The 56,599-nt window shown below is 70.4% G+C and carries 49 protein-coding genes, 1 tRNA gene and 1 pseudogene; 27 read left to right on the plus strand and 24 right to left on the minus strand.

Annotation, left to right across the window (positions count from 1 at the left end):
• The coding region (locus MFF55_RS04945) for a UDP binding domain-containing protein (RefSeq protein ID WP_283206703.1) at nt 1-529 on the plus strand (529 nt) is incomplete at its 5' end.
• A 30-nt stretch (nt 530-559) separates the two neighbouring features.
• Here MFF55_RS04945 and MFF55_RS04950 read toward each other — a convergent pair.
• The 3 genes from MFF55_RS04950 to MFF55_RS04960 all read right to left on the minus strand — a co-directional run bounded on the left by MFF55_RS04950 (nt 560) and on the right by MFF55_RS04960 (nt 1,833).
• Nucleotides 560-1,105, minus strand: a complete 546-nt coding sequence (locus MFF55_RS04950) for a hypothetical protein (RefSeq protein WP_238242973.1) — start codon at nt 1,103-1,105, stop codon at nt 560-562.
• Nucleotides 1,106-1,204: 99 nt separating this feature from the next.
• Nucleotides 1,205-1,280, minus strand: a tRNA-Ala gene (locus tag MFF55_RS04955).
• A gap of 160 nt (nt 1,281-1,440) precedes the next feature.
• Nucleotides 1,441-1,833 (minus strand): TIGR02300 family protein, encoded by a 393-nt coding sequence (locus MFF55_RS04960; protein WP_238242974.1) that lies wholly within the window; start codon nt 1,831-1,833, stop codon nt 1,441-1,443.
• A gap of 240 nt (nt 1,834-2,073) precedes the next feature.
• Here MFF55_RS04960 and aroA point away from each other — a divergent pair, with 240 nt between their 5' ends.
• Complete coding sequence (gene aroA, locus MFF55_RS04965) at nt 2,074-3,423, plus strand: 3-phosphoshikimate 1-carboxyvinyltransferase (protein WP_238242975.1); 1,350 nt, start codon at nt 2,074-2,076, stop codon at nt 3,421-3,423.
• A 6-nt stretch (nt 3,424-3,429) separates the two neighbouring features.
• Nucleotides 3,430-4,062: a (d)CMP kinase gene (gene cmk, locus MFF55_RS04970; protein WP_238242976.1), complete on the plus strand. Its 633-nt coding sequence runs from the start codon at nt 3,430-3,432 to the stop codon at nt 4,060-4,062.
• Between the two features lie 110 nt (nt 4,063-4,172).
• On the opposite strand, the pseudogene MFF55_RS04975 reads toward cmk, so the two are convergent.
• A pseudogene (locus MFF55_RS04975) lies at nt 4,173-4,718 on the minus strand (3'-5' exonuclease); the annotation flags it as partial.
• Complete coding sequence (gene ligA, locus MFF55_RS04980; RefSeq protein WP_238242978.1) at nt 4,715-7,195, minus strand: NAD-dependent DNA ligase LigA; 2,481 nt, start codon at nt 7,193-7,195, stop codon at nt 4,715-4,717. The gene ligA and the pseudogene MFF55_RS04975, both read right to left, overlap by 4 nt.
• Before the next feature lie 192 nt (nt 7,196-7,387).
• Here ligA and msrQ point away from each other — a divergent pair, with 192 nt between their 5' ends.
• The 4 genes from msrQ (at nt 7,388) to MFF55_RS05000 (ending at nt 10,353) form a co-directional block, all read left to right on the plus strand.
• Entirely contained in the window at nt 7,388-8,275 is an 888-nt protein-coding gene (msrQ, locus tag MFF55_RS04985) for a protein-methionine-sulfoxide reductase heme-binding subunit MsrQ (protein ID WP_238242979.1), read from the plus strand.
• Between the two features lie 72 nt (nt 8,276-8,347).
• Nucleotides 8,348-8,665 (plus strand): hypothetical protein, encoded by a 318-nt coding sequence (locus tag MFF55_RS04990; RefSeq protein ID WP_238242980.1) that lies wholly within the window; start codon nt 8,348-8,350, stop codon nt 8,663-8,665.
• A 49-nt stretch (nt 8,666-8,714) separates the two neighbouring features.
• The gene (locus MFF55_RS04995; RefSeq protein WP_238242981.1) at nt 8,715-9,269 is read left to right on the plus strand and encodes a Uma2 family endonuclease; all 555 of its coding nucleotides are present in this window, start codon (nt 8,715-8,717) and stop codon (nt 9,267-9,269) included.
• A gap of 70 nt (nt 9,270-9,339) precedes the next feature.
• Nucleotides 9,340-10,353, plus strand: coding sequence for an adenosine kinase (locus MFF55_RS05000; protein ID WP_238242982.1), 1,014 nt, complete (start codon nt 9,340-9,342; stop codon nt 10,351-10,353).
• Between the two features lie 236 nt (nt 10,354-10,589).
• Here MFF55_RS05000 and MFF55_RS05005 read toward each other — a convergent pair whose 3' ends face one another.
• Nucleotides 10,590-11,309, minus strand: coding sequence for a Tim44/TimA family putative adaptor protein (locus MFF55_RS05005; RefSeq protein WP_238242983.1), 720 nt, complete (start codon nt 11,307-11,309; stop codon nt 10,590-10,592).
• A 338-nt stretch (nt 11,310-11,647) separates the two neighbouring features.
• Between MFF55_RS05005 and secB the strand changes: the two genes are divergently transcribed.
• The 3 genes from secB (at nt 11,648) to MFF55_RS05020 (ending at nt 13,899) form a co-directional block, all read left to right on the plus strand.
• Nucleotides 11,648-12,163 (plus strand): protein-export chaperone SecB, encoded by a 516-nt coding sequence (secB, locus tag MFF55_RS05010; RefSeq protein WP_238242984.1) that lies wholly within the window; start codon nt 11,648-11,650, stop codon nt 12,161-12,163.
• A 108-nt stretch (nt 12,164-12,271) separates the two neighbouring features.
• The gene (locus tag MFF55_RS05015; protein ID WP_238242985.1) at nt 12,272-13,297 is read left to right on the plus strand and encodes a hypothetical protein; all 1,026 of its coding nucleotides are present in this window, start codon (nt 12,272-12,274) and stop codon (nt 13,295-13,297) included.
• 116 nt (nt 13,298-13,413) lie between these two features.
• Nucleotides 13,414-13,899, plus strand: coding sequence for a DUF3429 domain-containing protein (locus MFF55_RS05020; protein WP_238242986.1), 486 nt, complete (start codon nt 13,414-13,416; stop codon nt 13,897-13,899).
• Nucleotide 13,900: 1 nt separating this feature from the next.
• Here MFF55_RS05020 and MFF55_RS05025 read toward each other — a convergent pair whose 3' ends face one another.
• The 7 genes from MFF55_RS05025 to MFF55_RS05050 form a co-directional block, all read right to left on the minus strand.
• Nucleotides 13,901-14,488 (minus strand): Smr/MutS family protein, encoded by a 588-nt coding sequence (locus MFF55_RS05025; protein WP_238242987.1) that lies wholly within the window; start codon nt 14,486-14,488, stop codon nt 13,901-13,903.
• Nucleotides 14,485-15,693, minus strand: coding sequence for a murein transglycosylase A (gene mltA / locus MFF55_RS05030; protein WP_238242988.1), 1,209 nt, complete (start codon nt 15,691-15,693; stop codon nt 14,485-14,487). Before mltA ends, MFF55_RS05025 begins: the two co-directional genes overlap by 4 nt.
• A gap of 96 nt (nt 15,694-15,789) precedes the next feature.
• Nucleotides 15,790-16,851, minus strand: coding sequence for a methyl-accepting chemotaxis protein (locus tag MFF55_RS26950; protein ID WP_306421381.1), 1,062 nt, complete (start codon nt 16,849-16,851; stop codon nt 15,790-15,792).
• A 57-nt stretch (nt 16,852-16,908) separates the two neighbouring features.
• Nucleotides 16,909-17,460: an MCP four helix bundle domain-containing protein gene (locus MFF55_RS26955; RefSeq protein WP_306421382.1), complete on the minus strand. Its 552-nt coding sequence runs from the start codon at nt 17,458-17,460 to the stop codon at nt 16,909-16,911.
• A gap of 341 nt (nt 17,461-17,801) precedes the next feature.
• Nucleotides 17,802-18,221: a GNAT family N-acetyltransferase gene (locus MFF55_RS05040; protein WP_238242989.1), complete on the minus strand. Its 420-nt coding sequence runs from the start codon at nt 18,219-18,221 to the stop codon at nt 17,802-17,804.
• Between the two features lie 8 nt (nt 18,222-18,229).
• Nucleotides 18,230-21,130, minus strand: a complete 2,901-nt coding sequence (gene secA, locus MFF55_RS05045; protein ID WP_238242990.1) for a preprotein translocase subunit SecA — start codon at nt 21,128-21,130, stop codon at nt 18,230-18,232.
• A gap of 223 nt (nt 21,131-21,353) precedes the next feature.
• A complete protein-coding gene (locus MFF55_RS05050; RefSeq protein ID WP_238242991.1) occupies nt 21,354-21,698 on the minus strand; it encodes a hypothetical protein in 345 nt (114 codons plus the stop codon).
• A gap of 255 nt (nt 21,699-21,953) precedes the next feature.
• Here MFF55_RS05050 and MFF55_RS05055 point away from each other — a divergent pair, with 255 nt between their 5' ends.
• The 3 genes from MFF55_RS05055 (at nt 21,954) to MFF55_RS05065 (ending at nt 26,296) form a co-directional block, all read left to right on the plus strand.
• On the plus strand, nt 21,954-22,805 hold the full coding sequence (locus MFF55_RS05055; protein ID WP_238242992.1) for a peptidylprolyl isomerase: 852 nt from the start codon (nt 21,954-21,956) through the stop codon (nt 22,803-22,805).
• 380 nt (nt 22,806-23,185) lie between these two features.
• A complete protein-coding gene (locus MFF55_RS05060) occupies nt 23,186-24,271 on the plus strand; it encodes a calcium-binding protein (protein ID WP_238242993.1) in 1,086 nt (361 codons plus the stop codon).
• A gap of 147 nt (nt 24,272-24,418) precedes the next feature.
• Nucleotides 24,419-26,296 carry an alpha/beta hydrolase domain-containing protein gene (locus MFF55_RS05065; RefSeq protein WP_238242994.1) on the plus strand — a complete coding sequence of 626 codons (1,878 nt, stop codon included), beginning with the start codon at nt 24,419-24,421 and terminating at the stop codon, nt 26,294-26,296.
• Between the two features lie 70 nt (nt 26,297-26,366).
• Here the strand turns inward: MFF55_RS05065 and MFF55_RS05070 are convergent, their stop codons facing one another.
• Both MFF55_RS05070 and MFF55_RS05075 read right to left on the minus strand, forming a co-directional pair.
• Nucleotides 26,367-27,509: an L-dopachrome tautomerase-related protein gene (locus MFF55_RS05070; protein WP_238242995.1), complete on the minus strand. Its 1,143-nt coding sequence runs from the start codon at nt 27,507-27,509 to the stop codon at nt 26,367-26,369.
• A 128-nt stretch (nt 27,510-27,637) separates the two neighbouring features.
• Nucleotides 27,638-29,110, minus strand: a complete 1,473-nt coding sequence (locus MFF55_RS05075) for an OpgD/OpgG family glucan biosynthesis protein (RefSeq protein WP_238243126.1) — start codon at nt 29,108-29,110, stop codon at nt 27,638-27,640.
• Between the two features lie 460 nt (nt 29,111-29,570).
• Between MFF55_RS05075 and mdoH the strand changes: the two genes are divergently transcribed.
• The gene (gene mdoH, locus MFF55_RS05080) at nt 29,571-31,490 is read left to right on the plus strand and encodes a glucans biosynthesis glucosyltransferase MdoH (protein ID WP_238243127.1); all 1,920 of its coding nucleotides are present in this window, start codon (nt 29,571-29,573) and stop codon (nt 31,488-31,490) included.
• 181 nt (nt 31,491-31,671) lie between these two features.
• Here mdoH and MFF55_RS05085 read toward each other — a convergent pair whose 3' ends face one another.
• Complete coding sequence (locus tag MFF55_RS05085) at nt 31,672-32,127, minus strand: MarR family winged helix-turn-helix transcriptional regulator (RefSeq protein WP_238242996.1); 456 nt, start codon at nt 32,125-32,127, stop codon at nt 31,672-31,674.
• A gap of 514 nt (nt 32,128-32,641) precedes the next feature.
• Between MFF55_RS05085 and MFF55_RS05090 the strand changes: the two genes are divergently transcribed.
• A complete protein-coding gene (locus MFF55_RS05090; protein WP_238242997.1) occupies nt 32,642-32,911 on the plus strand; it encodes a hypothetical protein in 270 nt (89 codons plus the stop codon).
• A gap of 224 nt (nt 32,912-33,135) precedes the next feature.
• Complete coding sequence (locus tag MFF55_RS05095) at nt 33,136-34,140, plus strand: alpha/beta hydrolase (RefSeq protein ID WP_238242998.1); 1,005 nt, start codon at nt 33,136-33,138, stop codon at nt 34,138-34,140.
• A gap of 106 nt (nt 34,141-34,246) precedes the next feature.
• Here MFF55_RS05095 and MFF55_RS05100 read toward each other — a convergent pair whose 3' ends face one another.
• Both MFF55_RS05100 and MFF55_RS05105 read right to left on the minus strand, forming a co-directional pair.
• A complete protein-coding gene (locus MFF55_RS05100; protein WP_238242999.1) occupies nt 34,247-34,630 on the minus strand; it encodes a hypothetical protein in 384 nt (127 codons plus the stop codon).
• Between the two features lie 66 nt (nt 34,631-34,696).
• Entirely contained in the window at nt 34,697-35,887 is a 1,191-nt protein-coding gene (locus MFF55_RS05105; RefSeq protein ID WP_238243000.1) for a trans-sulfuration enzyme family protein, read from the minus strand.
• Nucleotides 35,888-35,979: 92 nt separating this feature from the next.
• On the opposite strand from MFF55_RS05105, the gene MFF55_RS05110 reads away from it, so the two are divergent.
• Nucleotides 35,980-36,498: a TspO/MBR family protein gene (locus tag MFF55_RS05110; protein ID WP_238243001.1), complete on the plus strand. Its 519-nt coding sequence runs from the start codon at nt 35,980-35,982 to the stop codon at nt 36,496-36,498.
• 12 nt (nt 36,499-36,510) lie between these two features.
• Here the strand turns inward: MFF55_RS05110 and hemA are convergent, their stop codons facing one another.
• Nucleotides 36,511-37,809: a 5-aminolevulinate synthase gene (gene hemA / locus MFF55_RS05115; RefSeq protein WP_238243002.1), complete on the minus strand. Its 1,299-nt coding sequence runs from the start codon at nt 37,807-37,809 to the stop codon at nt 36,511-36,513.
• A gap of 259 nt (nt 37,810-38,068) precedes the next feature.
• Between hemA and MFF55_RS05120 the strand changes: the two genes are divergently transcribed.
• Both MFF55_RS05120 and murA read left to right on the plus strand, forming a co-directional pair.
• Nucleotides 38,069-38,254: a hypothetical protein gene (locus MFF55_RS05120; RefSeq protein ID WP_238243003.1), complete on the plus strand. Its 186-nt coding sequence runs from the start codon at nt 38,069-38,071 to the stop codon at nt 38,252-38,254.
• Nucleotides 38,255-38,305: 51 nt separating this feature from the next.
• Nucleotides 38,306-39,595: a UDP-N-acetylglucosamine 1-carboxyvinyltransferase gene (gene murA, locus MFF55_RS05125; protein ID WP_238243004.1), complete on the plus strand. Its 1,290-nt coding sequence runs from the start codon at nt 38,306-38,308 to the stop codon at nt 39,593-39,595.
• Between the two features lie 6 nt (nt 39,596-39,601).
• On the opposite strand, the gene MFF55_RS05130 is transcribed toward murA, so the two are convergent.
• On the minus strand, nt 39,602-39,916 hold the full coding sequence (locus MFF55_RS05130) for a hypothetical protein (RefSeq protein WP_238243005.1): 315 nt from the start codon (nt 39,914-39,916) through the stop codon (nt 39,602-39,604).
• Nucleotides 39,917-39,992: 76 nt separating this feature from the next.
• Nucleotides 39,993-40,487 (minus strand): TetR-like C-terminal domain-containing protein, encoded by a 495-nt coding sequence (locus MFF55_RS05135; RefSeq protein WP_238243128.1) that lies wholly within the window; start codon nt 40,485-40,487, stop codon nt 39,993-39,995.
• A 341-nt stretch (nt 40,488-40,828) separates the two neighbouring features.
• Between MFF55_RS05135 and MFF55_RS05140 the strand changes: the two genes are divergently transcribed.
• Nucleotides 40,829-44,248 carry an acyl-[ACP]--phospholipid O-acyltransferase gene (locus MFF55_RS05140; RefSeq protein ID WP_238243006.1) on the plus strand — a complete coding sequence of 1,140 codons (3,420 nt, stop codon included), beginning with the start codon at nt 40,829-40,831 and terminating at the stop codon, nt 44,246-44,248.
• 64 nt (nt 44,249-44,312) lie between these two features.
• Here the strand turns inward: MFF55_RS05140 and MFF55_RS05145 are convergent, their stop codons facing one another.
• From MFF55_RS05145 to MFF55_RS05155, 3 genes are all read right to left on the minus strand, one after another.
• The gene (locus tag MFF55_RS05145) at nt 44,313-44,738 is read right to left on the minus strand and encodes a DUF805 domain-containing protein (RefSeq protein WP_238243007.1); all 426 of its coding nucleotides are present in this window, start codon (nt 44,736-44,738) and stop codon (nt 44,313-44,315) included.
• A gap of 140 nt (nt 44,739-44,878) precedes the next feature.
• Nucleotides 44,879-46,009: an aminotransferase class I/II-fold pyridoxal phosphate-dependent enzyme gene (locus MFF55_RS05150; protein WP_238243008.1), complete on the minus strand. Its 1,131-nt coding sequence runs from the start codon at nt 46,007-46,009 to the stop codon at nt 44,879-44,881.
• A gap of 303 nt (nt 46,010-46,312) precedes the next feature.
• Nucleotides 46,313-47,779, minus strand: coding sequence for a hypothetical protein (locus tag MFF55_RS05155; RefSeq protein WP_238243009.1), 1,467 nt, complete (start codon nt 47,777-47,779; stop codon nt 46,313-46,315).
• A 307-nt stretch (nt 47,780-48,086) separates the two neighbouring features.
• On the opposite strand from MFF55_RS05155, the gene MFF55_RS05160 reads away from it, so the two are divergent.
• The 7 genes from MFF55_RS05160 (at nt 48,087) to MFF55_RS05190 (ending at nt 56,544) form a co-directional block, all read left to right on the plus strand.
• Complete coding sequence (locus MFF55_RS05160; RefSeq protein WP_238243010.1) at nt 48,087-49,340, plus strand: adenosylmethionine--8-amino-7-oxononanoate transaminase; 1,254 nt, start codon at nt 48,087-48,089, stop codon at nt 49,338-49,340.
• A 131-nt stretch (nt 49,341-49,471) separates the two neighbouring features.
• Nucleotides 49,472-49,870, plus strand: coding sequence for a response regulator (locus MFF55_RS05165; protein ID WP_238243011.1), 399 nt, complete (start codon nt 49,472-49,474; stop codon nt 49,868-49,870).
• 212 nt (nt 49,871-50,082) lie between these two features.
• Nucleotides 50,083-50,700: a MarR family winged helix-turn-helix transcriptional regulator gene (locus MFF55_RS05170; RefSeq protein ID WP_238243012.1), complete on the plus strand. Its 618-nt coding sequence runs from the start codon at nt 50,083-50,085 to the stop codon at nt 50,698-50,700.
• Between the two features lie 113 nt (nt 50,701-50,813).
• Nucleotides 50,814-51,701 (plus strand): DMT family transporter, encoded by an 888-nt coding sequence (locus tag MFF55_RS05175; protein ID WP_238243013.1) that lies wholly within the window; start codon nt 50,814-50,816, stop codon nt 51,699-51,701.
• Nucleotides 51,702-51,874: 173 nt separating this feature from the next.
• Nucleotides 51,875-54,847 carry an isoleucine--tRNA ligase gene (gene ileS / locus MFF55_RS05180; protein WP_238243014.1) on the plus strand — a complete coding sequence of 991 codons (2,973 nt, stop codon included), beginning with the start codon at nt 51,875-51,877 and terminating at the stop codon, nt 54,845-54,847.
• A gap of 172 nt (nt 54,848-55,019) precedes the next feature.
• Nucleotides 55,020-55,514, plus strand: coding sequence for a signal peptidase II (gene lspA, locus MFF55_RS05185; protein WP_238243015.1), 495 nt, complete (start codon nt 55,020-55,022; stop codon nt 55,512-55,514).
• An 88-nt stretch (nt 55,515-55,602) separates the two neighbouring features.
• Nucleotides 55,603-56,544: a glutaminase gene (locus tag MFF55_RS05190; protein WP_238243016.1), complete on the plus strand. Its 942-nt coding sequence runs from the start codon at nt 55,603-55,605 to the stop codon at nt 56,542-56,544.
• Nucleotides 56,545-56,599 lie beyond the last annotated feature (55 nt).

Raw genomic sequence — 56,599 nt, forward strand, 5'->3', positions numbered from 1 at the left:
CATCCTGGCGCTGGTCAAGACCGCCCAGGATGCCGGTACGCCGGTGCGGCTCGTCGAGACGGTGGTGGCGGTCAACGAGAGCCGCAAGCGCGCCATGGCCCGCAAGGTGATCCAGGCCTGCGGCGGGTCGGTCCGAGGTAAGACGATCGCGATCCTCGGCCTCACCTTCAAGCCGAACACCGACGACATGCGCGACGCGCCCTCGCTCGCCATCATCGCGGGGCTGCAGGACGGGGGCGCGCGCATCCGCGCCTACGATCCGGAGGGCATGGATCAGGCCAGGCCGCTCCTGCCCGACATCACGTACGCCGAGGATGCCTATGCCTGTGCGGAGGGCGCGGACGCGCTCGTCATCGTGACCGAGTGGAACGCCTTCCGGGCGCTCGATCTCGCCCGGCTCGGCGCGGTGATGGCAAGCCGCATCCTGGTCGACCTGCGCAACGTCTACCGGCCCGAGACCGTCACGCGGCACGGCTTCCACTATGTCGGGATCGGCGTGCAGGGCCTGACCGAGCCCGGTGCCGGCTGAGCGCCGGCCACGGCACCCGGGCTTGGCGGATCAGCCACCGGACGAGCCGGGCCCGAGGACGGCGCCGAGATAGATCTCCGCGACCTCGCAGAATGGAACGCCCTCGGCGCTCGACAGAACGGCATCGATCGCCAGTAGGGCTTCGTCCGGCCCCGGTAGAGTCCCGTCCTCAGGCCGAAGCGCGCGGAAGGAGAGGTTGCGTCGCGTCGGCGCGAGGGCGTGCACCACATGCCCGAAGGGCGCGTCGGTCTGCGCCAGGACCGCGTTCATCGCGGGCGTCAGCCGGGAAGGCACGTACCAGTTCTCGGCCTCGGAGAGGACGAGGCCGCCGAAGGTGAGGCGCACGCGCCGGTAGCCGATGGCCTCCTCCGGGCCGACGTCGAGACGGTCGCGCTGGATGGTCGTGGCGGCCCTTTCCGGGCCGGGGACGGGACGAGCGCGAATCGGAGGGCTGCCAGCAAAACCCCGCTCGAGGCACCAGGCTTCCAGCACGGCGGTGGCGGAATGGCCGCTCAGGAGCCGCTCCGTCAGGACCTCGATCGCGTCCGTCGCAAACCCATCGGCCGGCGGACGCATCGTGCTCGGCCCTCGCGTCATCGGAGCAGGTGGCGATCGCGGCAAGACGCCCCCCAAGGATGGCGCCGGGAGTGCCGGATCAGGATCGAAGGAGGAGAATGGTGGAGCCTAACGGGATCGAACCGATGACCTCTTCCATGCCATGGAAGCGCTCTCCCAGCTGAGCTAAGGCCCCACATTCTCATACCGCGGCGAAAGATGCCTACGGTCTTCGTCTTCGCCGTCCACCGCGAGGATGCCCGGCGGAGGCGGTTCTATATGCGCGGCCACGGCCGGACTCAACCCCCCGGCGCCGACGGCGGCCCGTTTTTTTGCCGCCGAAGCGGTGGCCGGGCTCAGGTCTCCTCGTCGTTCTCGATGTCGCCGTCGATGAGGTCGGCCACGTCGTCGTCGCCGGTGTCCTCCTCTTCGAGGAAGGTGTCGTCGGCATCGCTCGAATCCGCATCGGCATCGTCGGCCACGGGATCGGCATCGTCCTCGGCTGCCTCGACCTCGTCGAGGGAGACGATCTCGGGGCCGCCCTTCTCGAGGTCGGCATCGTCCTCGTCATCGGCGGGAGCCGCGGCGGCGCGCGCGGCGAGCGCAGGGGCGGCGACGCGGCCCGAAGCGGCAACCGCCTGGTAGATCGTGCCGCATTTCGGGCAGGTCGCCGGGTCGCGATCGAGGTCGTAGAACTTCGCGCCGCAGCTCATGCATTGACGCTTCATGCCGAGTTCCGGTCTGGCCACGGGCGAAAACCTTTGCGCTGCGATCTTTGTCAGGGGAGGCGCCCCGTTAGTCGGGCCGCGCCCTCCTGTCAAATACCGGAAATGCCCGGCACGGAACGGGTTTTGCGGGCCGGTCCGCGCTGGCGTCGCCCTCCTCGGATGACGGCGCGCCGCCTGCGTGATAACCGGCGCCCAGCCCATCGGCCGACCCGTCCGCACACGCGGGCCTGAGGACGGCCCTGACACCGAAAAGTCGTCGCCTTGTCTCACGCCTCCGAACCTCAACCCCTCACCGCCCGGTCGGGGCCGCCCCTGCGAGGCTCGCTGCGGCCGCCGGGCGACAAGTCGATCTCGCATCGCGCCATGATCCTGGGCCTCCTCTCCATCGGCGAGACCCGCGTCGAGGGCCTGCTCGAGGGCGACGACGTCCTGCGCACCGCCTCGGCCGCCAAGGCGCTCGGCGCCGGCATCGAGCGTCTGGGCGAAGGGCGCTGGCGGGTGCGCGGCGTCGGGATCGGCGGATTGTCGGACCCGGCCGAAATCCTCGATTTCGGCAATGCGGGCACGGGCTCGCGCCTCATGATGGGGGTCGTCGGCGGCCAGCCCGTCACCGCGACCTTCGACGGCGACGCTTCCCTCCGCAAGCGCCCGATGCGGCGCATCCTCGACCCGCTGCTCAGGATGGGCGCGCAGGTCGTGAGCGAGGAGGCGGGCGGGCGCGTGCCGCTCACCCTGCGGGGCCCCCGCGAGGCGATCCCGATCACCTACGAGACGCCCGTCGCCTCGGCGCAGATCAAGTCGGCGGTGCTGCTCGCGGGGCTCAACGCGCCGGGCACCACGACCGTGATCGAGGCCGCCGCCACCCGCGACCACAGCGAGCGGATGCTGCGCCTGTTCGGCGCCGAGGTCGCGGTGACGCCCCACGGCGCCGACGGGCACGGCCGCGCCGTCGCGCTCACCGGTCAGCCGACCCTGCGCGGCACCGACGTGATCGTGCCGGCCGATCCCTCCTCGGCGGCCTTCCCGCTGGTGGCCGCCCTCATCGTCCCGGGCTCGGACGTGATCATCGAGGGTGTGATGATGAACCCGCTGCGCACCGGGCTCATCACGACGCTCTTGGAGATGGGCGCCGAGATCGAGCGGCGGAACGAGCGCGACGAGGGCGGCGAGACGGTGGCCGACCTGCATGTCCGCGCGAGCCGCCTCAAGGGCGTCGACGTACCGCCCGAGCGGGCGCCCTCCATGATCGACGAGTACCCCGTCCTCGCGGTGGCTGCGGCCTTCGCCGAGGGGACCACCCGCATGACGGGCCTCCACGAGCTGCGGGTCAAGGAATCCGACCGCCTCGCCGCCGTGGCGGACGGGCTGCGGGAGAACGGCGTCCGCTATGCGATCGAGGGCGACGACCTCGTCGTCGAGGGCGACGGCCGGGCGGCGCGGGGCGGCGGCACCGTGGCGACCCACCTCGACCACCGGATCGCCATGGCCTTCCTGGTCATGGGCCTCGCCACCCGCGAGCCCGTGACGGTCGACGACGGCGCCATGATCGCCACGAGCTTCCCGAGCTTCCTGCCGACGATGCAGGCGCTCGGCGGCCGTATCGCGGGCTAGAGGAACATGCCGATGGTCATCGCGATCGACGGGCCGGCGGCCTCCGGCAAGGGCACCCTGGCGCGGCGCCTGGCGGCGCATTACGGCCTGCCCCATCTCGACACCGGCCTGCTCTACCGGGCGGTGGCGCTCACCGTGCTCGATGCCGGCTACGACCTCGACGATTCCGCGGCCGCGACCCGCGCCGCCTCGAGCCTGATCGCCGACCGTCTCGCCGACCCGCGCCTGCGCGACCGGGCGATGGGCGAGGCGGCCTCCCGCATCTCCTCCGTGCCGGCCGTGCGCGCCGCGCTGCTCGCCTGGCAGCAGCGCTTCGCCGGAACCGCGACGGGCGCCGTCCTCGACGGCCGCGACATCGGCACCGTGGTCTGCCCCGATGCGCGGGTGAAGCTGTTCATCACGGCCGCGCCCGAGGAGCGGGCCCGGCGGCGGCACCTCGAACTGATGCGCCGCGGCGAGAACACGACGCTCGCCGCGATTCTCGACGACATCCTCGCCCGCGACGCGAGGGATTCCGGCCGCAGCACGGCGCCGCTGCGCGCCGCCGAGGACGCCGTGGTGCTCGACACGACCGAGCTCGACGCCGACGAGGCCTTCGAGGCCGCCCGCGCCGTGGTGGACCGGCTACGCTCGCACTGAGCGGACCGTCGTGCGCATCCCCTCGCCCCACCGAGAGGGGAGGGGAAGCAAGCGCACTCGACCGAGCGATCCCATCGCAAAAGCTCTCAGGCGGCGTCCCTGACACCGGTCCTGACCTGGGCGAGCCCCAGCATCCGCCGCAGGTGAGGAACGTCCTGCGCCGCCTGCGCCCGCACGGCCGCCAGAGCGATCTCGGCGCAGGCATAGGCGTCCTCGCCCGCATCGTGGTGGGCGAAGCGGATGCCGAGGCGGTCGGCGACCTTGCTCAGGCCGCAGCCGGCCGGGTTCGGGAAGACGCGCCGCGCGACCTGCAGGGTGCAGAGATGCGCGAAGGCGGGCACCGGCAGGCCGTAGGCGGCGAGCGTGACCCGCAGCACCCCGAGGTCGAAGCTCGCATTGTGCGCGAGCACCAGCCCTTCCGCGAGATCGTCGAGATAGGGCGCCATCACCTCGGGGAAGGCGGGCAGGTGGCGCACGTCGGCCGGCCGGATGCCGTGGACGCGGATGTTGCCGGGCGAGAAGCGCAGTTCGGGCGGCCGCATCAGGTGCGATTCGCGGCGGATGACGGCGTCGCCCTCGATCCAGGCGAGCCCGACGGCGCAGGCGCTGTCTCGGCGCTCGTTGGCCGTCTCGAAATCGATGGCGATGATCGTCATGATCCCGCCTCCGCCACGAGGGCGAGCCAATCGTCCTCGCTGACGACCCGGACGCCGTGCTTCTCGGCATCCTTCAGCTTCGAGCCGGCGCCCGGCCCCGCCACCACGAGGTCGGTCTTGGCCGAGACCGAGCCCGAGACCTTGGCGCCCAGGCGCTCGGCGACCGCCTTGGCCTCGCTGCGGGTCATCCGCTCGAGGGAGCCCGTGAAGACCACGGTCTTGCCGGCGAAGGCCGTTCCGGCCGCGGCCGCGACCGTTTCGGTCTGGACCTCGTCGAGGAGCGCGCGCACGGCGGCGTCGTTGTGGGGCTCGGCGAAGAAGGCGATGAGCGAATCGGTCGCCACCGGGCCGATCTCGCCGTCATCGGCGAAGAGGCGGTAGGCGTCGCCGGGCCGCTGCGAGGCCGCGCGCCCCAGGGCGGCCTCGGCTTCGGCCAGCCCGCCGTAATGGTCGACCAGGCTGGCGCGCTGAGCGCTCGTGAGCCGCGCGCGCAGACCGGGTGACTCGGACGGGGGCTCCGCGCCCTCCTCCGGTTCGGCCGCCTCGGCGGACTCGTCCGCGAAGCCCGATTGCAGCAGGCGGTCGCGGGTCGTCGGGCCGATACGCGGGATCGCGGAGAAGGCGAGCCAGTCCGGCCCGGCCTGGGCCTGCGTCGCCTCGGCCAGCGCCGCCATCAGGCTCGGCATGTCCGGGAAGCGCTTGGCCAGGGCCTTGGCCGTCGACTCGCCGATCTGCGGGATGCCCAGGCCGAAGAGGAAGCGGTTGAGGGGGATCTTGCGCCGGTTCTCGACCGCGGCGAGGAGGTTCTTGATCGCCTTGTCCTCGTCCTCGCCCTTCTTCTTGGCCGGCTTCTTCGGCGGCTCGCCCTCCGCGCGCCTGGCGGCCGACAGGGCTTCGCGGCGGGCCACGATCGCGCCCTTCAGCCGGTCGAAGTCGAGGCGGAACAGGTCGGCGGGCTGGCGCACCACGCCCGCCTCGAACAGGACCTCGATGTAGGTCTCGCCGAACCCCTCGACGTCGAGCGCGTTGCGCGAGACGAAGTGCTTGAGGCGCTCCATCCCCTGCGCCGGGCAGATCAGGCCGCCGGTGCAGCGGCGCACGGCGTCGGACTGGCCGGTGCGGGGGTTCACGGCGCGCACCGCCCGGCTGCCGCAGGCGGGGCATCCCGTCGGGAAGGCGTAGGGCTGGGAATCGGCCGGGCGCTTCTCGATGACGACGTCCATCACCTTCGGGATGACGTCGCCGGCCCGCTGCACGATCACGGTATCGCCGACGCGGATGTCGCGTCCCTCGCGGATCGGCTCTCCGTCGCCGCCGATCCCCTGGACGTAGCCCTCGTTGTGCAGCGTCGCGTTCGAGACCACGACGCCGCCCACCGTCACCGGCCGCAGCTTGGCGAGCGGGTTGAGCGAGCCCGTGCGCCCGACATTGATGACGATGTCCTCGACGAGGGTGAAGGCGGTCTGCGCCGCGAACTTGTGCGCCAGCGCCCAGCGCGGGGCCCGGCTGACGAAGCCGAGGCGGCGCTGCAGGCCGAGGTCGTCGACCTTGTAGACGATGCCGTCGATGTCGTAGCCGAGATCGGCGCGCTCGGCCTCGATGGCCCGGTAATGCGCGAGCATCTCCGCGGCGCTCGCGCAGAGCCGGGTCCGCGCGTTCACCGGCAGGCCCCAGCGGGCGAAGGCGGCGATCATGCCGGCTTGGGTGTCCGCCGCCAGGGTCGACATCTCGCCCCAGGCATAGGCGAAGAAGCGCAGGGGCCGCGAGGCGGTCACCGACGGGTCGAGCTGGCGGAGCGAGCCGGCCGCGGCGTTGCGCGGGTTGGCGAAGAGCGCCTTGCCCGCGGCCTCCTGGCGGGCGTTGATCGCGGCGAAATCCGCGTGGGAGAGGTAGATCTCGCCGCGGATCTCGCAGATCGCGGGCACGTCGGCGCCCTTCAGCTGCTGCGGGATGTCGGCGACCGTGCGGGCATTGGCGGTGACGTCCTCGCCGACCTCGCCGTCGCCCCGCGTCGCCGCCGTGACGAGGCGGCCGCCCTCGTAGCGCAGCGACAGCGAGAGCCCGTCGATCTTCGGCTCGGCGGTGAAGGCGAGCGGCGCCGTCTCGGGCAGGGCGAGGAAGCGCCGCACCCGGGCGACGAACTCCTCCACCTCCGTGTCGGCGAAGGCGTTGCCCAGCGAGAGCATCGGCACCGCGTGCCGGACCTTGGCGAACTTCTCCGAGGCCTTGGCGCCGACCGAGGCGCTGGCCGCGCCGGTGCCGGCAAGCTCGGGGAAGCGCGCCTCGATTCCCTCCAGGCGGCGGCGCAGGGCGTCGTATTCCGCGTCCGAGATCGCGGGCGCATCCTCGCCGTGATAGAGCCGGTCGGCCTCCGCGATCTCGGCCGAGAGCGTCGCGTGCATGTCGCGCGCCGCCGCGGGCGTCAGGTCATCTTGCAGGTCGTCTTGCAGGTCGTCTCGGATGTCGGAGCTGGGCATGGACGCGCTTCGTGTCGGAACCGGCCGACCTCATACAGCATCCGGGCCCGCCTGATCAGCGCCCGGGTGCGGCGGTACACCGCTTGCTCGTAACCGAACGCCGCATCCCGCGAAGGTGAAGGATCGGACGGGCTTGCCCCTCGTTCTGCCCCAAACCCGCCGCCCTATATGCGGCCTGAACCGACTGACGACATGCCCCCTGCCCTCGCCTTTCCCTGGCGCGACCGCGCCGGCCGCTTCTCGGCCCTGAAGCTCGCGACCTTCGTGCTCGCGCTGGCGCCGGGCCTTTGGCTCGCGGGCGCCTACGCCCTCGACGCGCTGGGCGCCAAGCCGATCACCGCCCTCACCCACGGCACCGGCGACTGGGCGATCCGCTTCCTGCTGCTCTCGCTCGCCGTCACGCCCCTGCGGCGGATCGGAAACTGGCCCCGGCTCATCCTTGTGCGGCGCATGCTCGGACTGACGGTGCTCGCCTACGCGCTCGCCCACCTCGCCCTCTACGTGGTGGACCAGAACTTCATCCTGTCCAAGGTGGTGAGCGAGATCGCCCTGCGGATCTACCTGACGATCGGTTTCGTCGCGCTGCTCGGCCTCGTCGTGCTCGGGCTCACCTCGACGGACGCGGCCATCCGCCGGATGGGGCCGGCCTGGAACCGGCTGCACATGCTCGTCTACGGCATCGCGGTGCTGGGGATGATTCACTACTTCCTCCAGACCAAGATCGACGTCTCGATGCCGGTGTTCTGGACCGGGCTGCTCCTCCTCCTGCTGGGCTGGCGCGCGATGCAGCGCTTCGGGATTGCGACGAAACCGCTGACGCTCCTCGGGCTCGCCGTCGCTACGGCGGTCCTGACGGCGCTTCTCGAGGCGGCGTGGTACGGAGTGAAGAGCGGCGTTCCGGCCGCCGCCGTGCTCGGAGCCAACCTCGAATTCGCCTACAGCATCCGGCCGGCCTGGTGGGTGCTCGCCTGCGGCCTCGCCCTGCCCGTGGTGAATCTGCTGCGGCCCATGCCGGCGCGGCGGAACCCGGAGCCGCGCCCGGCCGTCCGGCCCGCGCAACCCGCCCTCGCCGCGGAATAGACGCCCGCTTGCGGCCGGCCGCCGCCTCCCGCACAAGCCCGGCGGCAGGTTCCGCACCGGGAGGTTTCAGCGATGGCCCGAATTCTTGTGCTGCCGACGGTCCTCATGGCGCTGGCGGCGCCCGCTCTCGGGGCCGAATGCACCCGCCCCGAGCCGCCCGCCGCCTCGCTTCGCCCCGCCAAGCCGCCCTTGCCGGCAAAGCCCCCCTGCCTCGACGCCAAGGAGGGCTGCCCGGGCTGGGAGGCCTACAGCTACAACGACGCGATCAAGGCCTACAACGCGCAGGCCCAGGCCTTCCGGCCGCTGGCGGAGGCCTACGTCAAGGCGCTGAACGCCTACGTGAAGGCGAGCGCGGATTACGCGCAATGCGAGGTGAAGGCGCTGCAGTAGAGCGGCCTGGGACCTTCGCGCTCGCAGGCGCGCGTGGTACTCTCCGATCATGAGCGTGCAGCCCAAAGCCCGCATGACCGTCGACGAGTTCCTGGCCTGGGCCGAGCACCAGCCCGGCCGTTACGAGCTCGTGAATGGAGAGGTCTACGCTATGTCGCCGCAGCGCGCGCGGCATGCCCGAACCAAGTACGTCATCCAGGCAGCGTTGGAGAGGGCGATCCGCGAGCGCGGACTCCCCTGTCGGATGCTGCCCGATGGAATGACGGTGCGGGTCGACCGATCGACCGCCTACGAGCCGGACGCCCTCGTCTATTGCGGCAATCCCCTCGATGGAGAGGCGATCGAGGTGTCCGAGCCGGTGATCGTGGTCGAGGTCCTGTCCCCCAGCACAGGCAACGTCGATACCGGCGAGAAGCTCGCAGGCTATTTTCGCGTCGCCAGCGTCGTGCACTACCTCGTCGTCGACCCGAAGAACCACATGGTCATCCATCACCGACGCGGCGCGGAGGACCTGATCGAGACCCGCATCGTCTCCATCGGTACACTCGATCTGTCGCCACCCGGCCTGAGCCTGTCGCTGGACGAGATCTTCGCCGATCTCTGAACGGACCTCCCGCTTGACCCTTGCCTGGGCCGATGCGACAGGCCCGGCACCATCCAGCGCCGGAGCCCGCATGTCCGCACCCCTCGATCTGCTCGTCCTGGGCAACGCCATCGTCGACGTCATCGCCCGGACCGACGAGGCCTTCCTCGCCGCGCAGGGGGTGCCCAAGGGCGCGATGCAGCTCATCGACGAGGCCCGCGCGGAGGAGCTGTTTTCCGCGATGGGACCGGCGACCATCATCTCGGGCGGCTCCGGCGCCAACACCGCCGTGGGCGCGGCCTCGCTCGGCACGAAGACCGGCTTCATCGGCAAGGTCCGGGACGACGAGCTCGGCGGCCTCTTCGCCCACGACCTTGCGGCGACTGGCGTCGCCTTCTCGGTTCCCGCCGCCACGGACGGCCCGGCGACCGCCCGCTGCTTCGTGCTGGTGACGCCGGACGGCGAGCGGACCATGAACACCTATCTCGGCGCCTGCCAGGGCCTCTCCCCGGCCGACGTGGACGAGGCGACCGTGGCGAGCGCCCGCGTCGTCTACCTCGAGGGTTATCTCTGGGACCCGCCCGCCGCCAAGGACGCCTTCCGCGAAGCGGTCGGCATCGCGCATGGGGCCGGCCACGCCGTGGCCCTAACGCTCTCCGACGCCTTCTGCGTCGGGCGCTACCGGGACGAGTTCCTGGGGCTCCTGCGCGACGGCAGCATCGACATCCTGTTCGCCAATATCGGCGAGCTGCAGAGTCTCTACGAGACGAACGATCCGGAGGCCGCCCTCAAGGCCCTGCGCGACGAGCGCAACGCCCGCGGCCTGCACCTGCTCGGCATCGTCACCCGCTCCGCGGACGGCGCCATGGTGGTGAAGGGGGGCGAGATCCGCGCCGTCCCGGCCTCACCGGTCCAGGAGGTGGTGGACACCACCGGCGCGGGCGACCTCTTCGCGGCGGGCTTCCTCGCCGGTCACGCGCGGGGCCTCGACTACGTGGCGAGCGCGCGACTCGGCGCCCTGGCGGCGGCGGAGGTGATCGGCCATATCGGCGCCCGCCCACAGGCGGATCTCGTTGCGCTCGCCAAGGCGCAGAAGATCCTGTGACGTCGATTCGGGCCTGAGGCTTCGAACTTCCATTCCGCCCTTCCCCGGACGGGTGGAGCGAAGCGGACCCCGATCCGGGGCCCAGCACGAGAAGCCGCGAAGCGTCCGAACCCTGCGCCTTCAGCCATGAGCCGCTGACGCGGCACTCATTCGCCGGATCCTGGATCACCCTTCGCTGACGCCCCAGGCGTCCGGGAAAGGACAGAACGACCAAACGAAGATCGGACCAGCGTCCCTCAGGCGCCCGCCTCGGTCGCCACGAGCTGCCAGTTCGGGTCACGGGTGCCGAGCGTGCGGGCGAAAGTCCAGACGTCGGGGACCTCGACCACGGCCTCGGCGCTGCCGTCGATGACCGCGCCGTCGCTGTTGCGGGTGGCCGTGATCAGGTTCGAGAGGAAGCGCACGGTGATCTGGGCGACGCGATTCTTCACGTCCACCGCGACGATCTCAGCCTTATCGAGGGAGACGAAGGTGGTCTCGACGGTCTCCCGCCGGCCCTCCCGCTCGGTGATCTCGCGCTCGAAGCCCTCGCAAACCTCCCGCGAGAGGAGCGCGCGAAGGGTCTTGCGGTCGCCCTTGGCGAAGGCGATCACGATGGCCTCGTAGGCGCTCTTGGCGCCCTCGATGAATTCGCGCGGATCGAAGCTCGGCTCGACCTCGATCACGGATTCGAGACCGCGGGCGACGGGCGAGCCGGGCTCGGCGATGCCGCGCCAGTCGCGGGCGGCCGGTCCCGCCGCGGACGCCTGTGGCGCCACGCGATCGGCGCCGGGCAGGCGCACGACGTTGTCGCCCTCCTTGCGGGAGGCCGTCGGCTCGGTGCGGCTGCGATCCACCGGCTTGAAGGGCGACCGTTCCGCGCCGGTCTTCTGGCCCAGGACCGAGCGCAGGCGCCAGATCACGAACACCGCGAGCGCGAGGAAGATCAGGGTCGTAACGTCGAAACTGTCCTGCATCACCGATCCGATCGTGGCCGTCGCACGCTCAACGCTTGTTCGAGAGGAGGTTCGCCCCTCGCACCGGCGCCCTTTAGCCTAGAGCCGCGCAAGGATCGAGCCGGAGAATCGTGAGGGGACCCGCGATCCGTCCGGCATATGGGGCGTGGTGGCGACGGTATCCAGGCAAGCCTCCGCGGGCGCGAAACGCAAGGGGCACGGCGTCGATTGGCGTGCGGCGCGGCGCTTGTTCGCACCGGGCGAGCATGATAGCGCGCTCATCCATCGGCTCCGGCCCGCGGCGAGTTCATGCCGCCCCCGAGCGCAGACGCGCATTTCTCCAGAGAGGACGACCCGTCATGGCCGACACCCCGGCACCGAACGGCAACGGCGGCGGCGCCGCGCAGGGCGAGGACCAGGTCCCGTCGATCAACGCGCTGGCGCAATATGCCAAGGACCTCTCCTTCGAGAACCCGAACGCCCCGCGCTCCCTGCAGCCGCAGGAAGGCGGTCCGCAGATCAACATCCAGGTCAACGTCAACGCCAAGCAGCTGGCGGAGGTCGATTTCGAGGTCGAGCTGACCCTCGAGGGCGATGCCAAGATCGCCGGCGAGGTCCTGTTCGCGTTCGAGCTGCACTATGCGGGCATCTTCCGGATGCGCAACATCCCGGCCGACCAGCTCCACCCGGCCGTGATGATCGAGTGCCCGCGCCTGCTCTTCCCCTTCGCCCGCCAGATCGTGGCCGAGGCGGTGCGCAACGGCGGCTTCCCGCCCCTCTACATCGACCCGATCGATTTCGTCGGCCTCTACCGTCAGAAGGCGATGGAAGCCCAGGCCGCCGGCGAGGGTACGGGCGCTCCGCTGGCGTCCTGAGCCGCCTCGACGCGGCCTGCGGGAGGCGCTCGGCGCGGCGGGGTTCCCTCCGTCCCGAGGGCTGCTCTGGGCCGTGACCAGGATTGATGCCGGGCTTACGCTGCCCTCATGTCCGGCCCTGCGTCGAACGCCGTTCTCCCCGAAGATCTCCGGTCCGTGATCGAGCGGATCGGTGCGGATCTCGACCGGGGCTGGGTGTCGCCGTGGCTCCTGGCCAGGGCAATGGCGGGTCTCGACGCCGTCGCGCCCGGCAACGTGATCAGGGTGGGACGCGAGATCCGCGACGCCGCCGGCCTGTTCTGGACCAGGGTTCCGGCCTACCAGCCAAGAGGTCGATCCCACGGGGACGTCCTCGCGGGGCTGCCAGGTCTCGAATACCTGTTCCTGTTCCACGCTGACGGGCACTTTCGGCAGGCCGCCCTCGACCGGTTCCGCGGCGGAGCGAGGAACGCCTTCGCCTTCGTCGCCATCGCCTACAGGCTCAACGACTGGGCTCCGCCGGTGCGCGAGGCCGCCCAGGCCTGTGCTTGGCGGGTCTTTTCGCAGACCGATCCTCGCATCGCGGCGAGGGCCTGCGTCTTCCTGCTGCGGCGGTCCCGGCACTGGCAGCGCTGGGCGAATCATACGGCTGCGCTTGATGCCATCTTCGCCCGGGCAGACGTCACGTCCCATCTCGTGGAGATCATCGGCCGCGCGACCACCGGCCCGATGGGCCGCCTGCTTCAGGCCGCCGCTCGTCAGCCGGCGCTGGACCCTCACCTGCCCGATCTCGCGAGGCGGGCCGCGCTCCCGGTGGTGAGGGCTGACGCCCTGCGGATGCTAATCGCCGGGCGGGCGACCTGGCCGATGGGCTTCGAGCGCCAATGGATCGACAAGCGCTACGGGCTCAGCCGCCGCGTCGCGGTCCTCGGCGGCCGGGACATCGCCCGCTCCTGCCCGCTGGAGGAACTCGTCGCCCTCGGAGCGGCCGACCGTGCCATCGCCGTGAGACGCGCGGCGGCCGACGGTCTCGTCGCGCACCGGGCGCGCCTCGCCAACGTCGACGCCGTCATCCGCATGCTCGCCGACGACGCCAGTCCCTCGATCAGGGAGCGAATCGCCTTCGTCGTGAAGGAGCGGGCCGGCGCGTCCTGAACGCCCGGGGAGCCCGCCCTCGCATCCGGGGCGTCACGCCGTCGCTGAACCGCGCCAGGAACCCAGCCTATGCCCGCCGGTTTGCCCGGAAACCGGCACAGGGAACCGTGATCAGGATGCAGCAGGACGGACGCAGGATCACCGTCACCGAACGCCCCGGCGTGCCCTGGTTGGCGGTGCTGTTCGGCTACGGGCCGATGCTTCCGCTCCTGGCAGGAGCGGCAGGGGTCTGGTGGTGGCGGGGCGAGACCGGCGGGACGATCCAGCAGGTGACGCTGCTCTGGGCCTCGGCGATCCTGCTGTTCCTCTCGGGGGTGCGCCGGGGCTTGAGCTTCCGCACCGAGGGCGGCGAGACCCTGGCGCAGATCGCCACCGTGCTCGCACTGTTCGGGCTCGGCTTCCTCGCCCTCCTCGCCCAGGCGTTCGGGTACACCGTGCCCGCCCTCGTCCTTCTCATCCTCGGCTTCGCCGCCATCGCCGTGCTCGACCCGATCGCGGCCGCCCGGGGCGAGGCGCCGCTTTTCTTCGCGCGCCTGCGCCCCCTGCAGATGCCGCTGGGGATCTTGGGCCTCGCCGCGCTCCTGACCCTGCACTACGCCTGAATCAGCGCCGGCGCAGGCGCACGTAGAGGGCACCGGCCCCGCCGTGATGGCGGGCGGCCTCCTCGAAGCCGAGCACCACGGACCGGAGCTCGGGCGCGCGCAGCCAGTGCGGGACGGAGCGGCGCAGGACGCCGCGCTCGGAGAAGGGATCGTCGGCGCCCGCCCCGCCCTTGCCGGTCACGACGAGGACGTGGGTGTGCCCGGCCGCGCGGCAGCGCATCAGGAAGTGGGTCAGCGCGCCGTGCGCCTCGGCCTGGTACATGCCGTGCAGATCGAGCCGGGCATCGACCCGGAGGGCGCCGCGGCGCAGGGCGATGCGGACGCGCCGTTCGAGGCCGGGGGACGGCGGAGGCGGCGCGACGACGGGCGTCGGCGGCGGGCTTGGCTTGACCGTGACGCGCCTGCGCGGCGGTTTTGGCGCAGGCAGCGCAGGTGAGGAGGACGGGACGGTCTTCGCGGCCGGCGGCTCCAGCTCGGCCTCAGGTTGCGGCGAGGCCCGTCCGCGCAGGGGCGTGATGAGCTGCGCGACGGCGCTCCAGAGGCGCGCATCCTCGCCCGAGAGGCCGCGCGAACGGCGGGGCGGCCTCATCGGGCTCCGCCGGGGGGCTTGGGCAGCAGCACCACGAAGCCGACCGCGTCCCGCAGATTGCCCGCGACGACACCGGCGGCCGCGCCCGTGCCGAGATAGAGGTCGCCCCGGGCCGGGCCGACGATGGCCGAACCCGTGTCGGCGGCCACGACCAGACGCCCCGGCCCGGTCTCGCCAGGCAGCGCCCCCTCCAGCCAGAAGGGCAGGCCGTAGCGCCAGAGGTTGGCGTCGACCGCGAGGCTGCGGCCGGGCGTCAGCGGAACCCCGGCGGCACCGGGAGGCCCGAGCCCCGGATCCGCGATCTCGGCGAGCCGGAAGAAGATGTAGGAGGCGTTCTTCCGCATCAGCCGGCGCGCGTCGGCCGGGTTCTCCCGCAGCCAGCCCGTCCAGCGGGCCAGCGTCAGACCTTCCAGCGGCAGGTGCCCCTCGGTGACGATGAGCTTGCCGATCGAGGTATAGGGGCGGCCGTTGCGGCCGTCGTAGAGCACGCGCAGGCTGCGGCCATCGGGCAGGCGCACCCGGCCCGAGCCCTGGACCTGGAGCACGAAGAGGTCGACGGCGTCGCGCAGGTAGAGGAGAGGACGCGCCCGCTCGCCCAGGGCGCCGTCCTCGATGGCGGCACGGTCCGGATAGGGCTCGAGCGCCTCCCCGACCTTGCGGGCGGCGCGCAGGCCCGGGTCAAGCCCGGGCCGGGTCTCGCCGGGCTCGAGCGGGACGAGGTCGTCGGGACGGGCGAGAACCGCGGCCGTGAAGCCGGGTCCCGGTTCGAGGGAGCCCGCAAGCTCCGGCTCGAAATAGCCCGTCAGGAAACCGGCTCGGCGCAGCGGCTCGGTGCCGGTCGCCGGGCGGACGATCCGGTAGGCATCGAAGGCCTCGCGGAAGAAGGCGCCGGCCGCCTCGGGCGCGAGGTCCCTCGCCCGGGCGCAGGCGGCGGCGAGGTCCTCCGCGGAGCCGGCGGCCGTGATCGGGATCGCGACCGGCGGCGCGGCGCAGACCCGTCGGAACGCGTCGAGGGCGGCGGCCGGGTCGGGTCCGGGGAAGCCGGGCAGCGCCGTCGCGGCGACGGGCTCCAGCACGGCGTCGCCCACGCGCGGGGGCTCGGCGGCGACGGCCCCCTGCAGGCAGGACAGGATCGGCACCGCACGCAGCGCCAGCCGTCGCGCGGCCCGCGCGAGGACGGGCTTCATGGTCGCAATCCCGATCATCGGCAGGTCCTCAAGCCGAGGCCGACCCGCCTATCCCGCCCGCCGCCGCGCGACAATCCCTGCAGGGTTCGGGGGCCGAACCCGGTTGCCCTTCCCTCACGCGGTGCGGACCGTGGCGAGAAACCCCGTGACTTGCGAGCCCAGACGCTCGGCCTGCCGCGACAGTTCGGAGGCCGCGGACAGAACCTGGCCCGCCGCGGCGCCCGTGCTCGCCGCGGCATTCGCCACCCCCGAGATGTTCATGGTTACCTGGCTGGTTCCCGTCGCGGCCTGGGCCACGTTCCGCGCAATCTCCTGGGTTGCCGCACCCTGCTCCTCGACGGCAGCCGCAATCGTCGTAGCCGCGGTGCTCATCTCCTGCACGCGGGTCGTGATGCCCTCGATCGCCGCCACCGCATGATCGGTGGCGCCCTGGATGTCGCCGATCTGACGCGAAATCTCCTCGGTGGCGCGGGCCGTCTGGTTCGCGACTTCCTTCACCTCCGTGGCCACGACAGCGAAGCCCCGCCCCGCCTCGCCGGCGCGCGCCGCCTCAATGGTCGCGTTGAGCGCCAGCAGGTTGGTCTGCGAGGCGATGCTGGAGATCAGGCCGACCACCTCGCCGACCTTGGCGGCACTCCGGCTCAGGGCCTGCACGAGGGCGGCCGTCTCGGCGGCCTGCGTCACGGCTGCGGCCGCGAGTTGTGCGGAGCCGTCCACCTGCCGGCCGATCTCCTGAACCGAGGAGCCGAGCTCCTCGGCCGCGGCCGCGACGGTGCTGACGTTCGAACCGGCCTCTTCGGCGGCGATGGCGACGTTGGTCGATTGGCTGCTCGCCTCCGCGGCCGTATCCGTCATGAGCTTCGCGGTCGCCTGCAACTCCGTGGCCGATGAGGAGACCACGCCGACGATGCCGCCGACGCTCTGCTCGAAGCGATCTGCCATCTCCCGCATCGCCGTCTTGCGCTGCACCTCGGCGCTCGCCCGGGCCAGGGCCGTCTCTTCTTCCAGCGCGCGGCTCCTGATGAGATTGTCCTTGAACACCTGAACGGTCGCCGCGATCGCACCGACTTCGTTGTTCCGGTCGCCATAGGGGACCTGTGTGGCCGCATCGCCGCCCGCCAGGCGCCTCATGACCGTGACGAGCCTATCGATGGGGCGGGTGACGCCGAGGAGCACGAAGATGATCCCCGCCACTCCGCCGAGAAGCGCTTAGGCACAGAGCAATCCGGTCAGCTACAAGGAACTTCTGTACGTCTTCGCGGCATCGGCGACGGCCTTGTCACTCCCTCGCAGATTCAGGGCCGTGTCCTGCTCAATGAGATCGAGGGCGGCATTGAAGATGGGACGGGAGGCGTCGAACGCCTGAGCCGCGCCAAGCTTGTCGCCGGCTGCCGCCGGGGAAGCCAGCTTCGCGCGGACGGCCATGTAGGCGGCCCACTTCTCCTTGAAGCCGTCCCACAGGGCTTTCTCCTCGGGGCTGGCGATCAGCGGCTCATATTGGGCCATCCCGTTCGCGAGATCCTGGAGACGGCCGGCGCTCGTCTTGTCCAGTTCGGGCGCCGGCTCCAGGCCAGTGACGTAGCGTGCATCGACCAGGCGCAGGCGCGTGACGCGATACTTGATGTCCCCAAGCCACCGCACGCTGGGCAGCCAGTTGCCGGCGACGTCGATCGCGTTTGCATTGATCGCCTGCAGCCTCGTCACGGCGAGCACGCCCTGACCCGCAATGGCCATGCAGAGCGCAAGAAGTACGCCGACGAGAATTGCCTTGATGCTGAGACGCATGACTGGAGAAATCCGGTTGTGGACAATCCTTCTTGAGATCGGTTATTTCCCTTAACAGCGCCTTTCCGTCTCATGATTGCAGAGCAATTTCGCCAGTCGTGATCGATCGTTCCGCAGCACGGCGTGCGCTCGCCCGAGGTGGCTCACGACGACCAATCTCGCTGCCGGCATGGTTCCTGATGATGAGAGGCGAGTCCTGCGAGGGGCGACGGCCGGAAGGAGTTGCAGGGTAAGGCGCAGAAGCAGGCGGTTCGGCGCTTCACCGCTGCAACCAATACGAGTTCGCCCCGGCCACCTCCCGGGTCAGGAGCGTGCCGGCCTCTGCCCAAGTCATCGGGCGCTCACCCCCGCGGCGCGTAGCGGAACGCGTCGGTCACCCGCGGCATCGCGATATGCTCGTAGAAGGAGACGGCATCCGGGGCGGCGGTGAGGAGCAGGCTCGCCGGGCCGATCGCCGTACGGGTCTCCTCGATGAGGCCGCGGCCGATGCCGTGGCCGTGGAGGCGGCGGTCGACGGCGAGGTCGGCGAGGTAGGCGCAATAGGCGAAGTCGGTCAGCGTGCGGGCGACGCCGACGAGCTGGCGCTCCGGCGTGTAGGTCCGCGCCGTGATGACGAGGTCGGCCGCCCGCAGCATGCGGTCGAGCCGCTCCAGGTCGTCGGCCGGCCGCCGCACGGCGAGGCCAGACGCGATCAGGACGCGGCGGAACTCTTCCGCGCTCAGATTCGCCTCGATGCCGAAGACGATCCCTCCGGGAGCCATGCCGTCCCTCACGCCGAGAGGCGGCCGTGGCAATGCTTGTACTTCTTGCCCGAGCCGCAGGGGCAGGGCTCGTTGCGGCCGACCCGGCCCCAGGTACCCTCGTTCTCGGGATCGCGCTCCAGCACCGCGGAATCCGCCGACAGGCCCTGCGCGGCGTAGCCGAGCGCCGGCCCGGCGCCGCCGACGCTGCCCGTGCCGCGATCGGCATATTCCATCTCGTTCTCGCCCGTGACCGGATCGAGGTGCTGGGCGAACATCGGCGGCAGGGCGGGGGCGGAGGTGTAGGGGTTCTCACCCTCGCCTTCCGGCTGCTGGTACATGATCTCGATGCGCGAGAGCTGCTGGGTCACCTGCTCGCGCAGGTTTGCGACGAGGCCGTTGAAGAGCTCGAAGGCCTCCGACTTGTACTCGTTGAGCGGGTCGCGCTGGGCGAAGCCGCGCCAGCCGATCACCTGGCGCAGGTGGTCGAGGGTGACGAGGTGCTCGCGCCAGAGATGATCGAGGCTCTGGAGCAGGACCTGCTTCTCGACATAGGTCATCAGCTCGGGCGTGTTCTTCTCGACGCGCGCCGCATAGGCCTCGTCGGCGGCCTTGCGCAGGCGCTCGCGCATCTCCTCGTCGGCGATGCCCTCTTCCTTGGCCCAATCCTCCACCGGCGCGTCGAGGTTGAGCACGCTCGTCACCCGCTCGCGCAGGCCCTCGACGTCCCAGCTCTCGACATAGGCGTTCTCGGGCATGTGGACGGCGACCATGTCGTCGATGACGCCGTGGCGCATCTCGTCGACGGTCTCGCGCACGCTCTCCTGACCCATGAAGTCGCGGCGCTGCTCGAACACGACCTTGCGCTGGTCGTTCATGACGTTGTCGTATTTGAGTACGTTCTTGCGCATGTCGAAGTTGCGCGCCTCGACCTTCTGCTGGGCCTTGGCGATGGCCTTGTTGATCCAGGGGTGGATGATCGCCTCGCCCTGTTCGAGCCCGAGCCGTTGAAGCATGCCGTCCATGCGGTCGGACCCGAAGATCCGCATCAGATCGTCTTGCAGCGACAGGTAGAACTTCGAGCGGCCGGGATCGCCCTGGCGGCCGGAGCGGCCGCGGAGCTGGTTGTCGATGCGGCGCGACTCGTGGCGCTCGGTGCCGATGATGTAGAGGCCGCCGGGCAGCGGATTCTTGCGGCCGGCGGCCGGATCGGCGGGCTCGCCGGAGGCGAGGACCTTGGCCCGGTTCTCCTCGATCTCGGCCTTGATCGCGGCCGCCCTGGCGTCGCGCTCGGGGCCCTCGGGGATGCCGGCGAGCTCCTTTTCCAGGCGCATCTCGATGTTGCCGCCGAGCTTGATGTCGGTGCCGCGGCCGGCCATGTTCGTGGCGATGGTGATGGCGCCGGGCACGCCGGCCTCGGCCACGATATAGGCTTCCTGCTCGTGGAAGCGGGCGTTCAGGACCGCGAAGGTCTTCGTCACCTTGCCCTCGCGGGCCGCCTTGTAGACGTCGGTCAGCGCGTTCAGGTCGGAGTAGTCCAGCGCCTTGAAGCCGGCCTTGCGCAGGAGGTCGGCCAGGTGCTCCGACTTCTCGATCGAGCCGGTGCCGACGAGGATCGGCTGGTGGCGGGCATGCGCCTTCTCGATTTCGGCGATGATGCCGTCGTACTTCTCGCCGACCGTCCGGTAGACCTCGTCGTCCTCGTCGACGCGCTCGACCTCCTTGTTGGTCGGGATGTCGACCACTTCGAGCTTGTAGATCTCGGCGAACTCGTCGGCCTCGGTCGAGGCGGTGCCGGTCATGCCCGCGAGCTTGGAATAGAGGCGGAAGTAGTTCTGGAAGGTGATCGAGGCCAGCGTCTGGTTCTCGGGCTGGATCGTGACCCGCTCCTTGGCCTCGAGCGCCTGGTGCAGCCCTTCCGAGTAGCGCCGACCCTGCATCATGCGGCCGGTGAACTCGTCGATGATCACGACCTCGTCGTTCTTGACGATGTAGTCCTTGTCGAGCGTGAACAGGGTGTGGGCGCGCAGCGCCTGGTTCACGTGGTGGACGAGGGAGACGTTGTGGGCGTCGTAGAGGTCGCCCTCCTTCAGCAGATCCGCCCCGCGTAGAAGGTCCTCGATGAACTCGTTGCCGCTCTCGGTGAGCGAGACCGTGCGCTGCTTCTCGTCGAGGTCGTAATGCTCCTTCTCGAGATGCGGCATCAGCGCGTCGACGGAGACGTAGAGCTCCGAGCGGTCGTCGACCGGGCCTGAGATGATGAGCGGCGTGCGCGCCTCGTCAATCAGGATCGAGTCGACCTCGTCCACGATCGCGTAATTGTGCCCGCGCTGCGCGAGCTGGTTCAGCTCGTACTTCATGTTGTCGCGCAGGTAATCGAAGCCGAACTCGTTGTTGGTGCCGTAGGTGATGTCGCAGGCATAGGAGTCCTTGCGCTGCTCGTCGTCGAGCCCGTGCACGATGGTGCCGACGGTGAGCCCCAGGAAGCGGTAGACCCGCCCCATCCACTCGGCGTCGCGCGAGGCGAGGTAGTCGTTGACGGTGACGACGTGGACGCCCTTGCCGGCGAGCGCGTTGAGGTAGACGGCGAGCGTGGCCACCAGCGTCTTGCCCTCGCCGGTCTTCATCTCGGCGATGCCGCCCTCGTGCAGCACCATGCCGCCGATCATCTGCACGTCGAAGTGGCGCTGGCCGAGCACGCGCTTGGCCGCCTCGCGCACGGTGGCGAAGGCGGGCACCAGGATGTCGTCGAGGCTCTTGCCGGCGGCGAGCTCGGCCTTCAGCATGTCGGTGCGGGCGCGGAGCTGGTCGTCGGAGAGCGCCGCGATTTCGGGCTCAAGCGCGTTGATCGCGGCCACGCGCGGCCGGTAGCCCTTGACGCGCCGGTCGTTGGACGAGCCGAAAATCTTCTTGGCGAGGGCACCGAGCATCGTGAACCTGCGGTCGATAGAATAAGTCTGAGCGGCGTGTTGGGCCGGGCTTATAGAGGTAAATATCCGGCGACGCATCCGAAAGGGATGCGGGACGCTCGGCTCGGCCGCACGCCTGCGACCGGGTGCGTGCCGACAGCCGAACACCGCCCGCGAGCCAGGCTCGGGACGGTGTTGCAGGACCGGATGCTTGAGAGAGGCGCGAGGCGTCAGCGGGACGCGATCAGTTGATCGCGCAGAACCCCGCGCCGGAGCCGACGATGCGGCCGCTCTCGCACCAGGGCCTCGCGGCCCCGGCATCGCGGACGACGGGAGCCGCGGGGATTGAAGGGGCGGTCACCGGCAGGACCCGCCGGAGGCTGTTCTCGAGCTCGGGGCGCCGCAAGCGCAAGTCGCCGGACGAGAGCGGCTTGGCCATCGCGTCGCTGCGCGGGGTCGAGGTCCAGCTCGTTCCGACACCGACACCGACACCGACGCTGGAGCGGCCGCGCCGGCCGCGCGCCTCGGCGTCCGTGACGATGCCGACGATGATGAGCGCCGCTGCGCCGATGGTAAGATGCGTCCGCATGACTGCCTCCCCGGAATGGATGCAGCCTGCGCGCGAGTCCTTAACGATCGATCGAAGCGATCGCTCGCAATCTCCGATCCGGAAGGAATTCGCAGGCCGGTCCTGGGGGCAGCCCCGCGCCACTGGCCCAGGCTTGCCTTTGCGGCGGACCCGCGCCACCTCTGCCCCGATCCCGCGGCCACTGCCGCTTCCCCCGCTCCGCGCGACGACGAGCCGAGACAGGCCCGAGTGCGGTGACGCTCCCGAGGACGCCCGATGACGAAGCCTTCCACCCTCCGGCGCGCGAGCGTTCTGGCCCTCGCCCTCGCGCTCCCCGGCGTCGCCTTGGCCCAGACCGCCCCAGCAACGCCTGCGCCCGACACGGTGGTGGCAAAGGTGAACGGCGCCCCGATCACCGCGGGCGACCTCGCGGTGGCCGGCGACGATCCGGCTTTGTCCCTGCCCGGCGTCGACGAGGTGCAGAAGAAGGGGCTGCTCGTCGATTACATGATCGATCTCAGGGTCGGCGCCCAGGCGGCCGAGGCCGCCAAGATCGGCGAGAACCCGGACTTCCGGCGCAAGCTCGCCTATTTCAAGGACAAGCTCCTGCTCGACGAGTACCTGGAGCGCGAGGCCAAGAAGGCGGCCACGCCCGAGGCGGCCAAGGCCCTCTACGACCAGACCGTCACGGCGATGAAGCCCGAGGAGGAGGTCCACGCCCGCCACATCCTCGTGGAGGACGAGGCCGAGGCGAAGAAGATCGCTGCGCGCATCAAGGGCGGGGAGGATTTCGCCAAGGTGGCGGCCGAAGTCTCGAAGGACCCGGGCTCGAAGACCGAGGGCGGCGATCTCGGCTGGTTCACCAAGGAACGCATGGTCGCGCCCTTCGCCGAGGCCGCGTTCAAGCTGAATGCCGGCCAGGTCTCCGACCCGATCAAGACGCAGTTCGGCTGGCACGTGATCCGCGTCGAGGAGAAGCGCACGAAGCCGGTGCCGACCTTCGCCGAGATGAAGGATCAAGTCGACCAATACCTGACCCGCAAGGCGCAGCAGGACCTGATCCTGAAGCTGCGCGAAGGCGCCAAGGTGGAGCGGACCGACGCCGCCCCGGCCGAGAAGAAGCCCTGAGGCGACGGCTCGGGCCGGGACGCCTGCCGCCCCGGTCGAGCGAGACGCATCGTGGAGCTATCGAGGCGCCGCATTCGGCAGGCCGGCACGGATTCGCGCCCAGGCTCGGGGATCGTGGCCGGCCCTGGTTTCGGCGCCGAGGATCCATCCTTCTTAACTTTTAGTAGTTTTGCGCGGACGATCACGATTTCGTCAGTCTTCGCAGACAATTGCCTCGTTGTTACAAAGATTTTCTCCTGCTGCATCGAGCAAGATGGCCAGTAAGCTTAGCCATTTTGCATTGCAAGAAGCGAAATATGCTTAACGTACGTGAAGGAACGATGAAGATCGAGAACTAACCTGACGGTAGCTGATCATCAGCGCGCGACAGGAGGTTGCTCATGGCGACGATCATCGGAACCAACGCCGACAACACACTGAACGGGTCCGGAGGCAACGACATCATACTGGGCCTGCTCGGCAACGATACGATCAATGCCACCAACGGCTTCAACCGGATCGACGGTCAGGACGGGAACGACCGGATCACCGGTGGCAACAATCTCGACTACATCGCAGGCGGCCCGGGCAACGACACGATCTTCGGCAGGGCCGGGTTCGACCAGATCATCGGCGAAGCCGGCAACGACGTCATCTATGGTGAAGAGGGCAACGATTACGCAGCGGGAAATCCGGGCGATGACGAACTCTACGGCGGCCTCGCCGACGACTTCCTCGTCGGCGAGGCCGGTCTGGACAAGATCTACGGTGAGGACGGCAACGACTTCGTCGCCGGCGGTGACGACGACGATCTCGTCGATGGCGGCGCGGGTAACGATCTCGTCGACGGCGACCTCGGCAACGACAACCTGTTCGGGCAGGCCGGCACGGACGTCCTCTTCGGCGATGCCGGCAACGATCGGCTGACCGGGGGAGCCGGAGATGACACCCTCGACGGGGGGCTTGGCACCGATACGGCCGTCTTCGACTTCGCCTTCGGAGGCGCGGGCATTACTTCCTTAGGCAATGCTGTCTTCATCTCTGGGGCGGCCGGCACGGACGCCATCGAGAACGTGGAGGTGTTCGAGTTCGCCGGGCGGACCATCACCCAGGGCGACGGCAATCTCGTCGTCGACGACCTGTTCTATCTCTCGCGCAACCCGGACGTGGCCGCCGCGGGCGTCGACGCCGACGACCATTACGCCCAGTTCGGCTTCCGCGAGGGCCGCGATCCCAACGCCTTCTTCTCGACCAGCGGGTACCTCAACGCGAACCCCGACGTGCGGGCGGCGGGCGTCAACCCGCTGGAGCACTACCTGAACTTCGGCTGGCGCGAGGGCCGCGATCCCTCGACCAACTTCGACAACGACGCCTACCTGGCTCAGAACCCCGACGTGGCGGCGGCCAACATCAACCCGCTCCGTCACTTCCTCGAGTTCGGCAGCGTCGAGGGTCGCACGGCGGTAAACGACGGCGTCTTCTCCTAAGGGTCGCGGAAGAACGGCTCGCGCGAGGCTCGACACCGGGTCCCGCGCGGGCCAGTCTGCGCGGAGGCAAGTTCGCGCAGGCCGCCGGCGGGGGCGAGGGTGATCCGGATCTGTCTCGGTCTCCTCATTCTCGCGACCGCACCAGCGATGGCCGAGGTGACACGGTTCGAGACGCTCTCGGTCCAGCGGCCGGCCCTCGAGGGGCGACACTTCGGTGAGCGGGGCACGGCCGAGATCGTCACGGGCCGGGCCACCATCGCGGTCGATCCGGCCGACCCGCGCAATGCCATCATTGCCGATCTTGCGCTCGCGCCACGCAACGTCGAGGGCCGGGTCGAGGCGGTGGCCGACGTGGTCCTGCTACGGCCGGAGCAGCCGAACGGCATCCTCCTCGTCGACATTCCCAATCGCGGTCGCAAGGTCGTCACCGCCCTCGTCGAGGACGCGCCCGAATCCTCGGGGCGGCTCGAACGCGCCGAGGATGCCGGCCGCGGCCTCCTGCTCGCCCGGGGCTACACCCTGGCCTGGATCGGCTGGCAGGGCGACGTGGCGCCGGGAAGCCTGGGCATCAAGCTTCCCGTCCTGGCAGGCATCACCGGACCCTCCCGGGAGGAATGGGTGTTCGGCGATGCCGCGGATCCTGTCGAGGCCGGGCTGTCATGGCCGGCGGCCGACCTCGATCCCGCGAAGGCACGGCTAACGGTCCGGGCCAGGGCGGAAGACGAGCGTCTCAACCCGCCCGACATGCGGTTCTGCTTCCTCGATTCCCGGCGCATCGCGATCACGCGGCCGGCCGCGGGCTTCGACGGCAGCGCGCTCTACGAGTTCACCTACACGGCCCGCGATCCCACCGTCGCCGGCCTCGGCTTCGCGGCGATCCGCGACGTCGCGCTCTTCCTGCGTTCCGAGACCGGCCCCAGCAACCCGCTGGCGACGGGCGGGCGCACGGGCATCGAACACGTCATCGGCTTCGGCATCTCGCAATCGGGCCGGGTGCTGCGGGACTTCCTCCATCTCGGCTTCAACGCGGATGCGGCCGGGCGCCCCGTCTTCGACGCCCTCATGCCGGTGATCGCCGGCAGCCGCCGGAGCTTCACCAATGCGCGCTTTGCGCAAGCCGGCCGCGCGCCCGGCCCACACCGGGACCGGCTCTACCCGGTCGATCAGTTCCCCTTCACCTACGCCGTCACCGACGACGCGGTGAGCGGCCGGCGCGACGGCCTGTTCCTGCGCTGCCGGGAGACCGGGACCTGCCCACGCGTCATGCAGGTCGAGAGCGAGTACGAGCTCTGGGGGTCGCTCGGCGGCCTTCTCACGACCGACACGACCGGCCGCCACCTCGACCTGCCCCCGGAGGTCCGGGCCTACATGGTGACCGGGGCACCGCATTACGCATCGCGCGACGCCCGCACCCGGGCGGACCCGAACTGCGCCCTGCCGCTCAGCCCGGTCCGGATCGCCGCTTCCGTCCGGGCGCTGCTCGTCGCACTGGAGGCCTGGCTTCGGGAGGGCGTCGAGCCGCCGGCGAGCCGCTACCCCATGCGTAGCGACGGCACGCTCGCCGAGCCGGAGGGATTGTACCCGCCGATCCCCGGCCTGCCCTTTGCGGGCCTCGCCAACCGTGCCCGATGGATCGAGCCGGGCGCGCCGCTGCCCAGCGTGCGCGGCAGCTATCCCCTGCTGCTGCCCCGACCCGATCCGGACGGCAACGCGCTGGCCGGCATCCGGCTGCCGCTGATCGCGGCGCCGCGGGCCACCTACACCGCCTGGAACCCGACGCGGGGCCTGGCCTCGGCTACGCTCTGCGAGCAGCAGGGCGGCGTCCTCGCCTTCCCCGCGACGGAGGCCGAGCGCCGGGCCAGCGGCGACCCGCGCCGCTCCCTTGAGGCACGCTATCCCACCCCGGGTGACTACGTGGCGGCGGTGCGGGAAGCGGCCGAACGGCTCGTCGCCGAGCGCCTGCTCCTGCCGGAGGACGCGGCCGAGATGGTGGCGGAAGCCGCGCAGGGACGGCTCGCGCGCTGAGACATCGGACCAGGAGGCCGTTGCCGTCCCTCGAAGATGGCCCACGCGGGAAAACGAGTCCGTAGCCGGCTCAGTTCCGCAGCGGCTTGGCGCCGATCGCCATCCGGTAGATCGTCGTCGGGAACTCCACGCGCGAGGTGCCGCCGTTCATGGCCTTGGTCCGGTTCATCTGGGCCGCCGGGATCCAGAGGCCGCCCTCCTCGTCGATCCACATGGCGTCGCCCCAGACGAGCCGGCTGTCTTGGATCAGGGTCGTCTTGGTCCCGTCGGGCGCGATCTTCAGGATGGCGAGGGCGTCGGTGTCGCTCGCGTAGATGTTGCCGTCGGCATCGATCGCGGTGCCGCCCGTCGAACCGATCGGTGCGTGAAGGACGACGTTCTTGGCACGCTCCAGCTCCGTGACCTTCGGATCGTGGAGGAGCCGTGCCGGAATACGGTAGAGCGGGCCTGTGCAGGGCTGGTAGTACAGGGTCCCGCCATCCGGCGAGACCTCGATCTGATCGGCGTGGATGTAGATCGGCGCGCCCTTCGGATCGGCGAGCTGGCGGCTCTCGCCGGTGAGCGGCCGCTGGGCCGTCATCGAGGGGTGCCGGTCGAGGACCCGCCAGAGATGGCCGTTGTCGAGGTCGAGCACGATCAGGCCCGGCTCGCCCGCATCGGTCAGGTAGACGCGCCGCCCGTTGAAGCGGAAATCGTCGACGAAGCTCTTCGGCCCCGTCGCGACGTCGAGGGGATAGACCCGGCGAACCTTGTTCGTGGCGAGATCGATCCGGACGAGCTTCGGCCCGCCCGGCAGCGGCGCTTCGCCGAGGCCAGGAGCGCCCTTGTCCACGGCCCATAGGTCGCCGTCGGGGCCGATCCGGATGGCATTGAGGCCGACGAAGGCCTTGGCCGCGTCGTCGCCCGGCTTCCAGGCGTTCCAGGCCGCGTCGGGATAGGCGACGGGCTTGCCGTTGACCCATTCGCCGAGCGCGATCCCCTTTCCCTGCTCCTGGCGCTGGAACGGCGAGAACAGGCGCCCGTCCCGCGAGCGGGTGATGCCGTTGAAGACGAGGTCCGAGCGCAGCATCGGCACGAGCTCGGCCGGAAGGGGCTTCGCGGCAGGGGGGGCACCCGATCGGCGGTCGGGCTCCGGCACCGGGGTTGGTTCCTGCGCGCCGAGCGGCAGCGCCGACGCGAGAGCCAGCAGCCCGCCCACGAAGATCGCTCGCATGATGGTCCGTCCCCTCCGGCCGGCGGGGCGAGGAATCGCTCCCACCGCGGGCCGGGCTCCTTGTCCATGCCGGTCGGGGAATCGCAAGAGCGACAAAACGTTCCCCACCGTCCGGGGAGGTTGCCGCCTCACGCCGCCGCGTCCCAGGTTTCGCTCACCGCCCGGCCCTCCCGCATCAGCTGGGCGCGCAGGATGACGTCGCCGGGCGGCATCGCGACGGGCGGGCGCCACTCGACGTAGAGGCGCCAGCCGCCGGTCTGGCGGACCCGTTCGAGGACGGGATCGACCAGGGTGCCGGCGCTGGCGGACACCTCAGGTGCGAGGCCGGCGCCGTCGGCCGGCAGGGCCGGGCCCTCGAAATCGACCACGAAGAGCCGCCGCCCGGGGATCGGCGGGCTCACCGGGCGCAGGGTGTCGGGCGAGCCGATCCGGGTCGAGACCACGCGGGCAAGGTGCCCCGGCAGGCTCGCGTCCGGTTCGCGCCCGACCGTGGTCAGGGTGTAGCCGAGGGCGAGCGGAGACCCTGCCCTCAACGGCGCCCGGGCTACGAAGGCCGCCACGATGTTGTCGGCATATTCCTCCCGCGAGGGGATCTCGTAGAGCTGGACCGCGCCCGCCCCGAAGCCGCGGCCGGGGGCCACCCACAGCCCGGGCCTCGCCTCCTGCCGGGCCTCCACGTCGAGATAGGCGGCGAAATCGCGCTCGCGCTGCAGGAGCCCGAAGCCTTCGAGCGGATCGACCTCGAAGCTCGAGACCTGGGCGACCGCCCGGCCGTTGAGGAGGGGGCGCCACAATCGGTCGCCGGGCTTGGCGACGACGAGCCCGTCGGAATCGTGGACCTGCGGCCGGAAGTCGTCGAGGGCCTGGGCGCCCCGGGCGCCCGGCCCGTTCTGCCCGTGCAGGAACATGCTGGTGAGCGGCGCGAGCCCGAGGCGTTCGATAGTCTTCCGCGGGTGGAGCGTCGCCGCCACGGAGAGCCGCGAGGGATCGCCGGGCTCGACCACGAAGCGGTAGGCGCCCGCCAGGCTCGGCGAATCGAGAAGCGCGAAGATCGTGACGGCGCCCCCCTCCGAATCCGGCTCGCAGATCCAGAAGGCGGTGAAGTCGGGGAATTCCTCAGGCTGGGGCAGCCCGGTGCCGATCGCGGCCCCCCGGGCCGAGAGCCCGTATTCCTGGCCCCGCCCGCGCAGCCGGAAATAGGAGGCGCCAAGGAAGACGAGAAACTCCTCCTGCGCCTCGGGCCTCCCCCGGTCGAAGGCGTAGTGCAGGCGAAAGCCCGCGAAGCCGAGCTCGGGGGAAAAGTCCTGCCCCGCGAGAGCGCCGCCGAGGTCGAACAGCCCAGGGCGATAGGCGATCGGCTGGGGCGGACCGGATTTCGGCTGCAGGAACAGCGCGACCCGCTTCCCGTGCAGGAAGCCGCGGTGAAACATCTGCGCGGAGAAGAAGCGGCCGAGGCGCGGAGCGGCCTCGGGCCGGAAGGCGATGGCCCGATAGCCGTCATAGGTGAGGGCGCGAAGCGGAGCGGGCAGGTCGTCGGGGCGCGGCGTATAGGGCGCGTCCGCCAGGCGCTGCGCCTGCGCGATCACCCCCTCGTAAGTCATCGGGCCCGTCCCCTGGCCGGCCTGCGCCGGGACAAGCATCGCACCGGCAGCGCCGAGCGCCGTTCCCAGCACATCCCGGCGCGAGACCGACCGCCGCGCCTGACCGGTTCCATCCCCCGCCCGATGTCCCATGTCGTCTCCTTGAGCCTCGAGGCGCGTCCGCCGCGCGTTCTCGCATACCCGCCCCGGGCGGACTGCCCTGAAAAGATGCGTTCGGCCGCTGAATTGTGCCCGTCAGGGTCGTTCTGGCGACATTCAGGTCGACCGACCTAGGTTAATGAGCGTGCCGGCAGCCGTGCCGCGGGTGGGAGCGATCCGCCCGGTTCGGCCGCCCAGGCTGCGGCACGTCGCTCGTCGGGGCACCGGCGGGCGCGATGCTCCTGCGTCCTCCCTCCTTTCGAGTTCCACGGCCAGCATGTCCATCACACGGTTGTCGCACGACGCCTCGGCCGCCGAGGTTATGCCGGATCCGGGTCTCGCGGAGCGCTTTACGCCCGAGGCGGCCCCGGGACGCGGCGCGCCCGAACCGGAGCCGGCCCTCCTCGCGCGCCGCCTCCTGCTCGCGGTCCCTTCGCTCGCGACCGCCGCGGCCATCACGGGCCTGGCGCTGGCCGCCTACGGCGAGCCCGAGGGCTGGCTGGCCTGGACGGTGCTCGTCCTGTTCGGCCTCGTCATGGCCTGGCAATCCTTCGTGGCCTGGCAGTACCTCTACGGCCTGATCGCCGCCGGCCTCGGCGACCGCGCGAAATCGGCCCTGGAGCGCCGCTCCGAGACCGTGCCGGCCAAGGCCTCGGGCCTGAGCCGGACGGCGGCCGTCGTCGCGATCCATGCCGAGGACGCCGTCGCGGTCTTCGCGGCCCTGCGCGTCATGGCCCGCTCGCTTCAGCGCGAGGGCGGGCACGGCGACGACATCGAGATCTTCGTCCTCTCCGACACCCGCGACGGCGCCATCGCCGCGGTGGAGGAGCACGAATTCGCCCGCATCCAGGCCTGGCGCGAGGCTGGCGGCCCCGGCCTGCCGCGGTTCCGCTACCGGCGGCGCGAGCGCAACATCGGCCGCAAGGCCGGCAACATCGCCGAGTTCTGCGCCACCTACGGCCACGAGTACGATTTCATGATCGTGCTCGACGCCGACAGCCTGATGACGGGCGCCGCCATGCGCCGCCTCGTCAGGCTGATGGAGGAGAGCCCCCGCGTCGGGCTGATCCAGACCGTGAGCTACGCCACCGGCCGCGACACCCTGTTCGCCCGCATGCAGCAGTTCGCGGTGCGCCTCTACGCGCCGCTCGCCATCCGCTGCCTGGAGACCTGGCAGGGACCGGACGGCAGCTACTGGGGCCACAACGCCATCGTGCGGGTCGACGCCTTCGCCCGGAACGCCGAGCTGCCCGTCCTGCCCGGGCGCGCGCCGCTCGGCGGCGAGATCCTCTGCCACGACATCGTCGAGGGCGCGCTCCTGCGGCGGGCCGGCTGGGAGGTTCGCCTGCTGCCGGAGATGGGCGGAACCTGGGAGGAGATGCCGACGAACCTCGTCGATCTGCTCGGCCGCGAGCGCCGCTGGTGCCAGGGCAACATGCAGCACTTGCGCGTCGTCCCGATGCCGGGCCTTCGGCCGGCAAGCCGCTGGCACCTGGTCGTCGGCATCCTTTCGTACCTCGCCTGCCCGCTCTGGGTCCTCTTCCTTGCCGCAGCCGGCACCCAGGCCGCGCTCACCGGCGACCTCGGGCTCCTCGCCTACGGCCTGACCGGAACCGGCCCCGCAGCCCACGTGCTCGCAGCCCTCGTCGTCGCGGTGATGGCCCTGCCGAAGCTCCTCAGCCTCGGGCACGTCCTCGCCTCGGCCGAGCGTCGCGCCGCCTTCGGCGGCACCCGCTCGCTCCTCGTCAGCGCCGCGCTCGAACAGGCGATCTGGGTGCTGCTCTGGCCGGTGATGACCCTGTTCGCGGCGGGCGCCGTCGCCTCGACCTTCCTCGGCCGCGTGGTGCGCTGGGACTCCCAGGTCCGCGACGACCGTCGGGTTCCGTGGGCGGAAGCCTGCCGGCTCCAGGCCGACGCCCTGGTGGTGGGCGCCGCGCTTGTCGGGCTCCTCGTCTATGCCGGCGATCTCTGGCTCGGCCTCTGGCTGGCGCCCGTCGCCCTCGCGCTCCTGACGAGCCCGGCCCAGAGCGTGCTCACCAGCAGCGCCCGTCTCGGCCGCAAGGCGCGGGCGGCCGGGCTGTTCCTGACGCAGGACGACACCGCCCAGGCCCGCGAGCTCGCCGAACTCGCCGAAATCCGCGGCGGGACGCCCCTCCCCGAGACCGGTACCCGCACCCGCACGGCGCGCGGTTCCGAGCCCCTCTGGGTGGCGGACGAGGCCGGGGCCGGCTCCACGCAGTAGAGGACGGCGGTCCGCCTCAGCGGCGCGATCGTCAGCGGGGACGGACAGGGGGCCGACGAGGAGCGATCCTGGTCGGCCCTCTGTCCGTTCCGCGTTCGATGCCGGCCTTCCCATCCGTCGAGGACAGGCCAGCGAGGCGTCTACCGATCACGGAAGAGGCTCGGCCTCTCCGGTCGCGTGCTCAGCCGCCGGAGGCGAGGAGCCGGTCGCGCAGCCGGGTGATCTCGCCCTGCAGGCCGCGCAGGTCCTCGGGCGTCATGCCCGAGGCCTTGAGGACGCCGCTCGGGATCTGCCGCGCCCGCTCCTGAAGCGTCCTGCCCTGTGCCGTCAGACGAATGCGCACCTGGCGCTCGTCGTCGGGGTCACGCCGGCGCTCGACGTGCCCGGCCGCTTCGAGCCGCTTGAGCAGCGGGGTCAGCGTGTTGGACTTCAGGTGGAGCTTCTCGCCCAGGCTGCCCACGATCTGGTTGTCCTCGGCCCAGAGCGCCACGAGCACGAGGTACTGCAGATAGGTGAGGTCCAGCGCCTGGAGCAGGGGCTCGTAGACGCGATTGAACGACAGGTTCGCGGTGTAGACGGCGAAGCAGAGGAACTCGTCTAGGTGAGGTTCGGCGTTGCGCGCGGGGGAAGCGGCCATTGTCGGAGCCTCGGCTGTCACACGATCCGGAAACTATATCGCACACGATCTGATCGCAAGGCTTGACGTGGCCCCTCACTCGGGCCATTTAGATCGCAAGCGACATGATCGCTTGCGGTATAAAGGTGCTCTGATGTCCACCTCTGCTCCACGATCGCCGCCGCCCTCCTCGGCCTCTCCGCCGCCGCGGCGCCCGCCCTCGCCACCAACAGCGATTCCGCTATCGACCGGACGCCGGTCGTCGGCACCAGCGCCTCTCCGGCCCGGGCTGTCTCGGAAGTCCTGACCACCGGCTCGATTTCGGTCCGCAGCCGGGCCAGTTCGGCCAAGGAAGGCAACGCCGAGCAGACCAACTTCGTCGTTCCCCAACATGGTCAGACCTCGGGCGGACACGCCTACTGATCAGTTCTCGCACCCCGCCATCGTACGCGAGATGGCCGAGCCCCACGTCCGCTTCGGTCCATATAGGTCGCATACGATTTTATCTTTTGTGATTATAAAGGAAGGTTCTCCGATGTCCCACCTCCGCTCCACGGTCACCGCCGCTCTGCTCAGCCTCTCGGCGGCCGCGGTTCCCGCTCTCGCCAACAGCGACTCCGCCATCGATCAGACCCCCATCTTCTCCGGCGCGGCAGCACCTGTGCGGCTCGCCTCCGACGACGACCTCACCACCGGTTCGATCGGCGTCCGCAGACAGGTCAGCTCGGCCAAGGAAGGCAATGCCGAGCAGACCAACTTCGCCGTTCCCCAGTACGGTCAGACGTCGGGCGGACACGCTCGCTGATCGTAGCGACGTCCCACGGCTTCACACCATCGCAGGCGATTGACCGAGGCACGAGCCCCGCTTCGCCCCGTATAGATCGCTTACGATAATATCTTTATCGATGTAATAGCGCGCCGCTCCATTCAACCTCCGTCGGGAGCGAATGGCAGAGGAAGCCCCATCTTCCACACTTAAGTATCGTTTGCGATATTATCGCTTCCGTTATAAATCCGAGAGAGCCGCTGATGTCCCTCCTTCGCTCCACCCTCATCGCCACTGCCCTCCTCGCCGCCGGCGCGGCCCAGGCCAACCCCGTCCTCGAGCCGACCACGCAGAAGTTCCTCGACGGGCTCGCCGGCATGAAGCCGATCTACACGCTGACGCCGCAGGGCGCGCGGAACGTCCTCCACGGCGTCCAGTCGGGCCCGGTCGCCGCACCTAAGGTGACGGTCGAGGACAAGTCCCTGCCGGTCGGTCCGACCGGCGCCACGAAGATCCGGATCCTGCGGCCTGCGGGCCTCCAGGGCGTGCTGCCGGTGATCGTGTACTTCCACGGCGCGGGCTGGGTCATGGGCGACACCACCCACGACCTTCTCATCCGCGAACTGGCGGTCGGCGCCAACGCCGTCGTCGTCTTCGTCGACTACGATCGCTCGCCCGAGCACCGCTATCCGGTGGCGATCGAGCAGGACTACGCCGTGACGAAGTACGTGGCCGAGCACGGGCCTGAGTTCGGCGTCGACGCCTCGCGCCTGGCGATCGCGGGCGACAGCGTCGGCGGCAACATGACGGCCGTGGTCAGCCTGCTCGCCAAGGAGCGCAAAGGGCCGAAGATCACCGCGCAGCTGCTGTTCTACCCGGTGACCGACGCGGCCATGGACAACGGCTCGTACAAGACCTTCGCCAACGGCCCCTGGCTGACCAAGCCCGCCATGGCCTGGTTCTGGGACGCCTACCTGCCGGATGCCAAGGCGCGCAAGGCCGTCCACGTCTCGCCGCTGAACGCCTCCGTGGATCAGCTCAAGGACCTGCCGCCGGCTCTCGTCATCACGGCCGAGAACGACGTGCTGCGCGACGAGGGCGAGGCCTATGCCCGCAAGCTCACCCAAGCCGGCGTGCCGGTGACGGCCACGCGCTACAACAGCACCATCCACGACTTCGTCATGCTGAACGCGCTCACCGACAACCCCACCACCCGCGCGGCCATGGACCAGGCGACCTCGTTCCTGCGCAAGGCCTTGGCGAAATAAGCCGGGGCGAAGGCAGGGAGCCGCGCCGCGTCGCACCTCCGGATGCACGCGGCACGGCGCCATAGACCGAGGAAAAGCCGCCGCACGAGGCTCTTCCTTGGTCACCCTACTGCCCCTCGGGCTTGCGCAGGACCTCGATCGGGTTGGTGCGCTGGTTGGGGGTCGCGCGCACCGGGCCGCTGCCGCTCGCGAGTTCGAGGCAGGTGACAAACTCGACGTAGCCCGGCGAGCCGCCGAGCTCGGATTGCTTGGCGCATTGGGTCTTGGCCTCGGTGCTGAACTCGCCCCAGCGCCGCTTGACCTCGTCGCGCGCCTCACGCTCCGAGCGCAGGCAACCGTCCCGGCTCTGGACCTCGGTGCTGACGCCGCTCGACCCGGCCGAACGGCAGGTGGCCTGGATGTCGAGTTCGGGCGGCCCGGCCTGGGCCTGGGCCGGCGGCGTCAGGGCAAGGGCGGCAGCACCGGCGAGGATGAGGCTGTAGGGGAGCATGGCGAGGTCCTGAACGAGGGCGGCAGGCCCACAACGCGCGAGGGCGCGTTCCGGCGTCGGGACGTCTCAGTGCGCCGCGCGCAAAGCCGCGTCGAGATCCGCGAACAGGTCGTCAACCTCCTCGATGCCGGCCGAGAGCCGCAGGAGGTCGGGCGGACACGGCGTGTCCGGGCCCTCAACCGAGGCGCGGTGCTCGATCAGGCTCTCGACGCCGCCGAGCGAGGTCGCCCGCTTCCAGAGCCGCACCCGGGCGGCGGTCGCGATCGCGGCTTCCTCGCCGCCCGCGACCCGGATCGAGAGCATGAAGCCGAAGCCGCCCTCCATCTGGCCAGCCGCCACCGCATGGCCGGGATCGTCGGGCAGGCCGGGATAGAGCACGGCCGCGACATGGGGATGATCGTGAAGGCGCCGCGCCAGCGCGGCCGCGTTCGCCGATTGCCGCTCCGCCCGCAGGTGCAGGCTGCGCAGCGAGCGCGTCAGCAGATAGGCCTCGAACGGCCCGAGGATGGCGCCGCTCCCCGAACGGATCGCGGCGATGCGCTCCCAGAACCCGTCCGTCTTGGCCGTCGCGAGGACACCGGCGACGACGTCGGAATGCCCGTTCAGGATCTTGGTCGCCGAATGCATCACGATGTCGGCTCCGAGCGTCAGCGGCCGGGTGTGCACCGGCGAGGCGGCGGTGGAGTCGACGGCGAGGCGGGCGCCGGCCGCATGGGCGAGCCGCGCCGCGGCGGCGATGTCCGTCACCGTCCAGAGCGGGTTGCCGGGGGTCTCGATCCAGACGAGCCGGGTCTTGCCCGGGCGCAGGGCCGCGCGCAGGGCGTCGAGGTCGTCCATGGCGACGAAGTCGAGGTCGAGGCTCCGGCGCGGCGCCTCCGCCTGCAGCCAGCGGCGCAGGCCCCAGTACATGACCCTGGGCGCGATCACGTGATCGCCGGGCTCCAGCGCCGAGAAGACCGCCGTGGCGGCGGCCATGCCTGAGCCGAACAGGAGGGCGGCCGGGGCCTCCTCCAGCATCGCGACGACGGCCTCCGCCTCGCGCACGGTCGCGTTGTCGGGCCGCGCGTAGGAAAAGCCGGAGCTGTAGCCGTTGTCCGAATCGCGCAGGAAGGTGGTGGCGACGTGGAGCGGAGCCACCACGCCCTTGGTGACCGGGTCGATCCGGCCGAGCGCCTGCGCGGCGAGACTTCGCTTGGTGAAGGCGGGACCGGAGGCGTCGGGCGCGGCCTCGTCCTTCGGCGCGTCGGACTGGCGCATGGGATCATCCTCGAAACGCGGGAGGTCGCCCTTGCAGAAGAGCGGCCGCGGCGCAAGTTCCGGGGCTGTTCCCGACATCATCGAAGACCGCCATGCCCTCCGCCCTGCACGTTTCCGAAAGACCGTCGCTGCCGATGCTGCCGCGCCTGGCCGCCGCGATCCTGCCGGTCGTCGCGACCGCGACCATCGGATCGCTCGCCACCGGCCCGAACATCGAGGGCTGGTACGCGGGCCTGACCAAGCCGAGCTTCAACCCGCCGAACTGGGCCTTCCCGGTGGCCTGGACCATCCTCTACGCGATGATCGCGCTCTCCGCCTGGCGGCTCCTCGGGGCGATGCCGGCGAGCGGGCCCATGCGGCGGGGCTGGTGGCTGGCGCTCGGTGCCTTCTTCATCCAGCTCGCGTTGAACGCCGCCTGGACGCCGGTCTTCTTCGCCGCGCACGCGGTCGGCCCCGCCATCCTGGTCTCGGCGGCGATGCTGGTGATGATCCTCGTGACGATCGCCCTGAGCTGGCGCTTCGACCGGCTCAGCGCCGGGCTGCTCGTCCCCTACGCCGCCTGGGTCGCCTTCGCGACGCTGCTGAATGCGGCTATCTGGCGGCTGAACTGAACGGCGAAGACGCTACTCCGCCGCCTCGACGAAGACCGTGCCGGCCCGCGGCAGGTCGAGGGTGTCCCAGGTCTCGGCCAGCGCCGCGGTGAGCTTGGCGATCTGGGCGTCGTCGTGGAAGGGCGAGGGCGTGATCCGCAGGCGCTCGGTGCCGCGGGGCACGGTCGGGTAGTTGATCGGCTGGATGTAGATGGCGTGTTGCTCGAGCAGGTGGTCGGCGGCCGCCTTGCACAGCTCCGCGTCGCCCACCATCACGGGCACGATGTGGGTCTCGGTGTGGAGCACCGGCAGGCCGGCGGCCTCCAGCGCGCGCTTCGTCCTGGCGGCCTGACGCTGATGCGCGGCCCGCTCGGTGTTCGAGCGCTTGAGGTAGCGCACCGAGGCGCGGGCGGCCGCGGCGATCGCCGGCGGCAGGGCGGTGGTGAAGATGAAGCCCGGGGCGTGGCTTCGCACGGCGTCGCAGAGCACGGCCGAGCCCGTGATGTAGCCGCCGACGCAGCCGAAACCCTTGGCCAGCGTGCCCTCGATCACGTCGACCCGGTGCATGACGCCATCGCGCTCGCTGATCCCGCCGCCACGCTCGCCGTAGAGGCCCACCGCGTGGACCTCGTCGAGATAGGTCAGGGCGCCGTAGCGGTCGGCGAGGTCGCAGATCGCGGCGATCGGCGCGACGTCGCCGTCCATCGAGTAGACGCTCTCGAAGGCGATGAGCTTCGGCCGGTCGCCGGCGGCTCGCAGCAATTCCTCCAAGTGAGCCAGATCGTTGTGGCGGAAGACGCGCTTCTCGCAGCCCGAATGGCGCACGCCCTCGATCATCGAATTGTGGTTGAAGGCGTCCGACAGGATCAGGCAGTCGGGGATGAGCTTGGCGATGGTCGAGATGCCGGCCTGGTTCGAGACGTAGCCCGAGGTGAAGACGAGGCCCGCCTCCTTGCCGTGGAGATCGGCGAGCTCGCGCTCCAGGTCGACGAGGGGGGAGTTGTTGCCCGCGATGTTGCGGGTCCCGCCCGCGCCGACGCCGCAGCGTGCCGCGGTCTGGGTCATGGCGCCGACCACCTCCGGGTGCTGGCCCATGCCGAGATAGTCGTTGGAGCACCACACGGTGATCTCAGAGGTCCCTCCGTCGGGCCGGCGCCAATGCGCCGTGGGAAAGCGGCCGGCGATGCGCTCGATATCGGCGAAGACCCGGTAGCGCCGCTCGTCGTGGAGACGATCCAGCGCGTGACGGAAATGGGATTCGTAGTCGGTCCGGCCCTTCGCGGCCGCATTCGGCACCAGTTTCGTCGTCGCGGGCATCCGGTTCACGGGCATCCGTCCTTGCGCGTTTGGCTGACCGGCCGACGTAGGGAGGACGCGGCCTTCGGCACGACCGGTCTCGGCATGAGTCCGATGCACCCCGATCTCGCCCGGGTATAAAGGTGGAGCGACGATCCTGCCGTTTTCCTCGGCAGAAGCGGAAGATACAGGCGAATTTGGAACTGGTTCAAGTCGAGATCGGCAACCCTGATCTGCGCCTGTTGAGCATGTCGCGCAAAGCCGGTACTTCGTCGTGGCGACGATGGGTCGCGCGATGAACGAGACGGACGAGCGGCGGGCGCAGCGCCTGAAGGCGGCGCTTCAGGACAACCTGAAGCGCCGGAAGGATCAGGCGCGCGGCCGCGCCGTGAGCTCGGAGTCGGAGCCCGGCCAGGGCAACGCACACGAGCCGAAGGGTGCGTCGGCGAACGATCCTCTTTCGGACAAAACTGACCTATAGGGCGGCGGAACACCGGGGCGCGCTGGGGCGCGGCGCCCGCAAGAGGACATCATGGACCGCATCCACATCTCCGGCGGCAGGCCGCTCCAGGGCGTGATCCCGATCTCGGGCGCCAAGAACGCGGCGCTGCCCCTGATGATCGCGAGCCTGATGACCGGAGAGGCGCTCGAACTCGTCAACGTGCCGCGGCTCGCCGACATCCAGGCGCTCCTGCGCATCCTGAGCAATCACGGCGTCGACCACATGGTGGTAGGCAAGCGGCCGGGCCAGACGACGGAGACGGGCCAGACCATCCGTCTTACCGCCGCTAACGTCATCGACACGACGGCGCCCTACGAGCTCGTCTCGACCATGCGCGCGAGCTTCTGGGTCATCGCGCCGCTGCTCGCCCGCTTCGGCGAGGCCCGCGTCTCGATGCCGGGCGGCTGCGCCATCGGCACGCGCCCGGTCGACCTGCTGCTGATGGCGCTGGAACGCCTCGGCGCGACGATCGAAATCGACGGCGGCTACGTGGTCGCCAAGGCCCGGAACGGCCTGCGCGGCGGCGAGATCAACTTTCCGAAGGTCACGGTCGGCGGCACCCACGTCGCCCTGATGGGCGCGGCGCTCGCCAACGGCTCGACGCTGATCGAGAACGCGGCCCGCGAGCCCGAGGTCGTGGACCTCGCCGCCTGCCTCACCAAGATGGGCGCCCGGATCGAGGGGGCCGGCACCCCGCGCATCACGGTCGAGGGCGTCTCGCGGCTCAACGGCGCCCGCCACGAGGTCCTGCCCGACCGCATCGAGACCGGCACCTATGCCATGGCCGTGGCGATGGCGGGCGGGGACGTGACGCTGGAGAACACCCGCGCCGACCTCCTGCACAGCGCGCTGGACATCCTCGCGACCACGGGCGCCGAGGTCACGCCGGGTCCGGATTCGATCCGGATCCGCCGCAACGGCGCCGGCATCGCGGCGGTCGACGTGACGACCGACCCGTTTCCCGGCTTCCCGACGGACCTGCAGGCGCAGTTCATGGCCCTGATGACGCTGGCCAAGGGCCGCTCGCATATCCGCGAGACGATCTTCGAGAACCGGTTCATGCACGTGCAGGAACTGGCCCGCCTCGGCGCTCGCATTCGGCTCGAAGGCGACCTCGCCATCGTCGAGGGCGTCGAGCGCCTGAAGGGCGCGCCCGTCATGGCCACCGACCTGCGCGCCTCGGTCTCGCTGGTGATCGCGGGCCTGGCGGCCGAGGGCGAGACCCAGATCAACCGGGTCTACCACCTCGACCGCGGCTTCGAGGCGCTGGAGGCCAAGCTCGGCCGCTGCGGCGCCGAGATCCGGCGCGAGCGCGCCTGACGCGACCTAGCCGCCGATCGCGCCGCGCTTGAACCCGAAGCCCGGGACCTCGCAGCCGCAGGACGAGTTGAAGGGTGCCGGCCGGGTCACGCAATTGCCCCGCGCCGTGACGCAGATGCTGCCGCCGCGTCCACCACCGCGGCCCCGGCGCTCGTAACGATCCTCGTCGTAGCGGTCGCGGCGACGCTCGTAGCGGTCCCCGTCGTAACGGCGCTCGTAGCGGCGCGGTCCGCCGTCATCGTCGTAGCGGCCATATTGGGCCTGGGCTTCGGCGGCACTGATCGCGAGGACGGCCGCAGCCGCCATGAGGATGCGCGTCACGGTCGGTTCTCCTGAAGTTTCGAACGCCCCCGAACCTGAACGGTTGGAGATGAACGAGGCCTGAGCCCTGACTCGATCACGCCCGATCCGCGCCAAGGAACCGGCGTACCAGCAGGCGGGCGAGGTTGCGGGGCGGCTCGGGCGTGAGCACGGCGAGCTTGCTCGACGTCGAGAGCGAGGCGAGGCCGTGCAGGCCCGCCCAAAGGGTCGCGACGGCTTGCCGGCGCTCCTCCGCGTCGGGGATGAGAGGCGCCAGCGCCCCGTCGACGAGGCCGATCGGGCGGGACAGAGCGGCGGCATACCAATCGGGGAAGGCCACGTCCGGGGCGACCACGTGCTCGAAGACGAGACTCCAGATCCGGGGATCCTCGGCGACGAAGGCGAGATAGGCATCGGCCAGCGCCAGGGCGTTCTCATGCGGGCCAGCCCATTCCCGCAGGGAGGCGGCAAGCGCCCCGTGCAGACGGTCGAGGGTGCGCGCGTTCACCCGCAGCACGACTTGGTCGAGGTCGCCGATCGCGTTGTAGATCGAGTTCGGGGCGTAGCCGATGGCCGCGGCGAGCCGGCGCATCCCGAGACCGCGCAGGCCGTCCCGGCGAACGAGGTCCTCGGCCGCTCCCGCCACCAGGGCGGTGAACTCGGCTCGATTGTGCTCGCCGCGCGGGCCCGTGCCGCGCCGCGTCGTTGCTGCCGAGGTCGCCGTCAAATCCCCTGCTCCGATGCTGGCTGTGCGGACCCGCACCCGCCTGACGCTTACGGCGGCTCAGGCTCAGGATCAATCTTGAACGGCGTGCAAAACACCGGCAGAATTTACACGTCGTTCAAACGGCGGCTCCGGGATGGTCCCGTGCCTAGGCCGATTTGACCCTTTGTTCAGCGGCAGGTTTCATGGTCCTGCCGGAGGAGAGTCCCATGTTCCGCACGCTCATGACCGCGCGCCGCTTCGCGCCGCTGTTCTGGTGCCAGTTCTTCTCGGCTTTCAACGACAACTTCCTGAAGAACGCGCTAGCGTTCCTGATCCTGTTCAAGGTGACGCAGGCCGGGGACGGCGCCTCGTCGGGCATGCTGATCACGCTCGCGAGCGCGGTCTTCATCGGACCCTTCTTCATCCTCTCCGGCCTCGGCGGCCAGCTCGCCGACCGCTACGACAAGGCAGTGGTGGCCAAGCGCCTGAAATTCGCGGAGATCTTCGCCGCGGGCGCGGCGGTGCTCGGCTTCTTCCTGCACTCGATCCCGCTGCTCTTCGTGGCGCTCGGGCTCTTCGGCGCCATCGCGGCCCTGTTCGGGCCGATCAAGTACGGCATCCTGCCCGACCACCTGAAGCGCAACGAGCTGCCCGCCGGCAACGCGCTCGTCGAGGGCGCGACCTTCCTCGCGATCCTGGTCGGCACCATCGCGGCGGGGCTCGCCACCGCCATGGGCGGCGAACCCTCGGCCTTCGCCGCGCTGATCATGACCTTCGCCGTGCTCTGCTGGCTCTGCGCCCGGCTCATTCCCCGCACCGGCGAGGGCGCCCCGACGCTCAAGGTCGATCCCAACATCGCCCGCTCCACCCGCGACCTGCTCGCCGATCTCTGGGCGGATACGAGGCTGTGGCGCGGCTCGCTCATCGTGAGCTGGTTCTGGCTCGTCGGCGTCGTGGTGCTCTCGCTGCTGCCGGTGATGGTCAAGGGCGATCTCCACGGCTCGGAGACCGTGGTCACCCTGCTGCTGGCCATGTTCTCGGTCGGCATCGCGCTGGGCTCCGGCCTCGCCTCCTGGCTCGCGAGCGGGCGCATCGTGCTGCTGCCCACCCCCGTCGGCGCCGTGCTGATGGGCCTGTTCGGCCTCGACCTCGCCTGGACCCTGTCCCACCTGACGCCCGGGAGCGGCGAGCTCCTCGGCGCCTGGGCCTTCCTCTCCACCGGCACGGGCCTGCGGGTCGCCATCGACCTCGTCGGCCTCGCGGTGGCGGGCGGGCTCTACATCGTGCCCTCCTTCGCCGCCGTGCAGGCCTGGACCGACAAGGACAAGCGCGCCCGGGTCATCGGCGCCGTCAACGTGCTCACCGCGGCCTTCATGGTCGCCGGGACGCTGGCGCTCGCCGCCCTGCAGGGGGCGGGCTGGTCGGTCGCCGCCCTCATCGCGCTGATCTCCGTCCTCAACCTCGCGGCAGGCGCCCTGATCGTGAAGATCATGCCGACCAGCCCGTTCCGGGACTTCCTCTCAATCCTGTTCCGCGCCTTCTACCGCCTGGAGGTGCGCGGCCTCGAGAACGTCGAGAAGGCCGGGCCCAACGCGATCATCGCGCTCAATCACGTCTCCTTCCTCGACGCGCCCCTCGCGCTCTCGCTGCTGGACCAGGAGCCTGTCTTCGCCATCGACCACGGCATCGCGCAGCGCTGGTGGGTGAGGCCGTTCCTCAAGATCACCCGGGCGATGCCGCTCGACCCGACGAAGCCGATGGCGACGCGCACGCTGATCAACGCGGTCAAGAGCGGCGAGACCCTGATCATCTTCCCCGAGGGCCGGCTCACGGTCACGGGCAGCCTGATGAAGGTCTATGACGGGGCCGGCCTCATCGCCGACAAGTCCGGCGCGATGGTGGTGCCGGTCAAGATCGAGGGCCTGGAGAAGACGGCCTTCTCGCGGCTGTCGCGCGCCCAGATGCGCCGGCGCTGGTGGCCCAAGGTCACAGTGACGGTGATGCCGCCCGTGCGGCTCTCCGTCGACGAAAGCCTGAAGGGCAAGAACCGCCGCCAGGCGGCGGGCGCCGCGCTCTACGGCATCATGTCGGACCTCGTCTTCAACACGAGCCCGATCGACCGCGGCCTGATGCAGGCGCTGATCGAGGCCGGCGACGCCTATGGCTGGCGCCGCACGGCGGTCGAGGACCCGATCACGGGCAAGCTCAGCTATTCCCGGCTCGTGATGGGCGCCAACATCCTCGCCCGCAAGCTGATGCCGCTGGCCGAGGCCGGCCGTCCGATCGGGGTGATGCTGCCCAACGCCAACGGCGCCGCCGCGACCTTCTTCGCGCTCTCCAGCGCCGGACGGGTGCCGGCCATGATCAACTTCTCGGCCGGGCCCGCCAACATCCTCTCCGCCTGCAAGGCGGCCGAGGTGACGACGATCCTGACCTCGCGCGGCTTCATCGAGAAGGCCCGGCTCGGGTCCGTCGTCGAGGCGATCGAACAGGCGGTGAAGCTCGTCTACCTGGAGGACGTGCGCGCTTCGATCTCGCTCGCCGACAAGATCCGCGGCTTCTTGAGCCCCCGCAAACCCCTCGTCGAGCGCGGGGGCGACGACCCGGCCGCGATCCTGTTCACCTCAGGGAGCGAGGGCACGCCCAAGGGCGTGGTGCTCGCCAACCGCAACCTGCTCGCCAACACGGCGCAGGCCGCGGCCCGCATCGATTTCGGCCGCACCGACAAGGTCTTCAACGTGCTGCCCGTCTTCCACGCCTTCGGGCTGACGGTCGGGCTCGTGCTGCCGCTGGTCTCCGGCGTGCCGGTCTACCTCTACCCGTCCCCCCTGCATTACCGGATCGTGCCCGAGCTCATCTACGGCTCGAACGCCACGATCCTGTTCGGCACCGACACCTTCCTGACCGGCTACGCCAAGGCCGCGCATGCCTACGACCTGCGCTCGCTCCGCTACATCCTGGCCGGCGCCGAGCCCGTGAAGGAGGCCACCCGCCGGACCTACGCGGAGAAGTTCGGGCTGCGCATCCTGGAGGGTTACGGCGTCACCGAGACCGGGCCGGTGCTGGCGCTGAACACCCCGATGTTCAACAAGTTCGGCAGCGTCGGCCGGATCATGCCGGGCATGGAAGCCAGGCTCGAGCCGGTGCCCGGCATCGAGGAGGGCGGACGCCTGTTCGTGCGCGGCCCCAACGTGATGCTCGGCTACCTGCGCGCCGAGAAGCCGGGCGTCCTCGAGCCGCCGCCCGAGGGTTGGCACGACACCGGCGACATCGTCACGATTGATCAGGCCGGCTTCATCACGATCAAGGGCCGGGCCAAGCGCTTCGCCAAGATCGCGGGCGAGATGGTCTCGCTCGCCGGGATCGAGATGCTGGCGGGCGAGCTCTGGCCGGGAATCCCGAGCGCGGTCGCCGCGGTGCCCGACCCGCGCAAGGGCGAGCGGCTGGTGCTGTTCACGGAAGCCAAGGGCGCGACGCGGGCGGCCTATCAGAGCTTCGCCAAGGGCAAGGGCGCGACGGAGCTCGCCATTCCCGCCGAGGTGGTCGTCATCGACAAGGTGCCGATGCTCGGCACCGGCAAGATCGATCAGGTCGGCGTCACCCGGCTCGCCCGGGAGCGCATGACGGACCAGGCGACGGCGGCGTGATCTCCACGCGTGGTCGCGGATCCCGGGCAGGCCCGGGATCCGCGGTGAGGCCGGCGCCTCTGCGTCAGGCTGCCGGTGCGTAGGCGGCCGGCGCGACCGCGGAATCGAGCGGGTCGGGACCGAAGCGGTTCGGTCCGACGGTGCCCCGCAGGAAGCCGACCTCGACGAGGTACCAGATCGGCCCGATCAGCGGCACGAACTGGATCAGGATCCAGGCGCCCGACTTGTCGCGGTCATGGAAGCGCTTGATTCCGACGCAGACGCCCGACCACAGGAACACGCCCAGCACGCCGAAGATGAGGAGCAGGTAGGGGATCGCCTTCACGCCCTCGACGCTGAAATTGCCCTCCGCGTCCTCGGCCGGGATGATCTGGCGAAGCAGGGCGAAGGCGACGCTCGCGGCGAGCGAGATCGCGAGATAGAGGAGGCCGGCCAGCCAGAACCGGCCTCGGCCGATCCGGCCGCGCGCCGAGAAGAGAAGTTGGATCATGGTGTTGATGGGTCCTTTCGCAGGGCGGTCGGGCATCCGCGATACGCCGATCACGCAAGCTTGACCATAAGCCCTGTGGACAGCGCCAGCGTGCGTGCCCGCACGGCTTGGCCGCGTGGGACCAGGCCCCTCGAATGCAATCAGGGGCAGCCCTGCCGGAGCAGGGTGCCAAGCGCCTCGGCCAGGCCATCGACCTGATCCTCCCCGTGTGCGGCCGAGAAGGCCACCCGCAGCCGCGCGGTCCCGGCGGGCACCGTCGGCGGACGGATCGCCACGACGAGGAAGCCCCTCGCTTCGAGGGCGGCCGAGAGGGCAAGCGCGGCCTCGGCCTCGCCGACGAGGACGGGCACGATCGGGCTCTCGGCCTCCGGCAGGCCGAGCCGCGCGGTGAAGCGCCGGGCGAGGGTGAGCGGGCGGACGGCCCGCTCCGGCTCATCCTCGACGATCGCCAGCGCCGCCAGCGCCGCCGCCGCGGAGGCCGGGGGCAGGCCGGTGGTGTAGACGAAGCTGCGCGCGCGGCTGACCATCAGGTCGATCACCGCCCGGCTCGCGCAGAGATAGCCGCCATAGGAGCCGAGCGTCTTCGAGAGGGTGCCCATCTCCAGCGGCGCCCGCGCGCCGGCCTCGACCACGCCGAGACCATGGGCGTCGTCGACGAGCGTCCAGGCGTCGTACGCCTCGGCGATTGCGAGAATGGCGTCGAGCGGCGCCCGGTCCCCATCCATGCTGAAGACCCGTTCGGTCAGGATCAGCGCGTGCCGGTGCCGGGCGCGATGATCGTCGGCGAGGCGGCGCAGATCCTCGACGTCGTTGTGCCGGAAGCGGACCACCTCAGCGCCCGAGACCCGCGCGCCCGCCCAGAGGCAGGAATGGGCGAGCGCGTCGATCAGGATGAGGTCGCGCGGGCCGGCGAGCGCCGGCACGATCCCGAGATTGGCGAGGTAGCCGCTGCCGAAGACGAGCGCGGCCTCCACACCCTTGTGGGCGGCGAGCCGCTCCTCGAGGGCATGGAGGGGCGGATGGCTGCCGGTGACGAGCCGCGAGGCACCCGCGCCCGCGCCGTAGCGGCCGGCCGCCTCCTGCGCCGCGGCGACGACGCGGGGGTCGTTGGCGAGACCGAGATAGTCGTTGCAGGAGAACGAGATGAGCTCGCGCCCCGCCCGCTGGGCCGTAGCGCATGCGCCCCGGGCAGTGGGCGCGAGGCGGCGGCGCAGGGAGTCCTCGTCCAGGCGGGCGAGGTGGGCACGCGCGAAGGCATCGAGGCTGGACATCTCGCCGCCAGAGGAGCCGGGCGGCCTTCGATGTCAAGTCGCCCAGGCCCTTGAGCCGGGGGCGCTGTTGCGGCGCCAACGGTGCTGGGATCACCAGGAGTTGGATCGCGAAGTCGATGAGCGAGAAGGCGAGCAACCCCGCCGCGATGTAGCCGACGGTGTTCGTATCGGCGCGCTCGTCGCTATTGATCTCTCACGTGGGTTCTCCGGCCTGTGGTGGTCTCACGACCAACCGGTGAGACGAGGCCGGGCTCGGCCGAACCGGCGATTTGCCGGGCGCCACGGGAACAGGCGCACGAACGGTCAGTCGGCTTTGGCGGGCTTCTCGATGCGGTACAGGGTGAAGCGCGAGGCGGCGGCAAGCGGAGTGAGCACGTCCGGCAGGGGATTGGGCACCGGGCGTCCCACCACGTAGAGGTAGTCGAACTCCTTCGTCCACGCTCGGGCGTAGGGCGGAGCCCCCTCCACTGGCATGCCCTGCGCGATCTTCCGCAGCAATCGCGTCGCTATGATGCCGCCGTCGGGTGCGGCGAGGTGGCGGTGAGCGGGCTTCACGACGATCGGCTGCTTGCCGACCCCGGTGAACAGCGTCGGCACGAACGCGTCCGCGTAAGCCACCGCGAGGGTGACGGCGTGGTAGATCGGATAATCCGCGAGATCGTGGATCGGCGGGTCCGTGCCATCGCCGCTGTGGCCTGCGAGGATCCGTGCACCTTTCTTCACCTGGCCGAGGGAGTCGATCAGGGCTTGGTATTCACGCTTGTAGGTGGCTGACACAGCGAGTGCGCTACCGATATTCAGCAGGGTGACGGCGACGATCAGAGCTCCGGCGAGGCGTGCCCAGGTTCGGCTGGGCGGCGACACAACGACGAAGGCCGGCACGATGAGCAGGGCGGCGACTGTGATCCGCAGGTCGACGAAGGAGGTGTCGAACAAGAAGCGGACGGGAAAGATCACAAAGAGAAACGTCAGCCCGATCGCATGCCAGAGACCCGACTGCATCGCGTGAAGCGCGCCGCGCTTGGCAAGCAGGTAGACGATGCCGAGGAATATGCCGGTGCCTGCAAAGGCCAATGGCAGACAGTATCCATTCAGCGTGGTGAATAGCAGGACGATCTTCCATTCCGGGGCCCACAGCATGGCATCGCGTTCCACCGAACCGCCGTTCGTCGCCATGAATCCGAATGCGATGAGGGCGGGGAGCGCTAGGGCAAGGAACCGGGATGCGATGTCTCGCATCGGAGAAGAACGGCTCCAGGCGCGCCACAACTCGTGGACTCCGAGGACGAAGCCGTAGATGCCGAGCGCGAACAGATGGGCTCCAAACAACATGGCCACGAAGACCGTATGGACTGCGGCGCGCGCCGTCCAAGCCCGGTCCTGCAGCACGATCGAGCCCGCGATGCCCCAGAGCGCCAGCCCGAGGGCGAACTGGAAGTTCAGGAAGCCCCAGGCGAAGGGAATGCTGTAGAGCGCCATCAGGGCGACGAACCCGCTGACCTGAAGGCGGCGTTTGACGGCAAATTCGATGGCGCAGGCGCCGGTTACCGTGAGGATCTGGGCAGCCAGGAGGAAGAGCCGGGTCGCGGGCTCGACGCCGACGATGCGGGCGAGCTGGGGCACGATCAGATCCACTGCGAGGTTCGGATGGACTGCCCAGGCGACCTGGTAGAACGGATGCGCGGCCGGCGTGCCGTCGCGAGCGAGGATGAACATCCGGGCGAGATGGTTGGGATAATCCACCATCGCGGGGATCGGCGTGATCAGCACCGGCAGGAGCGCGACGAGGAACAGCGCCGCGAAGAGCAGCGTCGGAAGGGCTGCGGGCATGGCGAGCGGTACCGGGGCGGAAGCTCCGCCTCGCGTCGCGATAGGAGGTGTCTCGGCGACCACGCGGCATTCTCCAGCGGCGAACGCCCGTGCCGCTCCCGGACGGCGATCCCGCCGCCCTCCCCGGCTCGGCGCGCGAGCTGCCGGAAGGTTGCTCCGTCCGCGTTAAGGTCGGGTTAGGGATGCCGAGGTCCGCCATACGGACAGGTCCCTTGACCGGTGACGCGGGCGCGCTCATCCCCGCCCCATGCCTCCGCACGACCATCCCCTCTGGCGGCCCTATACCCAGATGAAGACGGCCGCCCCGCCCCTGGAGGCGGTGCGCACGCAGGGCTCGCGGATCACGCTCGCGGACGGGCGGGAGCTCGTCGACGGCATCGCCTCGTGGTGGACGGCGGTTCACGGCTACAATCACCCCCACATCGCGGCTGCCGTCGCGCGGCAGCTCGAGGCGATGCCGCACGTGATGTTCGGCGGGCTGACGCACGCGCCGGCCGAACAGCTCGCCCGGCGGCTCGCGGCCCTCCTGCCGAAGGGCCTCGACCACGTGTTCTTCACGGATTCCGGCTCCGTCGCCGTCGAGGTGGCGCTGAAGATGGCCGTGCAGATGTGGCGCAACCGGGGGGTCGCAGGGCGCACCCGCTTCCTCGCCTTTCGCGGCGGCTATCATGGCGACACGATGGGAGCGATGTCCGTCTGCGATCCCGACGAGGGCATGCACCGGCGCCTCGGCGGCTACCTCCCGCGCCAGATCGTCTGCGACCTGCCGCGCTCGCCGGCCGAGGCCTCGGCCCTCGACGGGACCATGGCGGCCCACCGCGAGACCCTCGCCGCCGTGATCGTCGAGCCCCTGGTCCAGGGCGCCGGCGGCATGCGGATGCATCCGCCCGAGACCCTGGCCGAGATCGGGCGCCTGGCCCGCCGGCACGGCCTGCCCCTGATCGCCGACGAGATCTTCACCGGGTTCGGACGCACGGGGAGCCTGTTCGCCTGCGAGCAGGCCGGCCTCGTGCCCGACATCCTGTGCCTGTCGAAGGCGCTCACCGGCGGCACCATGGCGCTCGCCGCCACGGTCGCGACGGGCGAGGTCTTCGAGGCCTTCTGGTCGGACGATCCGGGCGCGGCGCTGATGCACGGCCCGACCTTCATGGCCAATCCGCTGGCCTGCGCCGCGGCCAATGCCAGCCTCGACCTGTTCGCGGGCGAACCGCGGCTCGACCAGGCTGGGGCGATCGCGGCGCGGCTCGCGGAGGGACTCGCCCCCCTGAGCCGCCTGCCCGGCGTCCGGGACGTCCGGGTCCTTGGCGCGATCGGCGTCGTGCAGTTCGTGCGCCCGCCCGACCTCGCGGCCCTCAAGCAGCGCTTCGTCGAGCGCGGCACCTGGGTCAGGCCCTTCGGCGATATCGTCTACCTGACGCCGGCCCTCACCATCGGAACCCTCGACCTCGACCACCTCCTCGAGAGCGTGCGCGGGGTGGTGCACGAGACGCTCTCCGCCTGAGCGCTGCAACCGAGACGATCCTTTCTCGTTGGACTTGCGGAGAAACCTGCGTCCGCCTCAAGGTCGCGGATATCCGGCGCGTCGGCTCAAGCCCATCCGGCAGGACGGCGCGTCATGATCGCAGTCGGGAGATGTGCATCGTGGTGGATGAGACGACGATTCCAGAGGACGACCGCCCCGTGATCCTCCTCGTCGAGGACGAGGCCCTGACGATCATGGACCTCGGCGACGTTCTCGAGGACGGCGGCTACGAGACGGTGCAATGCGCCTCGGCGGAGCGGGCGCTCAGCATCCTGGAGGCCCGGCCCGACATCTGCGGGCTGATCACCGACGTGGAGCTCTCGGGCAAGGTCAACGGCTTTGACCTCGCCAACTCGGTCGCCGAAGCGCGGCCGCAGCTGCCGATCGTGATCGTCTCCGGCCGCGCCGCGCCCGATCCCGAGCGGATGCCGCCCGGCGCCCGCTTCATCGCCCGGCCCTGCACCGGCGAGGACATCCTGGATCAGCTCAAGCGCCTGCTGCCCTGCTAGGCACCGCCGCGCGGATCGTCAGCCGGCTCAGGGCAGGACGAAGTTTTTGCGGTTTTCAGGCGTTTCCCGTGCGGGACAAGTCCGTTCGGCCGTGCTTCTGTCATCTCAGCTTCACGGGACGGCTGGCAGATGCAGGCTTTGACGGATGGATGGGCCCTTCCGGGCCCCACGGCACGCCGCGGCGGCGGGCCGATCCGGGAGGGAGACCGGCGATGTCTGCGGCTCAGGACCGAACGGCGATCGCGTCGGGCGAAGGCTTCGACGCGGACGGCGATCGCGCGATGACCAAGCCCGGCAAGCGCATCCGTCCCCCGGGCTCCAAGAGCGTCGGCTGGGCGCTGGTCCAGGCGGCCCGCCTGCACCGCTCGCGCATCGGCGACCGGCTCGCTGCTCTCGACCTCTTCGCCGGCCAGGAACAGGTGGTGCAGGCGCTCGCCGCCGCCGGCACCATGACGATGGGCGACCTTGCCGCCACCCTGCGCGTCCGCCCGCCCACCGCCTCGAAGACGATCTCGCGGCTCGCCGCCCTCGGCTTCGTGGAGCGGCGCGCCGAGGCCGGCGACGGCCGCATCGTGCGGGTCCGCCTCACCGAGGCAGGGTTGGCCAAGGCCGAGGCGATCGAGCGGCTCTGGGACGAGGTCGAGGCCGAGCTGCTCGACGGGTTCGAGGGCAAGGAGCGCCGCCGCCTGCGCAAGCTCCTGCGCAAGGCGGCCCGCAACCTCGCCGACGCGGCGGGCATGGCGGGCCACGAGGCGGAGATGGAGGCCGAGATCGACGCCGAGGACGAGGCGGAGGACGCGCTTCCGAAGCCCGCGATTCCCACGCTCTGACGCCGACGCCCCGCCCCGGCGGAGGGGCGGCCCTGCGCCGGCCGCGGGTGCAAAGATGAAGGCTTTCCCGTAAACGCCCCCTTCGAGGGACCCGGAGGGTTAGGATTCACGCGATGAGGGCCGGCAACGCCCCGGCCGATCGGCTGATCGGCATCGCGCTGATGTGCGGGGTGGGTGCGTTCTTCACCGGTCTCGACGCCTGCGCCAAGAGCCTCGCCCTCGCCGGAATCGACCCGCTGCTGACGATCTTCATGCGCTATGCCGTCGGCGTCGGGCTGGTCTCGCTGGTGCTCAACCCGGTGACGAGCCCCGGCATCCTGCGCACGCGCCGGCCCCTCCTTCAGATCCTGCGCTCGCTTCTGCTCTTCGGCACGACGGTCATGAACGTGGTGGCGCTGCGCTACCTGCAGCTCGCCGAGACTCTCTCGATCGCCTTCGCCGCGCCGCTCCTCGTCGCGCTGCTGGCCGGGCCGCTCCTAGGAGAACGGTCCGGTCCGCGCCGGCTCGCCGCCGTCGCGTTCGGCTTCCTCGGCGTGCTCGTCATCGTGCGGCCGGGTTTCAGCACCTTCCAGCCGGCGATCCTGCTCAGCCTCGGCAACATGATCTGCTACGCCTTCTACGTTATCATCACCCGCAAGCTCGCGGCGACGGATTCCAGCGCGACGACGATGTTCTATTCGGGCCTCGCGGGCCTTGCCGTGATGACACCGCTTCTGCCCTGGTTCTGGACGAACGTCGGCGATTGGCTCGCTTGGGCGCTGCTCTTCGCGGTCGGCCTCTTCGGCACGACGGGGCACTGGCTGCTGACGTTGGCGCACGCGAGAGCGCCGGCCAACGTGCTCGCCCCCTTCACATACACGCAGCTCTTATGGTCCGTGCTCGCCGGCTACCTGATCTTCGGAGACCTGCCGAACGGCTGGACGATCCTCGGCGCGGCCATCGTCACGGCCTCGGGCCTGTATCTTCTCGCCCACGACGCGCGGCGGCGCACGGCTTTGTGAGTCCGCTGGCCTCCGGAACCGGCCGCTGCTAGAGAGCCGGGATGCGCGCGCCCGGACACCGCCCCCGAATTACTGGCCCGGCCTCCGCCTGAGGACCGCCGCGGCGGGCCGAGCGGAAGCCGGGTGAGATTTCCGAGCCTTGCGATCTCCGCGAAAGACAGCGCCAAGACACCATGAGCGATCCGACGAATCCCGGCGAGGCCGAGCCCGCCGCGCCCCGCGACTATTCGCAGACCCTGTTCCTGCCGAAGACCGAGTTCCCCATGCGGGCCGGGCTGCCGACGCGCGAGCCGCTGCTGCTCCGGCGCTGGGCTGAGACCGACCTCTATGGGCAGATCCGGGCGGGGGCCGCGGGGCGCCCGAAATTCGTGCTCCACGACGGCCCGCCCTACGCCAACGGCAACATCCACATCGGCACGGCGCTCAACAAGATCCTCAAGGACGTGATCGTCCGTTCTCAGGGCGCGCTCGGGTTCGACGCCAACTACGTGCCCGGCTGGGACTGCCACGGGCTTCCAATCGAGTGGAAGATCGAGGAGCAGTACCGCGCCAAGGGCCGCAACAAGGACGAGGTGCCCGTCATCGAGTTCCGGCAGGAGTGCCGGACCTTCGCCGGGCACTGGCTCGACGTGCAGCGGGAGGAGTTCAAGCGGCTGGGCGTCGCCGGCGACTGGGACCGCCCCTACGCCACCATGAGCTTCCCCGCCGAGGGGACCATCGCCCGCGAACTCATGACCTTCGCCATGACCGGCCAGCTCTACCGCGGCTCGAAGCCGGTGATGTGGTCCGTGGTGGAGAAGACGGCGCTCGCCGAGGCCGAGGTCGAGTACGAGGACCACGTCAGCGACACGATCTTCGCGGCGTTCCGGCCGATTGCCGGCGCCGAGGGCGATCTCGCCTCGGCGCGGGTCGTCATCTGGACGACCACGCCCTGGACCATCCCCGGCAACCGGGCGGTCGCCTATTCACGGAAGGTCGCCTACGGCCTCTACCGCGTCACCGCAGCCGCTGAGGACAACTGGGCCAAGGTCGGCGACACCTACGTGCTCGCCGACGCGCTCGCCGCCAATGTCTTCGGGGCCGCCCGTGTCGAGGCCTATGAGCGTGTTCGGGAGGTCTCGTCGGGCGAGATCGCGGGCCTGACGCTCGCCCATCCCCTCGCCGGGCGCGGTTACGACTTCGCGGTCCCGCTCCTCGAGGGCGACCACGTCACCGACGAGGCCGGCACCGGCTTCGTTCACACCGCGCCGGGCCACGGCCGCGAGGATTTCGAGGTCTGGACCGCCAACGGCCGTCAGCTCGCCCAGCGCGGCATCGACACGACGATCCCCTATACCGTTGACGCCGACGGCGCGCTCACCGAGGCGGCGCCCGGCTTCACGGGCAAGCTCGTCCTGACGCCGAAGGGCGAGAAGGGCGACGTCAACAAGGCGGTGATCGCGGCCCTGCAGGAGGCGGGAAGCCTCGTCGCGCGCGGCGTGCTGCGCCACAGCTATCCCCATTCCTGGCGCTCGAAGAAGCCCGTCATCTTCCGCAACACGCCGCAATGGTTCATCGCGCTGGACAAGCCCGTCGCCTCGCTGGACGGCCGGACGCTGCGCGACGTCGCGCTCAAGGCCATCGACGACACCCAATGGGTGCCGCCCCAAGGAAAAAACCGCATCAACGGCATGGTGGCCAACCGCCCGGACTGGGTGGTCTCGCGCCAGCGCGCCTGGGGCGTGCCGATCACCGTCTTCGTGAAGCGGGGCACGAGCGAGGTGCTGCGCGACGAGGCGGTGAACGCCCGCATCGCCGCGGCCTTCGAGGCTGAAGGGGCCGACGCCTGGTTCACGGACGCGGACGGCGCCCGCTTCCTGGCGCCCGACCACGACCCGGCGGACTACGAGAAGGTGACGGACGTCCTCGACGTCTGGTTCGATTCCGGCTCGACCCACGCCTTCGTGCTCGATGACGCGACGCAATTCCCGGGGCTCGCGGGCGTGAGACGCCGGCGTGACGGCGGCGGCGACACGGTGATGTACCTGGAGGGCTCCGACCAGCACCGGGGCTGGTTCCAATCCTCGCTGCTGGAATCCTCCGGCACCCGCGGCCGGGCGCCCTACGACATCGTCCTCACCCACGGCTTCGTCCTCGACCCCAAGGGGCTGAAGATGTCGAAGTCCAAGGGCAACGTCGTCGCGCCCCAGAGCGTGATCAAGGACTCGGGCGCCGACATCCTGCGCCTCTGGGTGGCGGCCTCCGACTACACGGACGACCTCCGGATCGGGCCGGAGATCGTCAAGACCTTCGCCGAGACCTACCGCAAGCTGCGCAACTCCCTGCGCTGGATGCTCGGCTCGCTGGCCTACCACGAGCCCGGCCACGACGCGCCGGCCGCGTCGCTGCCCGAGCTGGAGCGGCTGATCCTGCACCGGCTGGCCGAGCTCGACGGCGAGATCCGCGAGGCCTACGCCACGTTCGACACCAAGCGCGTCGTGGCGCTGCTCAACGGGTTCATGACCGGTGATCTCTCCGCCTTCTACTTCGACGTTCGCAAGGACGCCCTCTACTGCGATCCGATCTCCTCGCCCGTGCGCCGCGCGGCGCTGCAGGTCATCGACGAGACCTTCCGGCGGGTCACGATCTGGCTGGCGCCCGTGCTGGCCTTCACGGCGGAGGAAGCCTGGCTCGACCGCTACCCGTCGGACGACGGCTCGGTCCATCTCCAGACCCTTCCCGAGACGCCGGCGGAATGGCGCGATGCGATGCTGGCCGCGCGCTGGCAAAAGATCCGGCGCGTGCGCCGGGTCGTCACCGGCGCGCTGGAGATCGAGCGGACGGCCAAGCGGATCGGCGCCAGCCTGGAGGCGGCGCCCACCGTGTTCATCGCCGATCCGGACCTAAGCGCCGCGCTCGAGGGCGTCGATTTCGCGGAAGTGTGCATCACCTCCGGCATCCGGATCGAGGCCGGCGAGGGGCCGGCCGAGGCCTTCCGGCTCGACGACGTGCGCGGCGTCGCCGTGGTTCCCGAACCGGCTCAGGGCCGCAAATGCGCCCGCTCCTGGCGGGTCTCACCGGAGGTCGGCAGCGATCCCGAATACCCGGACGTGACGCCGCGGGATGCGCGGGCTTTGCGGGAATGGGATGCGGCACGGGCGGCATGAGAGCGAGGCGCACCAATCCCTCCCCCCCTCTGCGGGGGAGGGTGCCTCGCGGAGGCGAGGCGGGAGAGGGGAACACCGCCCCATCCGGAAAGGTCGCGCTCCCCTCTCCCGACCCTCGCTGCCGCGAGGGCCACCCTCCCCCGCAGAGGGGGAGGGATTGGTGCGTGCTGCGATGACCCCGTTCCGCCTCGGCCTCGCCGGTCTCCTCGTCACCCTCGCCCTCGACCAAGCCTCGAAGCTCTGGCTCTACTACGGCACCGACTTGGTCCTGACCCAGCCCTGGCGCCTCGCCTCCTTCCTCGACTTCGTGGTCGTTTGGAATCGGGGCGTATCCTACGGGATGTTCCAGCAGGAGGGCGGGCTCGGCCGCTGGATCCTCGTCGCGATCTCGGTCGCCGCCGCCATCGGCCTCTCGGTCTGGATGTACCGGACGAGCTCGCGCCTCCTGGTGCTGGCGCTCGGCCTGATCGTGGGCGGCGCGATCGGCAACGCCATCGACCGGATCATCTACGGCGCCGTGTTCGACTTCGTGCACCTGCACGCCTACGGCTGGTCCTGGTACGTCTTCAACGTCGCCGACGCGGCCATCGTTGCCGGCGTGATCGGACTCATCCTCGACAGCCTGAGGCCGGCGGAACGCAGCGACGGCGCGCAGCCGGATTCCTGAGCGGCTCGGAGGCTCGGATCATGCTTGGGGCCCGTCGAGGGCCGCCCTCACTCCAGGGACGGCGGCGCAGCCCGGATCAGGTCTTCGGATGAGCGGTACCCCACCCGAGCTTCAGGACGTCGTCGCCGAGATCGCGGAGGCGATGCGGCGCCGGCCCGATCGCGGCGAGGTCGCGACCTACATCCCGGAGCTCGCGCGGGCCGACCCAGAAGCCTTCGGGCTCGCCGTGATCGATGCCGAGGGTCGGGTCGCGGCGGCCGGCGACTGCGACACGCCCTTCTCGATCCAGAGCATCTCGAAGGTCTTCACCCTGACGCTCGCGCTCGGGATGGTCGGCGACCGGCTGTGGCGGCGGGTCGGCCGCGAGCCCTCGGGCAGCCCGTTCAACTCCATCGTCCAGCTCGAGCGCGAGTGCGGCATCCCGCGCAACCCCTTCATCAATGCCGGCGCCATCGCCGTCACCGACGTGATCCTCTCGGGCCACCAGCCCCGCGAAGCCTTGGGCGACATCCTGCGCTTCCTGCAGTTCCTGGCGCAGGACCCGGCCATCGCGATCGACGAGTCCGTGGCGGCCTCGGAGCAGCGGACGGGGTTCCGCAACAGCGCGCTCGCCCACTACATGAAGTCCTTCGGCGTCCTCGACAATCCGGTCGAATACACCTTGGGCGTCTACTTCCACCACTGCGCCATCGCGATGTCCTGCCGGCAGCTCGCCGGGGCCGGGCGCTTCCTCGCCCATTCCGGCCGCAACCCCGCCACCGGCCTCCAGGTGATCTCGGCCGAGCGGGCGCGCCGCATCAACGCGGTGATGCTGACCTGCGGCCATTACGACGGCTCGGGCGAGTTCGCCTACCGGGTCGGCCTGCCGGGCAAGAGCGGGGTCGGCGGCGGCATCCTGGCGATTGCGCCGGGCAAGGCCTCGATCGCGGTGTGGTCGCCCGGCCTCGATGCGGCGGGCAACTCGCATCTCGGGCGCATCGCCCTGGAGATGCTGACGAAGCGGCTGGGATGGTCGATCTTCGGGGCGTGAGGGTGCTGGTCCTCGGTACCGTTTGATGGCGCCGTCGCCAGCCATGCTGGTCTCT

It is taken from the genome of Methylobacterium iners (genome assembly GCF_022179305.1).
Taxonomy (GTDB): domain Bacteria; phylum Pseudomonadota; class Alphaproteobacteria; order Rhizobiales; family Beijerinckiaceae; genus Methylobacterium; species Methylobacterium iners.

Coding starts and splice junctions, on each gene's coding strand:
- MFF55_RS05060 (WP_238242993.1), top strand. CDS start 23,186: ATGGCGACGATCATCGGAACCAACGCCGACAACACACTGAACGGGTCC.
- msrQ (WP_238242979.1), top strand. CDS start 7,388: ATGCCCCCTGCCCTCGCCTTTCCCTGGCGCGACCGCGCCGGCCGCTTC.
- MFF55_RS05175 (WP_238243013.1), top strand. CDS start 50,814: ATGAGGGCCGGCAACGCCCCGGCCGATCGGCTGATCGGCATCGCGCTG.
- MFF55_RS05085 (WP_238242996.1), bottom strand. CDS start 32,127: ATGGCCGCTTCCCCCGCGCGCAACGCCGAACCTCACCTAGACGAGTTC.
- mltA (WP_238242988.1), bottom strand. CDS start 15,693: ATGATCGGGATTGCGACCATGAAGCCCGTCCTCGCGCGGGCCGCGCGA.
- MFF55_RS05120 (WP_238243003.1), top strand. CDS start 38,069: ATGAACGAGACGGACGAGCGGCGGGCGCAGCGCCTGAAGGCGGCGCTT.
- ileS (WP_238243014.1), top strand. CDS start 51,875: ATGAGCGATCCGACGAATCCCGGCGAGGCCGAGCCCGCCGCGCCCCGC.
- MFF55_RS05160 (WP_238243010.1), top strand. CDS start 48,087: ATGCCTCCGCACGACCATCCCCTCTGGCGGCCCTATACCCAGATGAAG.
- MFF55_RS05105 (WP_238243000.1), bottom strand. CDS start 35,887: ATGCGCCAGTCCGACGCGCCGAAGGACGAGGCCGCGCCCGACGCCTCC.
- MFF55_RS04950 (WP_238242973.1), bottom strand. CDS start 1,105: ATGCGTCCGCCGGCCGATGGGTTTGCGACGGACGCGATCGAGGTCCTG.
- MFF55_RS05020 (WP_238242986.1), top strand. CDS start 13,414: ATGCAGCAGGACGGACGCAGGATCACCGTCACCGAACGCCCCGGCGTG.
- MFF55_RS04990 (WP_238242980.1), top strand. CDS start 8,348: ATGGCCCGAATTCTTGTGCTGCCGACGGTCCTCATGGCGCTGGCGGCG.
- ligA (WP_238242978.1), bottom strand. CDS start 7,195: ATGCCCAGCTCCGACATCCGAGACGACCTGCAAGACGACCTGCAAGAT.
- mdoH (WP_238243127.1), top strand. CDS start 29,571: ATGCCGGATCCGGGTCTCGCGGAGCGCTTTACGCCCGAGGCGGCCCCG.
- secA (WP_238242990.1), bottom strand. CDS start 21,130: ATGCTCGGTGCCCTCGCCAAGAAGATTTTCGGCTCGTCCAACGACCGG.
- MFF55_RS26955 (WP_306421382.1), bottom strand. CDS start 17,460: ATGCGTCTCAGCATCAAGGCAATTCTCGTCGGCGTACTTCTTGCGCTC.
- MFF55_RS05040 (WP_238242989.1), bottom strand. CDS start 18,221: ATGGCTCCCGGAGGGATCGTCTTCGGCATCGAGGCGAATCTGAGCGCG.
- MFF55_RS05170 (WP_238243012.1), top strand. CDS start 50,083: ATGTCTGCGGCTCAGGACCGAACGGCGATCGCGTCGGGCGAAGGCTTC.
- MFF55_RS05190 (WP_238243016.1), top strand. CDS start 55,603: ATGAGCGGTACCCCACCCGAGCTTCAGGACGTCGTCGCCGAGATCGCG.
- MFF55_RS05055 (WP_238242992.1), top strand. CDS start 21,954: ATGACGAAGCCTTCCACCCTCCGGCGCGCGAGCGTTCTGGCCCTCGCC.
- MFF55_RS05015 (WP_238242985.1), top strand. CDS start 12,272: ATGTCCGGCCCTGCGTCGAACGCCGTTCTCCCCGAAGATCTCCGGTCC.
- MFF55_RS05050 (WP_238242991.1), bottom strand. CDS start 21,698: ATGCGGACGCATCTTACCATCGGCGCAGCGGCGCTCATCATCGTCGGC.
- hemA (WP_238243002.1), bottom strand. CDS start 37,809: ATGCCCGTGAACCGGATGCCCGCGACGACGAAACTGGTGCCGAATGCG.
- MFF55_RS05100 (WP_238242999.1), bottom strand. CDS start 34,630: ATGCTCCCCTACAGCCTCATCCTCGCCGGTGCTGCCGCCCTTGCCCTG.
- MFF55_RS05070 (WP_238242995.1), bottom strand. CDS start 27,509: ATGCGAGCGATCTTCGTGGGCGGGCTGCTGGCTCTCGCGTCGGCGCTG.
- MFF55_RS05150 (WP_238243008.1), bottom strand. CDS start 46,009: ATGTCCAGCCTCGATGCCTTCGCGCGTGCCCACCTCGCCCGCCTGGAC.
- MFF55_RS05090 (WP_238242997.1), top strand. CDS start 32,642: ATGTCCCACCTCCGCTCCACGGTCACCGCCGCTCTGCTCAGCCTCTCG.
- MFF55_RS05025 (WP_238242987.1), bottom strand. CDS start 14,488: ATGAGGCCGCCCCGCCGTTCGCGCGGCCTCTCGGGCGAGGATGCGCGC.
- MFF55_RS05075 (WP_238243126.1), bottom strand. CDS start 29,110: ATGACTTACGAGGGGGTGATCGCGCAGGCGCAGCGCCTGGCGGACGCG.
- MFF55_RS05135 (WP_238243128.1), bottom strand. CDS start 40,487: ATGCGCCGGCTCGCCGCGGCCATCGGCTACGCCCCGAACTCGATCTAC.
- MFF55_RS05140 (WP_238243006.1), top strand. CDS start 40,829: ATGTTCCGCACGCTCATGACCGCGCGCCGCTTCGCGCCGCTGTTCTGG.
- MFF55_RS05110 (WP_238243001.1), top strand. CDS start 35,980: ATGCCCTCCGCCCTGCACGTTTCCGAAAGACCGTCGCTGCCGATGCTG.
- cmk (WP_238242976.1), top strand. CDS start 3,430: ATGCCGATGGTCATCGCGATCGACGGGCCGGCGGCCTCCGGCAAGGGC.
- MFF55_RS05165 (WP_238243011.1), top strand. CDS start 49,472: ATGTGCATCGTGGTGGATGAGACGACGATTCCAGAGGACGACCGCCCC.
- lspA (WP_238243015.1), top strand. CDS start 55,020: ATGACCCCGTTCCGCCTCGGCCTCGCCGGTCTCCTCGTCACCCTCGCC.
- MFF55_RS05000 (WP_238242982.1), top strand. CDS start 9,340: ATGTCCGCACCCCTCGATCTGCTCGTCCTGGGCAACGCCATCGTCGAC.
- MFF55_RS05005 (WP_238242983.1), bottom strand. CDS start 11,309: ATGCAGGACAGTTTCGACGTTACGACCCTGATCTTCCTCGCGCTCGCG.
- MFF55_RS04995 (WP_238242981.1), top strand. CDS start 8,715: ATGAGCGTGCAGCCCAAAGCCCGCATGACCGTCGACGAGTTCCTGGCC.
- MFF55_RS05065 (WP_238242994.1), top strand. CDS start 24,419: ATGGCCGAGGTGACACGGTTCGAGACGCTCTCGGTCCAGCGGCCGGCC.
- MFF55_RS05095 (WP_238242998.1), top strand. CDS start 33,136: ATGTCCCTCCTTCGCTCCACCCTCATCGCCACTGCCCTCCTCGCCGCC.
- MFF55_RS05145 (WP_238243007.1), bottom strand. CDS start 44,738: ATGATCCAACTTCTCTTCTCGGCGCGCGGCCGGATCGGCCGAGGCCGG.
- murA (WP_238243004.1), top strand. CDS start 38,306: ATGGACCGCATCCACATCTCCGGCGGCAGGCCGCTCCAGGGCGTGATC.
- secB (WP_238242984.1), top strand. CDS start 11,648: ATGGCCGACACCCCGGCACCGAACGGCAACGGCGGCGGCGCCGCGCAG.